This is a genomic window from Brevibacillus antibioticus (assembly GCF_005217615.1).
GTDB lineage: Bacteria > Bacillota > Bacilli > Brevibacillales > Brevibacillaceae > Brevibacillus > Brevibacillus antibioticus.
Window position 1 is genome coordinate 1,265,049 of sequence record NZ_SZNK01000001.1, and the last position, 57,671, is coordinate 1,322,719.

Sequence of the window (57,671 nt, forward strand, 5' to 3'; positions counted from 1 at the left end):
CACCGATATCCGTGAAAACGGTGTCTACGTGATCACGGGTGGTCTAGGGGGACTTGGTTTGGAGATAGGCAAATTTTTGGCGTCAAAGAAATCTGTCAAAGTCTGCCTGATTGCCCGAAGCCCGCTTGAAGACCACTCAGAATGGCCGGTCCTGTTGGCTCAAACTCAAGACGAAAAGCTCCAGCATCGCTACAAAACCCTAATGGAGATGAAGCGTCTAGGCAGTGAAGTGATCTATTACCAGGCCGATGTTTCGGAGGAAGATGCATTAGCACAGGCCCTTGACGACATCCGTTCCTGCTTTGGTCCAATCAACGGCGTGATTCATTGTGCTGGTGCGGTGGGAGAAGGCCTGATTATCGGGAAAGGGGAAGAGCTTTTCCGCAGCGCGATCCAGCCAAAAGTGGAGGGAACGTGGCTGCTCGACCGTCTGACAGAAGAAGACCAGCTTGACTTTTTCTTGTCTTTCTCCTCGATTACATCACTTCTAGGCGCTCCTGGTCACGGTGCATACAGTGCTGCCAACTCGTATCTCGATGCGTTCGAAGCGTACCGTAACAAGCTGGGGAAACGGACAGTCACAATTAACTGGGCTGCTTGGAGAGATACGGGGCTTGCCAAGGATTACGGTGTCAATGTGGATGGTCTGTTCAGAGTATTGCCAACCGAAGAAGCACTACAAGCCCTTGAGCACGTTTTGTCCAAGGATATTACACGGGTCGTGATCGGGAAGGTTAACTATGAGGATGAGGTAATTCTTTCAGAGTTTGATTCGCCGATGAAGCTGTCTGATGAAATCCTCGACATTATCGAATACAAGAAGCAAGCCTTTGCTCCCCAGAAAAATGCACTGCGTAGCATTGAGTTAAAGACAGTGACATTAATCGGGCGCGACAACCATACCTATACTGATTGGGAACAATTGGTCGCTGATATCTACGGCAGCGTCTTGGGATATGACGAACTTGATCTGAATGATAATTTCTACGAACTGGGTGGCGACTCCATTGTCGCTATCAAAATCGTCAACTGTCTCTATGACAAGCTCAAAGTCAAGATCGAGCTTACACAAGTACTGAGAAATTACCCGACGATCATCAGCCTGGCTGACTTTCTTGAAAGCTTCTACACTTCGGCCGAAGCGAAGCAGTATCCACCGATTGTGCCAGTGACGAAACACGATTTCTACCCAGTGTCAGCAGCGCAAAAACGTATTTTTACATTAGCTCAAATCGACAAGGAAAACCTGGGCTATAACATGCCGTCCGCATATCTGATCGAAGGCGACTTCGACATCCAGCGCTTTGAACGGGTGATTCATACGTTGATCGCAAGACACGAATCCTTCCGTACCTCCTTTGAAATGATCAATAATGATCCAGTGCAAATCGTACATGCGGATTGCGATTTCCAGATTCAGTACTTCACCACTTCTAACAAAGACATTGGCGAATTGTTGGCGCAATTCATCGCTCCATTTGATTTGTCCAAGCATCCGTTGATTCGTATTGGGTTAGTAAATAAAGCACAAGATCAACACGTATTGTTGATTGACATGCATCACATCATCTCTGACGGGACTTCAATCGGCACCTTGATTCAGGAGTTTGCCTCTCTCTACGAAGGTTTGAGCCTGCCAAAACCAATTGTACAGTACAAAGATTTCGCGGTTTGGCAAAATCGGTTGCTTGATTCTGACCTGATTTTGCAGCAGGAACAATTCTGGCTCGACACTTTCTCCGGGGAGCTGCCATTGCTTGAACTGCCAACGGATTACCCCCGTCCAGCGGTCATGAGCTACGATGGGGACAACTACGATCTCGAGATCAGTCCCGCCCTGACGTCTAAACTGCGAGAGACATGCAATAAAAACGATGTTACGCTGTTTGTGCTATTCCTTGCAACTTATAAGCTCTGGCTTGCGAAACTGACCAGACAGGAAGACGTTATTGTGGGTACCCCCGTTATCGGACGTAATGAACCGAGTGTGGAATTTGTGATCGGAATGTTCATCAATACCATTGCCCTTCGCACTTATCCACAGGGACAGAAGAGCTTTGCCCACTATCTCACCGAGGTGCGGGACAACATCCTGATGGCTTTTGACAATCAAGAATATCAGTTCGAAATGCTGCTAGAAAAATTAAAGCTGACTCGGGACTTGAGCCGGACTCCACTATTCGACACCCTTTTCAACATGCAAAACACTAGCTTCGATTACGGAGTCAAGGTAGGGGAGATGAAGTTCAGCCCGTATCTGTTTGAGAATAAAACGGCGAAATTTGATCTCACTATCCACTTGGAAGAGATGCCGGACAAGGTACTCCTCAACTGCAATTATCGCACCGCCCTGTTTAAACCAAGCACGATCCAATACTTGATGAATCAATATCTAAACTTACTCGAACAGGTGGTTGACAATCCTAACCGTCCTCTTGAGGAATACCGCCTGTTTGAGAAAAGTCAGCTGCAAACGAAAAACAGCGTACAAACTGAAGTGGTTTCTGAATCATTTGAAGCTGAGGTCTATTCGTCCATCGTCCAACGCTTCGAAGAGCAAGTCGACAAACACGCTGGAGCAATTGCGGTAAAAGATAAAGCCAAGACCTATTCGTACCTGGAACTCAACCAAACCGCCAACCGCATTGCCCACGCAATTTTGTCCTATTTACCGCTGACGAGGGAGCAACAGCCTGTCGCCATTCTGTTTGGACACGTGGCCGAGATGATTGTGGGAATGTTAGGTGTATTGAAAACGGGCAACTTCTATGTACCTCTGGATCCCACGTTCCCTGTGGATCGACTCAAGGACATGCTGGAACTCTCAGGAGCCCGTCTGATCGTGACCAATCACGAGTACGAAGACCTGGCTGCTCAACTGGCTGCGAGTGATCTTGAGATCCTAACAATTCAGGCGTTGGAGAAGAACCGTAACATTTCCAGCATGAATCCGAACTTGCCGATCACAGCAGGTCAACTTGCTTACATCATGTTTACTTCGGGATCAACGGGTAAGCCAAAAGCGGTGATGCAAACTCATCACAATGTCCTTCATTTCATTGCCTGCTTTGGCAATGATCTGCAGATCAGCGAAGATGACCGCATCGCACTGTTAACTTCCTACAGTCATGCTGTAGGCGTTCTGGACATTTTTGTGGCAATTCTGTTCGGGGCAGGCGTGTATCCGTACAATATCAAAACGGAAGGCAGTATGGATAAGCTTCCCGCATGGCTTTTAGATCAGCAGATCACGTTCTATCATTCCATTCCGACCGTGTTTCGCTATTGCATGATGGCGGGTGGGGAAGAGACGCGGTACGAACATATCCGCCATGTAATTTTAGGCGGCGAGCCGGTGTACCAAGGTGATCTTGCCTTGCACCAACGACATTTTGCTGATCACTCATTGTTGGTAAACCTGTACGGCGCCTCCGAGATTCTGATCGCCACTTCCTATGTGCTCAAGCACGGTTCCTCCATGACTGGCTACGCGCTGCCTGTTGGGTACCCTGTCGAGGGAGTCGAGATCGCGTTGTGCAATGAACAAGGTGGAGAGACTCGAGTTTTTGAAATCGGTGAAATCGTAGTCAAAAGTAAATACCTCACTTCTGGTTACTGGAAGCTCGAAAATAAGACACGAGAAGTCCTGTCTTTTGACAAGGATGACCCATCCGTGGCGGTCTATCGCACCAATGACCTTGGGCGCATGCTGCCGGACGGAAGCATCGAATATATTGGGCGAAGAGACTTCCAGGTCAAAATACGCGGTTACCGTGTAGAACTCGGCGAGATCGAAACCATTCTCAACCATATGGACAACATCGCCAAAAGCGCAGTGATCGTTACGCATAACCAGGACCACGAAGCCCAACTGGTCGCCTACTACGAAACCTACGATGGAAAATCACTCGAGACCGTAGATGTCAAAAACGAACTGACCAAGTACTTACCTGATTACATGGTGCCGACCTACTTGATCCATCTGGATAAAATTCCGCTAACTCCCAATTACAAGATCGATAAAAAATCTCTCCCGAACATACAGACTCTCCCATTCAGTACACAATTCGTGGACGCTGCTGATGAGACGGAGGAGGTGCTCATCCATATCTGGAAAGACATCCTAGGGATCGAGTCAATCGGGGTTAACGACAACTTTTTTCATCTTGGCGGGCATTCGTTGAAAGCCGCAGTGCTGATCTCTCACTTGCACAGAGCCTTTGACGTAGAAATTCCGCTGCGAGAGATTTTCTATCGTCAAACGGTAAGGGAATTGGCTTCCCACATCAGAGAGTGCAATCGAAGCCTGTACACGAAAATCCCGAAGGCTGAGGGCCGTCCGTACTATCCAGTGTCCTCCGCCCAGAAGCGCCAATACGTCCTCCACATGTTTGAAGGAGCGCAGACAAGCTACAACATCTCCCGAGCGCATGAAATCATCGGCGATGTCGATGTAGAGCGGTTGGAGAGCATCCTGCAACAATTGATCAACCATCACGAACCATTGCGCACTTCGTTTGCAATGATAGAGGGGGAACTTGTTCAGGTCATTCAGGAAGATGTGACATTTGCCATCGAGCAATTGGAAGCAGACGAAGACACCCTTGAATGGGTCGCCGCCAGCTTTATTCGCCCATTTAATCTGGGCCAAGCGCCGTTGCTCAGAGTCGGGATCATACGCCTGTCCGAACAACGGCATGTGCTCTTGTACGATTTGCACCACATTATCGCAGATGCTACTTCCGTGCAACTTTTGTTAAGAAACTTTTTTGATCTGTATAACGGACAAGAGATGCCACCCCAGCGCATCCAGTACAAAGAGTTCTCGCTCTGGCAAAAAGAACAGCTGCAAAGCGTACGCATGACCAAGCAAAAAGCGTACTGGATGGAAACCTTGTCTGGCGATTTGGCTGTCTTGGATCTGCCGACGGACTTTACCCGGCCCCTCTTCAGGAGCTATGAGGGCGACACCTTCTCATTCAAGATTGACGCTGAACTGACAGGGATGCTGCACCAACTGACGAGAGAGACGAACAGCACTTTGTTTATGGTGCTGATCGCAACCTATAATGTCCTGCTCGCAAAATACTCCGGACAAAACGAAATCATCGTCGGTACGCCGATTGCAGGCCGTAATCACGCAGACTTGGAGCAGATGATGGGGATGTTTGTCAACACCTTGGTTCTGCGGAACTTCCCTGACGAGAAGAAGACATTTGTAATCTTCCTAGATGAAGTGAAAGCGCATGCTCTGCAAGCGTTTGAAAACCAAGACTACCCGTTTGAAGAGCTGGTCAATGCACTCAATGTCAAGGTTGACCCAAGCCGCAATCCGCTGTTTGATACGATGTTTACATTGCAAAACATGGACATGTCGAACATGTCGAGTGACGAGATTGCATTTCGCCCCTATGAGTTCCATACGGAAAGTACACAATTTGATCTGCAGCTTGAGGCGATCGAATCGGAGGAAGGCATTCATTTCAATTGGTGCTACTGCACCAAATTGTTCCGACGGGAAACGATGGAACGGATGGCAACTCATTTTGTCAACTTGCTTCAGGAAATCACGAAAAACAAAGAACGCACGATTGCCAAGCTGAACCTGTTAAGCCAAGCAGAACAAGAGCAGCTACTCAACACCTTTAACCAAACCGTACTTGCGTATGAACAGGATCAAACCGTGGTACAGCTCATCGAAGTCCAAGCAGTCTGCACCCCTGATAAGACGGCTCTAGTCTGCGGGAACACCACACTTACCTACCGTGAGCTCAACGAACGGGCCAACCGAGTCGCCCGCACCTTGCAATCACAAGGCGTGCAGCCATCCGATATCGTTGGCCTGATCATGCAAAGATCTGTGGAGATGATCGTGGGACTGCTCGCTATTCTCAAAGCAGGTGCTGCATACGTGCCGATTGATCCAGATTATCCGCAAGACAGAATTGCGTACATGTTGGAAGACAGCCAAGCAAGAGCGCTTCTCACGCAACAAGCATGGAGAGAAAAGGGAACGTTTAACGGAACGGTCATCTGCATTGATGACGCCCTGCTTGATGATGCAAGCAATCTGGAGAAACTGGCTACACCAACCGACCCAGCGTATGTCATTTACACGTCAGGTTCAACAGGGCATCCAAAAGGAATCATGATCGAACACCGCTCTCTGGTCAATTTCATCGCGGGCATTCGAGACCGGATTGATTTTGCCGCAAATAAGCCAGTTCTTTGTGTTACTACGATCTCCTTCGATATATTTTTCCTGGAAGCTATCCTGCCATTGACGGTTGGCGCCAAGGTTGTAATTGCCACAGAACAGGAACAACAAGACATGCATCAACTGGCGCGATTGATTAAAGAGCAACATGTGAATATGCTCCAAATGACACCGACACGCATGCAGCTGTTGCATGCCGCAGATGACACATGGACAAAGCAGGTAACAGAGGTCATGATCGGCGGTGAAGGATTCCCGCTGTCACTGCTCACCAAGCTGCAACTAAACATGAATGCCCGAATCTTTAACATGTACGGCCCAACCGAAACCACAATCTGGTCCGTCGTTCACGAACTCACGCAAGAAACCGAAATCAAGGTGGGGACGCCTATCGCCAACACCCGATTGTATATTCTCGGTGAACAATTGCAACTGCTGCCAATTGGCGTTGTTGGGGAGCTGTATATCGCAGGAGACGGTTTAGCGCAGGGCTATTTCAACCGTGACGACCTGACCCGAGAGAGATTCGTTGTCAATCCTTATGAGGACGGCCGCCTGATGTATCAGACAGGAGACTTGGCTTGCTGGCAAGAAGACGGAACGGTTCAATGCCTCGGACGCCTCGATCACCAAGTCAAATTGCGGGGATACCGGATTGAGCTGGGTGAGATTGAAGAGGTGCTTTTGCAGCATCCAGACATTACCGAATCCGCTGTGGTTGACTATGAGGATGAATCACGGGAGAAATACCTCTGCGTCTACTACGTCACCACTGGTACAGCGACAGAACAGGATGTGAAAGAATACTTGGCCCAAAAACTTCCTGTCTATTTTGTACCTGCCTACGCCGTTCGATTAGATCAGCTTCCACTTACAGCCAATGGCAAGATCAACCGCAAAGCCTTGGTCAGACCAGACTACAAAGAGCAAGTAATGGTTGAATATGTAGCTCCTCGCAACGAACAGGAAGCGAATATTACCCGGATCTGGCAAGAGGTACTGGGAGTGGAACGAGTTGGGATTAAAGATGATTTTTTTCAACTCGGAGGCAACTCGATCAAGGCCATCCAAATTTCATCGGCCCTGTTCAAACAAAATTTGCAACTTGACATCAGAGACACGTTCCAATATCCGTGCATCAGTGAATTGGCGCCCCACATACATCAATTGGCAAGCGTTAACGATCCAATCGACTCAACCGGTTTCATTCTGTTGGCACCGATGCAGCGTGAATTAGCCAATGAGATCATCATGGAACCCAATAGCAAGGCTCACTCTGTCATGCTGTACAGCAGAGAAGGCTTTGATCCGAAGCTAGTCACCCATGCCTTCACTGCCGTGGTCAACCATCACGATGCGCTGCAAATGATCTTCCAGCTTGACGACAATGAACTGTTGCAAATTCACAAGCCAGTCGACCGCGCACACTTCATCTTCGAAAACCTGGACATAAAGGCAGACCAGGATGCCCGTGCGATCATCGCTGCAAAAGTCACTTACATGAAAAGTCATCTCGCAGGAGTAAAGCCTCCATTTATTCGTCTGGGTCTGTTCCAAACACAAGAAGGCGATTACTTGTGCATTCTCATCCATCAATTGCTCATGGATGAGTCATCGTGGCCGATTTTGCTGGAAGACTTCACACAAGCTTATGTCAGTCTCATGAACAAACAGCATCCAGTGATCGAGAAGAAAAGCGCTTCGTTCCGCGAGTTTGTGAACCATTTAAGCTCCCATGCTAACCAAATTGACCACGAGCAACCAACTGGTTACTGGGCGTCTCTTGATCGAACGCGAGTCCCTGCGTTGCCGACTGATTTCGACATCTCGACGGCGGATTCCCAAAACGATGCCCATATCCTGTCTGCAGAGCTGAGTGAAGAGGAGACCTACCAGTTACTCCATCACACGAGTCACGCTTATCAAACAGACATAAATCATCTTCTGTTGACAGGATTTGGCCTCGCGCTTGCTGATTGGTCGAATCAACAGCTCTTCTTGATAGACGTCGGAGAACGCGGGCGAATACTGAGCGAAGGAACGCTCGACCTGACACGGACTGTGGGATGGATTAACTCTACGTTGCCACTTCTGCTGGACATGGGGAATGAAAAAGATCTTTCGTATCAAATCAAGAATGTCAAAGAGACCCTGCATCGGGTCCAAAATGGTGGATCAGAGTGGTTATTGAATATTCAAAAGAAAAGCAAAACTGAAAAAACTAATAACAAATTAATTCCATCTAAAAATAAAATATGTTACAATTTTTCCTGTAGATGGAATCAAGAAGATTTAGACTTCTTCCAAATGGATCAACAATATGAAGCATTAAGCGGTCATACTCTGTCAAATGATGGCAATGTAATCTCCCTGACTTGCAAGATCGTTGAAAAACGGCTGATTATGTCTATCCGATACAGCCGCTCTCATTATCAAAAAGTTACGATTCGACGCTTGCTAGAAAAGTATCGACAACAGATGCATTTGATTATCGCTCATTGTAAGGCAAAGGAGGACACAGAGTTAACTCCGTCCGCCTATGGAAACAGTGAGCTGACGATTGAAGAAGTGGGAGAGATTCTCCAGATGTTTGAAAAATGATAGCACCTGGGAAAGAGGGTAGGCTTTTGGATTCTGGGTTGAAAGTACAAAAAATCTATAATCTAACCCCTATGCAGGAGGGGATGTTGTATCACTCCCTGTTGTCACAAGACTCTCATATGTATTTTGAGCAGGCCACTCTAACGATTACAGGCGAGTTGGATCTGGAGCTGCTGGAACAAAGTGTGAATCTCTTGATTTCACGTCACGAAGTACTCAGAACCAACTTTGTTCATGAAAAACTAAAAAAGCCCCAACAGGTCGTCTTTCAAGAACGTCCTATCAAGCTTCACGTCGAGGATATCTCGAGCTTGTCAAAAGTGGAGGAGATTGGATATCTAAAGCAGTTCATTCAACAGGACAAGCAGAAAGGATTTGATCTGTTACGCGATCCACTGCTCCGTTTTTCAGTGATCAAAGTAGCTCCGAAACAATATAAACTGATCCGTAGCTACCATCACATCATCATGGACGGCTGGAGCCAATCAGTGTTTACGCAGGAATTGTTTTCGATCTATTCTCAGATGAAGCGGAACACTCCGCTTCATCTCTCCCCTGTGCAACCGTTTCAAGTATATATCGACTGGATAAACAAGCAGAACAAAAAAGAAGCGTACAAACATTGGCAAAGATATCTGCAGTCTTATGAAGAAACTGTTACCTTGCCGATCTATGGCACACCACGTAAGGTTGACACCTATATACGCAGTGAAACCTGTTTTGACTTTAGTGAGGATATCCAGTACAAACTGTCGAATCTGGCAAAACAACACCGAACCACCCTGAGTACTGTGATGCATATGCTGTGGGGCTTGTTGCTTCAAAAGTACAACCATGTCAACGATGTCGTATTTGGTTCAGTAGTCTCAGCCCGACCGCCGCAGGTTGAGGGAATTGAGCGAATGGTGGGTCTCTTTATCAACACAGTTCCATTCCGGGTGAAATCAGAGCCAGATTTGACAGTGTCTGCATTACTCCGCCGCGTGTCAGCGGAGTCGCTCGCATCCCGAGCCTATGAGTATGTGTCCCTGGCTGAAATTCAGAGCCAATCCGTTTTGAAACAAGACCTGCTGAATCACATTGTTGTTTTTGAGAATTATCCACGTTCGAAGCCTGCCCAAGCTGACGTGGAAGCGGGACCTGGGATCGAGATCAGCGATGTAGAGATTTCTGAACAGACTAACTATGACTTGAATGTCATCATCGAATCAGAGCCGAAGCTGGCAGTCCAGTTCAACTACAACGCAAACGTTTTCGATGCCGCCATGATTCAAAAGGCGGGCGAACATCTTCAGGTTATTGCCAGTGCAATCACTGAGAACCCCGACATCCGCATCCAGGATCTTGAAATCCTGACTTTAGAAGAAAAACATATCATTCTACACGCATTTAATGATACAGCAGTACCATATGACTCTGACAAACCGGTCTATCGCTGGATAGAAGAGCAAGCAAAAAAAACGCCTGATCAAACGGCCATCGTCTTTGGAAATGAGTCGCTTACTTACCGACAAGTGAATGAAAAAGCGAATCAGTTGGCCCGGCTGTTACGCAGGCAAGATGTACAAGCTGACAGCATCGTTGTACAAATCTCCGACCGTTCGTTTGAAATGATCATTGGACTCCTGGCAATCTGGAAAGCTGGGGGAGCCTACCTGCCGATCGACCCGTTTTATCCAATGGACCGCATCCGCTATATGATGGAAGATAGCGGAGCTACGATCCTTTTGACAGCCGATCCCCAAGGACTCGGTACACATCATTTTCATGGAACGATCATCGACCTGCGTGATCCTGATCTTGCTTGTGAAGAGAGCACCGACCTAGAGCAGTGCGCGTCGACTGAAAACTTGGCCTATCTCCTTTACACATCAGGTTCGACGGGGAAGCCCAAAGGGGTCATGGTGAATCACCAATCGGTTAGCAACTTGTTGAGAGCACTTATCGACCATATCGATTTCCGTTCGGGAAAAAGGATTGTGTCCGTTACAACACCGGCCTTTGATATTTTTGTGGTCGAGACGTTCATTGCATTGGCATTGGGTTTGACCGTCGTGGTGGCAAGCGATGAAGAATTGCAAGACCCTGAGTTGCTCTGTGAGCGGTTGGTGCGCAGCCAAGTGCAGATGATTCAAACTACGCCATCGAGAATGCAGTTGTTGTTTAATCATTCGGACTTTTCTGACCGCTCCTTGCATGTAACAGATATCATGATAGCAGGGGAAGCCTTTCCAGAGACACTGCTCTCACAATTGGCTACCTATGTACCAAAGGCTTCCATTTACAACATATACGGCCCAACAGAGACAACTGTGTATGCCACTCTTCATCCTCTCACCATCGATCAACCGATCACGATTGGTAAACCGCTTGCCAATATGAAGGTTTATATTATGGATGCTGACAACAATCTGATGCCGATCGGGATTGCCGGAGAGCTATGTATAGCGGGAGACGGCCTGGCCCGAGGATACCTAAACCGCTCGGAGTTGACGGCGGAAAAATTTACGCAAAATCGCTTCGGAGAACTTATCTATCGGACTGGAGATTTGGCCAGATGGTTGCCCAATGGGGAAATAGACTATTTAGGCCGGATGGACAGCCAGGAAAAAATTAGAGGCTTCCGCGTCGAACTCAATGAGATCAAGCATTGCCTCAACCAGCATCCACTGATTCAAGATGCAGTCGTGACGATTCGCAACGATTCTCCATCGGAGAAGACGATCATAGGCTACTATATTGGGGAGCAAGACATCGATGTCTCTGAACTGATCGAGCACTTGCAAAAAACCTTGCCCTACTATATGATCCCGGCTTACTTCGTTCGCGTGGACGAGTGGCCATTGACCCCGAGCGGCAAAATCGACCGCAACCAACTGCCCGAAGTAGAGGGGAGCCGTTCGTTTTCCACAGGCGAATTCGTTGCCCCCACGACTCAACTGGAACTGGAACTGTCCGCCATTTGGAGGGGTGTTTTGGAATTGGAGACGATCAGTGTCCATGACAACTTTTTCCAAGTCGGAGGAAACTCGATCAAGGTGGTGTGGATGCATTCACAGATCAACACCAAATTCCCTGGTCGTGTCCGAATCACCGATCTGTTTGCCTATCCAACCATCGCCAAGCTATCTGCTTTTATCGAAGAAGGCATGAGTGATACGCTCGTCCTGCAACCACAGATGTTTCCGCAGAGACTGCTCATGCAGAATGGCGAAGCAAGCGAGGATATGGAGTTACACGTGATGTTGCCGCTAGAGGTTTCTGCCATCCTGCATGATACCGCAGAGCAGGCAAGTGTCAGCTTGGAGGACGTCTGTCTGGGGACATATGCTTATTTCCTATCTGAAATTACGGAATCCTTGCAGGTCTCGCTGTATACCACAGCTCTGCAAAGCAGTCAGATCATTCCGCTTCACATCGGAATGGACAGCATAGACGACTTGTCTACACTCTTTACCCAAATCAGCCATGGTCGGGCTGCACAGTCAGCGAGTGGACGAACGCAATCAATTGAGGCTCCACCGACTAAGGAGGGGTTGTACCTTCTGTTCTATTCGGATGCTTTCCCGCCAAGTGTTGGGGTTGACCCGTTCGACTTGCGCATGATCATCAAGCCGCAGACAGACCGCATGCAAATCGTATTTGAATACCGTTCTTCCAGAGTAGAAAGCAACACAGTGAAAGAAATGCTGCAAAGCTACGCACAGTTTCTTTCTAATCTGGCCTCCCATTCCGTTTCACAATAGAAAGGATGAGTCTTTTTATGACAAAAGTAGGAGTTGTTTTTCCAGGACAAGGCTCACAGGCAGTGGGCATGGGGAAAAAACTGTATGAGCAATTCGATCTCGCTCGTGAAGTGTTCGAAGAGGCAAACGAAGTACTTGGATTCGATCTGAAAAAAATTTGTTTTGAAGGCACCATGGAAGAGCTGACCAAAACCGATATCACTCAACCGGCCATCCTGACAGCGAGTGTTGCCGCTTACCGGGTAATGATGGAAGAAGCGGGAATTGTGCCAGCGTATCTCGCGGGTCATAGCTTGGGTGAGTATTCGGCATTGACTTGCACCAACGCTATTTCGTTTGCTGATGCTGTGCGACTCGTTCATCTACGTGGAAAATTCATGCAGGAAGCGGTGCCTGTCGGTTTCGGAGCCATGACAGCAGTTTACGGCGTTGAGGTTGAACTGATCGACCAAGTCTGCCGACAAGTTTCTACCGCTGAAAACCTAGTCGTCATCTCCAATGTGAACTCCACTGACCAGATCGTCATCTCGGGTCATGCGATTGCCGTCGAACAAGCAAGTGTGAAGCTAAAAGAGCAAAAAGCCAAACTAATACCACTCAAAGTAAGTGCGCCATTCCACAGCCCTCTGATGCAACCAGCCGCTGACTGCATGAGAGAAGAACTGGAAAAGGTTATATACAACGACTTGACCTATCCGGTGCTCTCCAATGTGACGGCATTGCCATATGTAAGCAAGGAAAGCATCATTGACAACCTGACCGAACAAATCGTACAACCGGTTCAATGGCTTGACTCGATGAAATACCTTGAACGGCACGGAGTAACAACCCTGATCGAGATGGGACCGCAAACTGTACTCCGCAACTTGATGAGAAAAATCGCTCCATCCGTAGAAGCATACACCTACACTGACGAAAAGGACGCAGCAATCATCCGTGAAAAACGAGTGGCTGCTGCACCAGCAGCAGAACCGGATAAACTCAAGTTCATGATTCGCTGTCTGGCGATTGCCGTCTGCACCAAAAACAACAACTGGGACAATGAAGCCTATAGTAATGGTGTAATCCAACCTTATCGCAATGTTCAGCGTATGGTCGAAGAATTGGAGCAGAATAACCAAGAGCCAACCTTTGACCAGTTCAAAGCAGCCTATGAAATGTTGCAATCTGTATTTGAAACCAAGCAAACCCCGCAAGAAGAGCGTGATGAGCGTTTTGAACAACTTTTTTCCGAAACAGGAACGAAAGAGTTAATCAAGTTGTTAGAAACACAACCTGCCTTGTAACTCCAACGGATTCCTTTTTGAAAAAGGGAGGGGCAGACATGCTGAACAAATTTTCTGATATAAAAGGAAAAAAAATGATTTCCTTTGGCCAAGCAGATCAGCCACAACGAATGGTAGACGAGGTCAACAAAAAAGACATAGCCATTATCGGGATGTCAGGAACGTTTGGACAAGCTAAAGATTTAGAAGAATTCTGGGAAATCTTGGAAGAGGGTAAAGACTGCATCCGCCCCATCCCTGAAGAGCGTAAAAAGGATGCGGACGCTTTCCTTCGCTTGCAGGGAATGAATGTCGATAAGTTGACCTATCATGAAGCTGGTTATATGGAATCGATTGATCAGTTTGATCCTCCTTTTTTCTCGATTTCTCCAAAAGAAGCCAGTTTTATGGACCCCAACCAACGAAAGATGCTCGAAAACGTCTGGGGGACGATTGAAGATGCGGGATACGGTGCACAAAAGATTCGCGGCACGAGAACCGGAGTATACATCGGCTACTCAAGCGACCCGCTGAATGATTATAAAATGATGATTTTTGCCGCGAACCCAGCCGAGATATCCACTTCTTTTGCGGGGAATCTAAAATCCGTTATTGCAAGCAGGATATCTTACTTGCTGGATTTGAAAGGTCCGGCACTTATAGTGGATACCTCCTGCTCCTCAGCGCTCGTCGCTGTGCACCTTGCTTGTCAGGCGATCAAAAACGGTGAATGCGAAATGGCCATTGCCGGTGGAGTCAAGATCAATTTGCTTACCGTAAAAGGAGACAGTATATCCAACGTTGGAATCGAATCATCAGATGGCAGAACACGCACATTTGATCATGCCTCGGATGGTACAGGTATGGGAGAAGGAGTAGCATCCATCTTGTTGAAGCCGCTCCACAAAGCTTTGCATGACAGGGACCATATCTATGCCGTGATCAAAGGAAGTGCCATTAACCAAGATGGAGCATCCATCGGGATTACGGCGCCCAATGTGTTGGCGCAAGAAGATGTGATGGTTAAAGCATGGAAGGCGGCAGCCGTCGAACCAGAGAGCATCTCCTATCTAGAAGCACACGGGACAGGCACGAAACTTGGTGATCCGATTGAAATTGACGGCATCACCCGGGCTTTTTCCAAGAATACTTCCAAAAAGCAATTCTGTGCGATCAGCTCAGTCAAGACCAATTTCGGCCATCTCGATCACTGTGCTGGGATGGCTGGTTTGGTCAAGATGGTCTTGGCGTTGCAACATAAACAAGTCCCTGCCAACGTTCATTTTCAACAGCCTAACCGTCAAATTCCTTTTGAAGATTCTCCTGTCTATGTAGTGGACCGGCTGACCGACTGGGAAGTAGAGGGTGTGCGTAAAGGCGGCGTAAGCTCATTTGGCATGAGCGGAACAAACAGTCATGTCGTACTTGAAGAAGCGCCGAAACAAACAATTGACACGCCTGCTGAATCAGTCGGTATTCGAGTGTTCACTTTTTCGGCGAAAAGCGAGATCGCTCTCAACAAGCTGATTCATTCCTATCAAAAAAGCTTGCTTTCTAAGCACTGTGCAACCCTTGACGATATCTGCTTTACTGTCAATACCGGACGAGGGCAATATAGCCACCGCATCGCCTTATTGGCAGAGAGCAAAAAGGAACTGACTGATCAACTCACTCGGCTTAGTGAGGTAGGCTTCAGTGAAGCCCAGAACGACCGCGTTTATGTCGGTACTCACACCATCGTGAGCGATCAAAAAATCAATAAACTTGTTACAGAAATATACGAAGGCGAGAAAAAATCCTTGGATTTGCAAGCCACAGAACTTATCCGTTGCATCAAAAGCGAAGCCAGGCAAGCCCACCATCCGTCACTGTCAAAGCTATGCGAGCTCTACGTCAAGGGCGCAAATGTTGACTGGGAGTCCTTTTATTACGGAAAAAAATATCAGCGTGTTAGTCTGCCAACCTATCCATTTGACAAGCAGCGTTGCTGGATTCCGTTGCCAAGTACAGAAACAGAAACTTTTGCAGAAACGCATACGGACGAGCAGTTCTACACACTTAACTGGAAACCAACAGACTTGTCAGTAAAAGCTAAGCGACCGACCAAACAGGGGACCATTCTGATCTTTGCAGATGAACGGGGAGTCTCTACGCGACTTGCAGAGCATTTTCGACAAATCGGACGAGATGTGATTCTCGTTGAGTTCGGGGCGCATTTTGCAGCCAGAAGCCAAAACACCTATCAAATCAGTGGTTCCGACGATGACTACGCCAGACTGTTTGCTGCGATACGATCGCTTCATGTAACGAAGCTGATCCACCTCTCCACTATGGCAAGGCAAAGTGCTTGCCTGAATATAGGCGATCTGCAGCAAAATCTTAAAAAGGGTATCTACAGCCTTTTTTCCATTCAGAAAGCTTACCGTCTTTTCGAAAATCAACACAAAATCGAGATTACACTCGTAGCTTCCCATGTCAATAGAGTAACTGGGAAGGAACCAAGCGTTTATCCCGAGCACCAATCGTATTTTGCACTAGGTAAAACCATACACTTAGAAAATACCAATCTGACATGCAGATGTATCGATATGGATGAGCACCAACCTTTCGAGACGATTCTAAATGAACTGGAGGGTGACCCAACAGGGGCTGTCGTTGCTTATCGCGAGGGTGTCCGCTACACACAAGAATTTGACCATTTTGACGCTCAAAGCGATCCTCAGCCAGCGCAACAGATCAAAGAGGGTGGTGTCTATGTCATCACAGGAGGCACAGGCCGCCTGGGTCTTGAGGTGATCAAGCATCTCACCGCCAAGCACCGCATCCACGTAGCCATATTCCATCGCTCGCCATTGCCGGAGCGGACCGAGTGGCGGACTCTATTTGCCCAAGGTACTGATCTTGTGTTGGGTCAAAAACTGCAAGCATTACTGGACTGCGAACAAAACGGTTCGAGTATTTCCTGCCACCAAATTGACGTCACTTGCGAAAATAGTCTTCGTGCGACGCTTCAGGAAATAAGAGAGCAGTACGGCAGTATCAACGGCATAATTCACTGTGCGGGAAAAGGCGTAGGCCGGGGTGCGGTTTCGCTTGCAGAGGAGCAGATGGAGAACTTGCAACGGACATTGGAGCCAAAGCTTATCGGGACCTGGCTGTTGCACAAATACACCCTCGACGAACCGCTTGATTTCTTCGTGCTTTTTTCTTCGTCCGCTACATTGACCGGAGGAATAGGAACAGGAGCGTATACCGCTGCAAATGCCTACCTAGATGCTTTTGCCGGCTACAGACAGCAGCAAGGCCAACCTGCACTTACGATCAATTGGCCTACATGGGCAGTAACTGCAGGTTCAGCTGGGATCAGCGAAGCGAATCAGTTATTTAGCTTTTTGCCAACGGATCGGGGACTCCGCGCCATGAGTCGTCTACTCGGCACCTCCCATCCGAGGATCATTGTCGGTAACATTCGGCCTAACATGCTGGACTTGTTGGAGATCACCGGCTTAGGTGTCTCTCAACGACTGAAAACATCCATCACTTTCGCAGAGATTCCACCCCAGCTTGCCGGAGTGGAGACGGATGGATACACCAACACCCAACAAACGTTGATAAAAATCTGGACTTACGTATTGGGTGTTCAAACGTTCAGCATTTTTGATAACTTTAACGCTTTGGGCGGCGACTCCATTCTAGCCTTGCGCCTGTTTAAAGAGATGGATAAGGAGTTTCCGGGGACGGTTGAACCATCCGATGTTTTCTCCTATCCGTCCATCGCTTTGATGAGTGACTATTTGGACCGACAAATGGAACCAGAGAATCGGAATGCTGGAAATGTAGATGACCTCTTAGGACGATTATCCAAAGGTGATCTATCGGTCGAAGAAGTGGCAAAACTGATGAAATCGGCGGGTGATCTCAATTGGAATTGATCACAAATTATCTATTTAAACAAGTGGCCGCTAAGCAGCTCACTCCAAACGAAGCCAAACAATTACTCAAAGAAATTCAAGTTCACTCGAGGGCCTCTGCTCCCAAGCGAGAGGACGTGGCAGTTGTCGGTTTGGCTTGCAAACTTCCAGGTGCGGAGAGTCCCGCACAATATTGGGAGAATCTTGTGCAAGGAATTTCTTCGATCGGAGATTTTCCCGAAGAGCGCAAGTGCGACCTCGTTCGTTATTTGCACGGTGAACGGTCTCGCTTCAAAAAGGGCGGCTATCTGAGAGAGATCGATAAGTTCGACGCGGCTTTTTTCCGCATTTCTCCCCGTGAGGCTGAACTTATGGACCCGATCCAGCGACTGTTTCTTGAAATAGCATGGGAAGCGTTGGAGGACGCAGGACTTGCAGGGAAAATGATTACGCAGAGCAAAACTGGCGTCTATGTTGGGTACGATACTACTCCGGCCCCTGACTACAGTGATCTTTTGGGTGACTTTCAGGACACCTTGGCATTGATAGGTTCCAATAGAGGAATTCTAGCAAGCCGACTCAGCTATATTTTGGATTTGAAAGGGCCAGCCGTGGTGTTTGACACGGCTTGCTCGTCCAGTCTGGTTGCGCTACATCACGCATCCCAAGCGATCAGAAACGGAGAGATTGATATGGCAGTGGTTGGGGGAGTGTCGCTAAATTTTCTCCCCATTGGCCAAGGAATGCTGGATGCTACTGACGGCAAGATCAAAACCTTTGACAAAAACGCTAATGGTACAGTATGGGGCGAGGGCATTTGTGCAATCATCCTCAAACGGCTGAATCGGGCGATAGAAGATAAAAATAGCGTATACGCTGTAATTAAAGGAAGTGCGATTAACAACGACGGTGCATCCAACGGGATTACCGCTCCAAGCGCAGAGGCTCAGGCAGAGCTCATCACGCAGGCATGGGAAATCGCAGACGTAAACCCCGAAACGATTTCTTACATCGAAGCACATGGGACCGGCACTAAATTGGGTGATCCAATCGAGATCCGCGGCATTCATAGTGCTTTTAGACAATACACAAAAAAAACGCAATTTTGCGGCATAGGTTCTGTCAAGTCTAACATTGGCCATACAGTCGGCACATCGGGCTTGGCCTCCGTAATCAAAATGTCGCTGGCGCTGACCCATAAGATTCTGCCGCCTACATTGAACTTTGAACAACCGAGTCCACTGATCAATTTTGTCGACTCTCCCATCTATATTAACGATCGCCTCCACCAGTGGGAGACGGAGGGTTATCCTAGACGTTGCGGAATTACCTCGTCTGGTTTTAGCGGAACGAACTGCCATCTGATAATGGAAGAGGCACCGACAACCGATCAGGTTTCTGAAAGGAGTAGCTATCATTATCAGATTTTTACCTTGTCGGCTAAGACGGAAGAAGCCTTGTGGCTATTGATTCTGCGTTACCGGAAATGTCTCTTCGCTCATCGCGAAATCCGCATCGAAGACGTCTGCGGCACCGCCAATACAGGTCGCGGTCATTACTCCCATCGCTTGGCGCTGATCGTGCAGGATACAGATCACCTGCTGCAGAAGCTGCATGCACTTGATCAATCCCATTTCCAATCAGACGGGGTTATTCTAGAAGGGTTTCATTATGGAAAACATGTAATCTCGACTGTGGAAAACCCGCATCTGGAAACGGATGTCCTGACAGAGAGTGAAAAATTGGTCCGTTCGCATGCGGTCAATCAAGTCCTCCACGCCAATGGACAGGCAGCCTTTGCTAATCCAGCCTTGTTGGAGACCTACAGCACTCAGTATGTACAAGGGGCAGACTGCGACTGGTCGATTTTGTACCCGCCAGGCAGCTTTACATATTTGCATCTACCTGTGTATCCTTTTGACCGCATGCGTCATTGGTTCCAACGTGAAATGCCTCTTGCGGTGAACGCGGAGGAAAAACAGAAGCTGCGGCCATTGATTGACCGCTTGGTTGTAGATACAGTCGGCCAATGTATTTTTGAGTCCATCTTGTCTCCAAAAAGTCACTGGGTCGTTGGTGAGCATCAGGTGGTAGGGCGCTATGTTCTGCCCGCTACGGCCTATCTGGAAATGGCAATTCAGGCGATACAAGAGTATCTGCAAACGAACGGAGTCATCCAGATCCATCAATTTCAAATTTATGTCCCTCTCACATTTGACCTCGATCAAGAGAAGACAGTGCAGATTGTCATTACAGAAAAAGCAGATGGTTTTGCCTTCCAATTCTTCAGCGAACAGGAGCGATCATCCGCCGGCAGACGCAAACAGTGGATCACCCACGCCGAGGGGGAGATTCACATAAAGGCTGGCAGTGAAGACGTAAAACCGGACCGACTTGACATCCAGATGCTTAGACATGTCTTCGGAGAGGAAACAGTTCTACCACAAAAACAATCAAGTGTGCTGACCTTTGGCTCCCGCTGGCACGGCAAGAAGTCTGTCCGAACCTTTAATCAGACGACATTGGCCTATGTGGATCTGCCCGCTACACTTCACGCTGAAGCAGCATCCTATACGTTGCATCCGGCTATCTTGGATATGGCTACATCACTCGGCATTTCTATGGCGCCGAAAGACGCATTGTACCTTCCATTCTCATACCGTAGCATCACCGTGTATCGACCATTGCCAGCCAAGTGCTACAGTCTGATTGTACCAAGCGAGGAGAGAGGGAACTCCGAAGAATTGATCAGATACCATCTCGAAATCATCACGGAGAGCGGTGAGATAGCCGTCTCCATCAATGACTTTACACTGAAACGTGTGCACGACAGAAAGGAACTGGTCGGTTCATCCAATGGCAACTGGGCCCCATTCTTCCAATTGTGCTGGGTCGAGGAAGAACTGTCTAAGCAAATGCCGTTTTCCCCCAACGGCTCCACCCTGGTTTTCTTGGATGAGTACGGGTGGGGCGAGCAGTTAGCTCAGCGACTTGTTCAAGAGAAACACAGCGTCATAACAGTCTCTTACAGTCACAGCTTTCGGGAACTCGCACCAGATGCGTATGAAATTGGCGGCAGCGAACAGGATTATGTGCGTTTGCTTGCCGCCATCAAAGAGCAAGAACTGCCGATTTCCCACATTATGCACATGCAAAGCATCATCATTACGAGCGATGCTCCTGCGACCGTTGAACAGTTGAAGGAACGGCAAAGCAGAGGAGTCGACAGTCTCTTTTTCCTCACCAAAGCCCTGTTCGCGAATAAGTACCGTGATGATATCCAGCTGTTGCTATTTGCCAAAACCGTCAATGAGATCAACAAGGAGGAGGAAGCCCTCCATCCTGAGCAAGCTGCCTTGTTCGGTTTGGGAAAAGTCGTAACGCATGAGTACGACAATCTAAACTGCCGTTGCATCGATATCGATTCATCCACCACCATCGAGCATCTATTTCACGAACTAGTGGCGAAGGAGACTTCCTATCTCACTGCATATCGTCGAGGTGTTCGATACATTGAGGTTCTGGAAGAACTGAACATGGACGAAGACGACAAAACTTCACCGATCGAACTGAAAAGTGAAGGGGTTTACATCATCACGGGTGGCCTTGGCGGGATTGGATATACTATCAGTTTGGCTATCGCCCAAAAACAACAGGTGAACTTTGCCTTTATCCAACGTTCAGCTTTGCCAAATAGGGAAGAGTGGGCCACGATACTAGCGGAAGGTACGGATGCAAAACTGTGCCGCATGATTTACCGCATACAAGAGATCGAACGAATCGGTTCCCAGGTTGTGTGCTGTCAGGCCGATGTGGCAGATCAGTCAACAATGCAGCGTGTTATCTCTCAGCTTCGCGAAAGATTCGGACAGATCAACGGGGTCATACACAGCGCGGGCGTCCCAGGCGATGGATTCCTCATTCGAAAAAACTACGATACCTTCACTCAGGTGCTTTCGCCGAAAGTGCAGGGAACATGGGTTCTGGATCACATAACCCAAAACGACAATCTCGACTTTTTCGTGATGTTCTCGTCCATCACTTCGCTGCTCGGCGGACGAGGTCAGGGCGATTATACGGCGGCTAATAGTTATCTGGACAGCTTTGCCGCCTATCGGAAGAAGCTGGGCAAGCGCACGCTCACGATCAACTGGCCCGCCTGGAAAGAAATCGGGATGGCAGTTGACTATGGTGCGGTCCAAGACACCCCGTTGCAAGCGTTGGAAACCATTGAAGCTGTCCATCTGTTTGAAAAAGCATGGCACAGCAAGGAAAATCGTGTGTTAATCGGTGTGATGCCCTTTGATCAGGCTACGACTTCGAAGGAAGAGTTGCCATTTGTCCGTCTGGTGGAACAAAAGAAACAGCAAGTGCTTCAAGCCAAACTATTGTTACATCCTGGACAGGGGAGGAACCTAGATATCTCGCCCCAGCACCCACAGCCACCTTCGGAAGCAAAGACGCTTGTTCTAAAAGGAAAACCAGAAGATGACTACAGCGATACAGAGCTTAAGGTGGCTGAGATATGGGCCAAAAATCTAGGCTTGTCTGAAATTCATGTTTACAGTGACTTGTACAGTCTGGGCGGAGATTCGATCATAGCCATAAAGATCGTCAACGACTTGAAAGCGTCTATTCAGCAGAAAATCGACATCAGCGATTTGTTTGAACACCAATCTGTAATTCAACTGGCCGCATTCCTTGACAGTCTCTTGTCATCCGAACGGAAAGTCGAAGAAGCGACCGTCAACAAGAGCACATTGATAGAAGGCCAGCATTATGCGCTGTCGAGTACCCAAAAACGGATGTGGTTCATGCAACAATTCGAGCCGAACCTCGTAATCTACAACCTTATGGCCCAACTTCAGGTACCATTTGAGATCCATTTGAATTTGTTGCGTGAATCCTTCCGTATCTTGATAGCTCGCCATGAATCACTGCGCACCGTTTTTACAATAGAAAACGGAGATCCGCGACAAATCATCTTGGCACCTTTTGAGCTTGATATCCCGTTTGTCAATCTATCGATGGAAGCAGACAAAGAGCGTGTATTGACTGACCTGTTGCTGCGTGAAAATCATACCGTTTTTGACCTGTCCAAGCCATTGGTGCGGGCAACGCTCTACAAATTGGGCGATTCAGAATACTGTGTCGGCGTCTTTTTTCACCACATTATCACGGATGGATGGGGCGCCAACATCTTTGTCAATGAACTTAGCGAAGTCTACCGCGCGCTTCAAAGCAAAGAGGAACCGAATCTCCCATCGAAACAGATGAGCTACATCAACTGGGTGCAACAGCACATCCAATGGCAGGAAAGTCAAGAAGCCCAAGAAATGGAAGCTTACTGGCTGCAAGAATTGGTAAAACCACTGCCGCTATTGGAAATGCCGTTTACCTACAAACGGCCGATGAAGCAGACGTTTAACGGGAAGCATCTGACGTTTCGCCTACTGCATGAACAGTCGCTAGCGATCAAAGAACTGGCTCGCAGCCATAAGGTGACGATCCATATGTTCCTGTTATCCATTTATGCGTTATGGTTGAACAAACTCTCTGGTGACGATGATATCATAATTGGTTTGCCAATCGCCGGCCGTGACGATAAGAAGCTCGAAACCATCGTCGGACTGTTCATGAACACGGTTTGCATTCGAGTACGTTTTGACGGACTCAGCCAATTCAACGAGCTCCTCCAACTGGTCAAAGAGAAGAGTCAAAAAGCTTATGCCAATGGAAAATATCCTTTCGACACACTGGTGAACAAGGTAAACCCACCTCGTGATCTCAGTCGCAGCCCGATCTTTTCTACGATGTTTACGTTCTTTGAATATGCACAAGAGAGTCAGGAACTCAGCCAATTCGACTTATCGATGATCTGTAAAGAAGCGGATGACGAGATTGAGGTGCGTATTGAATACAACACAGATTTGTTCTCTCCAGAAACAATGCAACGGATGGCCGGTTACTACCATAACCTTTTGTTATCCCTTCAGGCAAACCCGGCACGACGCTTCGATGAGATGGTCATGCTTTCGGAAGAGGAACAACAACAAATCCTCTACGACTTTAACGATACAGCCACACCGTATCCAGATGAGCTGACTGTTGTGCAATGGTTCGAAGCCCAAGTGGCCAAAACACCGCACCAACCGGCCCTTGTATGCAACAATAGTCAGTTGACCTACATCGAACTGAACGAAAAAGCCAACAAGCTGGCACGTCAACTTCGTGCGGCTGGTGTGGTGGGGAAAGACAATTTCATTGGAATCATGGCCGATCGTTCCCAAGAGATGATCGTGGCGATGTTGGCCGCCTGGAAATCAGGAGGGGCTTTTGTACCAATTGATCCGGCTTATCCAGCAGAGCGGATAGCCTATATGCTCACAAACAGCAACGCTGTTGTATTACTGTCACAGCAACATTTACGCGACAAGGTGGAATACAACGGCATCTGGATCTGTTTAGATGATCTCGAAGGAGATGCAACAAACCTTGACCCTATTGCTTCACCTTCTGACCTCGCGTATGCCATCTATACATCCGGTTCAACTGGAAAGCCAAAAGGGGTTATGATCGAGCATCGTTCTTTGGTCAACTTCATCAACGGCATGAAAGAGCGGATAGGGTTCGCTGCTGATAAACCGGTTCTATCCATCACCACGATGTCATTTGATATTTTTGCCTTGGAAACGATTCTGCCGCTCACTCTAGGGGCTCAGATCGTTATCGCGACAGAATCAGAGCAGATGGATGTCAACAGACTCGCCTCTCTGATCACCCGCCACAATGTAAAGATGTTACAAATGACCCCGTCACGAATGCAGCTTTTATTGGCTTCCAATGACAAGTTATGGCTTGAGCAGGTCACGGATATCATGATCGGTGGTGAGAATTTCCCGCTAGCTCTATTATCTACCTTGCAAGAAAGAACCCGAGCACGTATCTACAACATGTATGGTCCAACAGAAACCACCATCTGGTCTGCGGTAAAAGAGCTGACCAATGAAACGGCCATCACCATCGGCACTCCAATCGCCAACACTCAATGCTATGTCCTTGGCCCAGACAAGCAAATTCAGCCGATCGGTGTGGCAGGTGAGCTATATATCGCTGGTGATGGTGTGGCGAGAGGATATCACAGTTTGCCTGCCGTAACCTCAGAAAAATTCGGGGCCAACCCATTCACGGGAAAAGGAAGGATGTATCGTACCGGCGACATAGCCAAATGGTTGCCAAACGGTGAACTGGAATTGCTCGGAAGGATCGATCATCAAGTGAAGGTCAGAGGCTATCGCGTTGAGCTGGGAGAGATCGAAGCGCATTTGGCTCAACATGAAGCGATTGAGGATGTCGTAGTGACAGCACGGAAAGATTCAAATGGACGGACCTACGTGTGCGCTTACTACGTCCGAACCCGTGTTGTTGAAACATCTGAGCTCCGCGAATTCCTCCTGCAACTGGTCCCAGAATATATGGTGCCTGCTTACTTCGTTGCATTGGAACAGATTCCGCTGACGCCTAACCAAAAGATCGATCGAGAAGCATTGCCTGCCCCTGATGTAAACCAGCAACTAAATGACAGCTTTGTCGCTCCCCAAAATGAGATTGAACGGATTTTGACCGAGGAGTGGAAAGAAGTGTTGGGGCTGTCCCAGATCGGGGTGAGAGACAACTTCTTTGATCTGGGTGGCGACTCACTGTTAGCGGTTCAGGTATTTACCAAAATTCAACAACATTACACAGAGATCGAACTGTTCGACCTCTTTAAATATCCAAGTATTGAAAAAATGGCCGACTACATCGGAAAAGAGATACAGCCACTTGAAGGGGAAGAGAGAACAGAAAAGGAAAAGGAGAATGGCTTGGACGACATCTTCTATTTGTTTGACGAATTGAAAGAAGGCAAAGTAAGCATGGAACGAGCGATTGAAAGCTTAAAAAAATAGGAGAGCGTTAGCATATGAACCACATTTATCAGTTTGTGTTTGAAAAGGTCCTGCAAGAGAAGCTGGATAAGCAGATCGGTGCTCAATTGATCAAGATGCTCAACGACGAGAGCGAAAACACCAAACAAGAAAAAGACATCGCCATCATTGGCATGTCCGTGCATATGTCGATGGCTGCGAATGTGGACGAGTTTTGGCATAACGTGAAAACGGGGACGGATTGCATCACGTCCGTCCCGACTTCAAGACTGGAGGAAATCCGTCAATTTTTCCCCTATTTCGGCGATCACGAACAGTTAGAATACGGGATTGGCTCTTATCTCGATAGAATCGGGTGTTTTGATCATAGCTTCTTTCGGATTTCTCCAGCGGAAGCAAACATGATGGACCCGAATCAACGCTTGTTTCTCCAGGCAGCTTGGAATGCCCTCGAAGACGCTGGCTATACAAGGAAAACAGTAGTAGGCAATAAAATAGGTGTCTACGTCGGTCACAGTAGCGATTTTGGCATCGAGTACAAGAGAATCGTCAGTCAAGCCAATGATTCCGGCGTGGATCTGTCTGTAGCCGGTAATCTAAAGGCGATCATTGCGAGTCGGATTTCGTATCTGCTGGATTTGAAAGGTCCAAGCATGTTAATAGATACGGCTTGTTCCTCTTCGCTTGTAGCCGTCCACGTCGCATCCAAATCGTTGAGAAGCGGAGAGTGCGAGATGGCGCTTGTCGGCGGGATCAAAGTGAATTTGTTGCCGCTGACAAGTAGAAGCGGGATTGGGATCGACTCCCAAGATGGCAGAGCACGGGCCTTTGACGACAGTTCAGACGGCACCGGCTTTGGTGAAGGAATTGTCGCTTTACTTTTAAAACCGCTCGATAAAGCAAAAGCAGACAAAGACCAGATCCACGCGGTAATCAAAGGGTCGGCGATCAATCAAGACGGAACTTCGGTCGGGATTACCGCTCCCAACCTGCTTGCGCAAGAAGAAGTAATTGTGAATGCATGGAAAGACGCTGGCATCGATGATCCCGATACAATTACATATATCGAAGCGCATGGCACAGGTACACCGCTTGGTGACCCGATTGAATTAAACGGAATCGAAGGCGCTTTCCGCCGATTTTCCAACAAAAAGCAATTTTGTGCGATTGGTTCTGTGAAATCAAATGTGGGTCACTTGGATCATAATGCGGGTTTGGCCGGATTGGTGAAGGCTGTATTGGCGCTAAAAAACAAACAGCTTCCTCCGAGCTTGCACATTCGACGTCCCAATCGCAAATTTCGCTTTGAAGATGCAGCTGTCTATCTAAACGATAAGCTGACCGACTGGGTGAGCCCAGATTCTCCTCGCCGCTGTGGGGTAAGTTCTTTCGGACTAAGCGGAACGAACTGTCACGTTGTCTTGGAGGAATCACCAGACACGGCTGTACGCACAACTGATGTAAATGTTTCCAAGCCGATGGTGTTTACACTTTCTGCCAAAAATCACGACTCGCTACTGGCCTATGTCCAGTCTTATAAAGAAACACTCGAGGGAAAACCGGAGCTGCGTATAGATGACATCTGTTACACCGCTGCCGTGATGCGGGACCATTACAACTGCCGAGTGGCTCTGGTGTTGACAGACCGTCAAGACTTTATTCGAAAAATCGATTGGCTGATCCAATTTGGGATGAAGACCGATCAAGACAGAGGAATTTATGTCAGCGAAGGTACGACAAGCGATATCAAAAACCAGTGGAACCTAGAGGCTCAATCACTCATTAGAAAAGCGACGACAACGGATCCAGACTACTTCAGCACGCTGCACGAACTTTGCAAAATGTACATACGCAACGTTGATATCGACTGGGAACCGTTGTACCAAAACGTCCAGCCTAGCAAAGTCAGCTTGCCTACATACCCGTTCCAGAAAAAGACGTGCTGGGTAGATGCCCGCGTGCCTGAAGTCAACTCAGCAGAAGTCACCAATCTGATTCATCCGCTTCTACATCAACGGTTGGCAGATTCACTTAACATGGTGATCTACTCCACACACATGAACGTGGGTGATCACGCGGCATTTCATGATTTTTCCATAGAAGGCCAATCGTTCTTTACTGTAACCGCCTTGCTAGAGATGGCACGTCATGCTGTCTGCCATCATCTGTCCGTTTCAACCCCTGAATTGCGCGCCGTGACCATTCATCAACCGCTGATTCTTCAATGGGGATTTGAACAGGAGGTGCAGACGCTACTCAAGCAAACGAGCGATTCACTGGAGTTTACCATAATCAGTCGTAATGACAAAGCGGAGGAATGGACGGTTCACGCCGACGGGAAGGCATATCGCTCTAAAAAACAGAGTGCCAAGCACGTCAGAACTTTTCAAGGTGAACAAACAAGGGTTATGAGTCTGCAACTGCCCCACCCGTACGCAGAGAACTGTTTGCAATCAAGCATGATGCAGACTACGGTCATGACTGACGAGACAGAAGCCTACTCAGTGGCGATTCCCGTGACGATTCAACGTGTAAGCTTTTATGAACCAATGCCGCTGCGCCTAACCCGTTTCGCGCACTTCACGAATCAGGAAAACAGTCTGGTTACTGGCGATCTGGTATTTCTGAATGATCAGGAACGCATCGTTGCAGAAGTGGAAGGCTACACTTTCCAGCGGATGAACAAATCAGCCATCCTGCAAGTGGCCATGTCCCAGCATCAGACAGCCTTTCACGAGATCTGTTGGAAACCAGAACCACTGGCTGGCACAACAGGGGTAACTCCCTGCACCATCCTTTTCCTGCATGGAGAAGGCGAGCGCAGCGCACACCTGTTGGCAGATCTGAAGAAAAACGGGCATGAGATCATCGAGGTCCAGCCTGGCAAAGGCTTTTACCTGACGCCTGACGGGACCTACTTCATTGGTGACAAAGAAGAAGACTATCTGGCCCTATTCGATGCTGTTCGTGAGCAAGGGTTTACCCGAATTGTCCACGCCCTAACAGTAGAGATAGAGGCACGTGAAGAGCAAGGCTTCTTCAGTATGTTTCATCTGATCCGTGCCTTAAGCCAGTCGAAAATAAGAGGGAAAATGCACATCGATATCATCTCGACTTGCGCTAACGAGGTAGATGGCGAAGAAGCTGCGATACATCCTGAGCATGCTGCTTTGTTTGGACTCGCCAAAGTGATCCCTCAAGAACATTCGAACATCACTTGCAGATGTGTAGATATCGATACAGAGACCCCAAGCGACATGCTGATACATGAGTTACATCATCATTCCTCTGACTTAGTGGTAGGGTTTCGAAACGGTACCCGCTACGTGCAAGAATGCCGCACCTTAGATATGAATGCACAACCGTCCCACGATATGAAGCTGAGATCGCAAGGCGTCTATCTAATCACCGGGGGTCTGGGTGGGGTCAGCTTGGAGATTGCCAAATATATGGCTACCCGAGAGAGTGTGAACCTTTGTCTGCTAGGACGTTCGTCACTGCCACCACAAACTGAATGGAACAACATCTTGCAAACCTGCAGTGATCAGAATCAAAAAACGGTCAAGCGCATCAAGGCCCTGCAAGCGATTCAGGAGCTTGGCAGCAAAGTCGAGTATTTCCAAGCGGACGTATCCAAAGAGGAAGACCTGCAAGTAGTCTTGAAGGACATCCGTTCTAAGTATGGACGTATCGATGGAGTCATTCATGCTGCAGGGATAGCTGGAGACGGTATGATGCAGAGAAAAGACCGTGAGACGTTTGAGCGCGTCTTGGCCCCTAAAATCCGCGGCACACGTCTGTTAGACCATTTAACACAAGCGGATCAGCCCGACTTTTTCATTCTGTTCTCATCGGTTACTTCCTTGCTTGGCGGATTCGGGCAAAGTGACTATACTACGGCAAACGCCTATCTGGATGCATATGCAGCGCACCGAACCAAACGCGGACATTTCACTACCACGATCAACTGGGCAACATGGAAAGAGACGGGAATGGCTGTGGATTACGGTGTCCATGAACTCAAGTCAGCATTCAGACCGCTTTCCACCGCCAAAGCAATTCAAGCTTTTGACCAGATCTTCGCACGTAAGGTAATGCGCATTATTGTAGGAGATCTAGATGAGGAAGTATTGGCACAGGTAGATTCTGTTCCATTTGCTCTCTCTGACTCTTTGCATCAACGGCTTGAGCGGCGCAAGATCCCAAGTTCGGAAACAACGCATGGACAAACACCACTGCGGATTGTTCGTCTGCTGGGCAAGGCAGACGATACTTACACGTTGTATGAAAAACAGTTCGGGGAAATCTGGGGAAACGTGCTCGGAATGGATGAGATCAGTATTTATGACGATTTCTATGAGTTGGGCGGCGATTCAATCATCGCGATGAAGATTGTTAACACTATCAACGATTCGCTTTCCTTGGATGTAAGCATTCCCGATCTTTTCGAACATTTGACTGTAGCTGCTCTGGCCGAACATGTTTCTCAAAAAGCAGTACCACAAGTAGCAGATACGGAACTGGCGCCAATCGCCGCCGCAGACATATCTGACAATGAAGAGGAAGAGTTCACCAGCGCACTATCGAGGGGACAAGAGCGGATCTGGTTCCTGCAACAACTAGAACCAGCCATGACTGCCTACAATCTGCCCATAACAGCAGACTTGCAGATGCAGGTGGAGTTGCCGATGCTACAAAAGGCTCTGAATGCACTAATCAAATGCCACAGAAGCCTTCGCACCATCTTCGTAACGGAAAACGGGGTTCCCCGCCAAAAGGTATTACACCATATATCCGTTCCAATCGAGCTGGTGGACCTTCGAGATCTCCTCAATCAAGGGGAATTACTTGATCAGATGGTCCGCACCCAAAAACAAAGATCGTTTGATCTGTCCCAACCGATGATTAGAGTCGCCCTTTATCAATTGGGCGAAACGCACTATCATTTCTTCTGCAATGTGCACCATATCATCGTGGACGGCTGGAGCATGGACTTGTTTTATCAAGAGCTGATGCGACTCTACAACTCTTATGTGAGGGGAGACAACCAACAACCAGCTCAGCCAAAACGCAGCTATGCCGAGTGGGTCGAACAGCAGAGAGAATGGGAACAAACAAATGAGTATAAACAGATGGAAGAATATTTCCTTAACGAGTTTTCGGGAATCCTGCCAGTGCTGCAACTGCCAACAGATTTTCAACGGCCACCGCTTCAAACGTACAACGGAAGCTATGTAAAATTCAACATCAACCGCGAACAAACCATGCTTCTTAAAGAGGTGGCGAAGTCGTTGCACGCGACCACCCATATGACACTACTGGCCTCATACTTCCTGTTCTTGCACAAGCTGACCCGTGACAATGATCTGATCATTGGCTTCCCAATTAGCGGACGCGAGAAAAAAGAGTGGGAGGACGTCATCGGGCTCTTTATTAATATGCTTTGCATCCGTGTCAATATGGAAGGCATCGAAACCTTTGCGGATCTGGTTAAATACGTCCGCGAGAAAAGCTTGCAATCATACAAAAACGGACGATATCCGTTTGACTCCTTGGTCGCGGCGCTCCACCCAGAGCGGGATTTAAGCCGCAGTCCGATTTTCTCGACGATGTTCCAGTTCTACGAAGTCGTTACACCTGATAACGACGGAGCTACCCAATATGAGCTGAGTCTGCTCGTCACTGAACAGCAAGGCGAAATGGCAGTTAAGCTGGAGTACAATACAGACTTGTTCCGACCAGACACGATCCAGCGTTTTGCTCTACAGTTCCTGAATCTGATCGGGCAAATCACTGAGAACCATCGACAGAGCTTGTCTGACCTTACACTCTTGTCAACAGAGGAAAAAGATTTCCTGCTCACAGCTAACAGCCAAACGGACGCAAATTGCCTGGGCAGCGAAACTATTCATGAGCTGTTTATTCGTCAGGCCAAGCAGACACCGGATGCCATCGCAGTGCAAGGCAATAACGTCACATGGACCTACCGTGAGCTTGATCGGGCGTCCAATCAACTAGCCCGTCTGCTGCAAAAAGAGGGAGTGCAAGCTAATACACCGGTTGGCATCATGATAGGACGCCACCCGCATATGCTGATAGCGATTCTGGGGGCATTAAAAGCAGGAGGATGTTATGTGCCGCTGGACCCGGAATATCCGACAGAACGGCTCGTCTACATTCTCGAACACAGTGGTGCTCGTGTCCTGATCACTGAAGGCCAACTGGCAACGAAAGTACAGGCTATCCTGCTTCATCGCCCAACCGTGGAGACCGTCATTGATCTTAACCCAGTGGCGACACTGCCGCACGATTGGGAAGGTATCCAACGCAGCTACGAACTGTCTGACATACTACAAGAACAAAGCGATGAGCTTCCTGCCCGCTCAGGAAAATACGATCTTTCTTATATTATGTATACATCTGGTTCAACCGGACTGCCAAAAGGGGTCATGGTTACCCACAACAACGTTAGTAACTTTATCAAATGGAGCATCAAGGAACATGGCTTGACTCCAGCGGACAACATGATACTGGTGACTTCCTACAGCTTCGACATCTCCGTCTTTGAGATGATGGGCGCTCTCTGCAGCGGAGCACGGCTTCACATCGCTACCATGGATGCATTGAAGGATACCAATCTGCTGCTTGAGTGGATCGAGCAGAAGGGCATTACTGTATGGCATTCGGTTCCGACTATGATGGCACAGCTTTTGATTTCATTGAAAAATAAAACAGAAAAAGCGACGCTGCGAAGCTTGCGCACCATCATGCTTGGCGGCGAAGCGTGGAGTGTCGAGCTTGCAAAAGGGATTCGCGCTGCATGTCCGAACGCTTCGATCAAGAATATGTACGGGCCTACCGAAGCAACCATCTGGGCCACCTGCTACACAATTAATGAAGAGTTGGATCAACTCACCTCCTTGCCAATCGGAAAGCCGGTTGCCAATAATCGTCTTTTATTGCTCGACTCGGAGATGAACCTCTGCGCAGTTGGCATGATTGGCGAAATCTGTATCACTGGCTGCAGTATCACTAAAGGATACTATCGCGACGAGGACAAAACAAAGCTAGCCTTCCTCGCTGGTAAAGACGGGGAGATCATCTATCGCACGGGGGATAAAGGCAGATATCTGCCTAGCGGCGAGATTCAATTCCTGGGTCGAGAAGACCATCTGATCAAAGTCAGAGGTTACCGCATTGAGGCTGGAGAAATCGAAAGCATTGTTCTGACTGACGAGCGCATCCAACAAGTTGCCGTCGTGGCACAGTCTTGGCAGGAAGCGCAGCGACTTATCTGTTTCTACACCTCCCAAGAAGAGTTGGATGGCGATGACCTGCGTGTCTTGCTGGAAGTGAAAGTACCAGAGTACATGATCCCTTCGCTGTGGATTCGCTTGGAGAAGATGCCGCTCACGCCAAACGGTAAAATTTACCGACAAGCTTTGGAGCGAATGGACACGAGCGTCCATCTAAAACAGACGACAATCTCCCAAGAGCCGATCTCCGAGACCGAAGAATTCCTCGCCGACATCTGGAATAAGCTGCTTGGTATCCAACAATACGGTAGACATGACAGCTTTTTCAATCTTGGTGGTACCTCGTTCATGGTAACGCAGATGCATGCACAAATCGATCATGTCTATCCCGATAAGATCAGCATTTTAGACATCTTTAAAAATCCGACTATTGCCAAACTGTCTCAACTGCTCTTGGAAAGCGATGATCAGCCTTCTCAAGCTCGAGTCAATGTACCAATAGAAAATACGGAAGACGTCATCATGAACTTGATCGATAGAGCAGGCAATGGAGAACTTTCATTGGATGATCTCATGAACCAGTTAGACAAATTGGAGGTTGAATAGGGAGATTATGAAGAAACTCTACCAGTATGTTGTCGAGCAAACCAATTCCGGACAAATCGAGAAAACGACAGCCGTAAACCTAGTGAAGCTACTCAAACAAGAAGAAGGGAAGCAGCCGGAGCAAGAAATCGCGATCATAGGAATGGCAACGCGTATGCCGATGGCAAAAGACATCCATGCGTTTTGGGAAAATTTACGAGATGGCATAGATTGCGTAACGGAATTTCCGCTCACTCGACGAAAAAACACTGACCCGATTGTATACAGTATGGGGATTTCGAATCCAGAATACAGTGTTGGCAGTTTCCTAGAGGAAGTGGATTTGTTCGACTATCGTTTCTTCGGCATTTCTCCCCGTGAGGCAAGCCTGATGGACCCTCACCAACGCCTATTTCTCCAAACGGCCTGGCATGCCATCGAAGACAGCGGATATGGAGAAAAGCTGCGTGGCACAAAAACAGGAGTGTATCTGGGGATTAGCACGGATTTTGGTGAAAACTACAAATCGTTTATTCAGGCGAGTGACCCTTCCGCTTTGGGGGTAGCACTCCCTGGTAACATCAAGTCGATCATTGCCAGCCGGATTGCTTATCTGCTTGATTTAAAAGGACCAAGCATGATGGTGGACACGGCCTGTTCCTCAGTCGCAGTCTCAGTTCATCTGGCTTGTCAGGCGATTCGTCTTGGAGAGTGCGAGATGGCGCTTGCCGGCGGGGTCAAGCTCAATCTGTTCCCTTATAAATTTGAAGACGAATTTCATATTGGCATCGAATCCTCCGACGGAAAAACCAAAACGTTTGACGACCGCTCAGACGGGACAGGTCTTGGTGAAGGGGTGGCGGCCATCCTGCTGAAGCCACTCAGCAAAGCGTTGAAGGACAATGACCCAATCCACGCCATCATCAAAGGCAGTGCAATCAATCAAGACGGACACTCGATTGGGATTACCGCCCCCAATGCCAATGCGCAGCGGGATGTCATTGTACAAGCGTGGAAGCACGCCAAGATTGATCCCGAGACCATTACCTATATTGAAGCACATGGCACCGGCACCAAGCTGGGAGACCCGATTGAAATTAACGGGATCGAGATGGCCTTCCGCCAAATTACGGACAAAAAGCAATTTTGCGCCATCTCATCTGTCAAGACGAACCTTGGACATCTGGACTTTGCTGCGGGAATCGCCGGATTGGTAAAAGCAGTTCTGGCACTCAAACATAAGCAGTTGCCGCCAAATATTCATTTTGAACGGCCCAACCGGCAAATCCCGTTTGTTTCATCACCACTCTATGTCAATGACCGCTTGATAAAGTGGGAATCATCAGGCTCACCGGCTCGCTGTGGCGTCAGTTCATTTGGATTGAGCGGTACCAACTGTCACATTGTCTTGGAAGAAGCACCACAGCCCGCAATCGATCCCACATCGACAGTTACGCAAACGGCATCCACACCTGAGGATATCTTACAAGTGCTGGCATTGTCAGCTAAGAGCAAGAGCGCGCTACTATCCCTTATCCGCGCCTATCACAACCTTTTGCTAAAAGAAGCCATGATTGATCTCACAGACGTATGCTACACTGCCAACACCGGACGCGGGCATTACACTCACCGCATTGCTGTGATGTTCCGCACCCGTGACGAGCTATTGAGATCGCTTTCTTCCGCAACTGACAGCAATCTGGAAGCGACTGACTCTCAGGACTTTTTTTACGGCAAACATACTGTGGTCATTCAGCATTCAAACCGTGAAATGCTCCCGGGCGACATAACGGAAGTTGAAAAGAGACGACTCTCCGAAGCAGCCCATTCCACACTGACGAAAGAAAAGGGAGAGACGCTACTGGCTGACTTGTGCAGACTCTATGTACACGGTGCCGATATTACGTGGGAAGCGATGCATCAGCAGGGAAACAGAAGACGACTTCATCTCCCTGTGTACCCGTTTGAAGAAAAGCACGCCTGGGTACCGATTTTACCCGTGTCCGCCATGCAGCGTCCATCGCGGCAAGGAGAAAAAGATCTCAAGCATCCCCTGTTAGACCGCGTGATCGAAATGCCTGAACAAATTGTCTCCTCGACAACGTTTAGCGTGGACACCCATTGGCTGCTGAGTGAGCATATTGTGGGTGAATCGTATGTGGCACCAGGAACAACCTACTTGGAAATGGTCAGGGCAGTGTACGCCATTCACGCTCCAGGCCAGCCTGTTGCCCTTCAAGATATCACCTTTTTGTCGCCGTTAGCGATAAAGGCTGACGAACCGAAAGAAGTACAGTTGATTGTAAATAAGACAGGGGATTCACACACTTTTACCGTCACAAGCCGTAGCCACTCAGATAGCGGATGGATCAAACATGTGGAAGGACGCATTCGCCTTTGGACAGCTGCATCCAGCACATACGCCACCAAGCAGGATATATCCGCGATCAAACAGCGTTGCGGGCATGAGACTGTCATTTTGCCACAAACTTCCACCAGCACCGGGTTTATCAAAACAGGACGACACTGGGATACACTTCGAAAAGTCTACCGAGGCAACACCGAGCTACTTGCCTATTTGGAATTGCCTCAAGAATTAAAGAATGAGGCACACCAGTACGGGCTTCATCCGTCCCTGTTGGATTGCGCTGTCAATGTCGCCATTCAGCATCTTGGGGCTGGGCCTTACCTGCCGTTTTTTTATAAAAGCTTCCATATGTTTCATCCACTGCCGAATCACGTGTACAGCCATCTCCGCTGGAAAGAAAGTTTCCGACGCGATCAGGAGACTGCCACGTTTGACATCTCGTTGCTGGATGAGCGCGGTGAGCTTCTCGTATGGATTGAGGGCTACACGATCAAAAAAGTCCATCAGTTTGATCAGCGTTTCTCGCAGTCTTCCGATTCAGAGCACATGTATCACGAGATTGCATGGGAGCCCGTACCTCTCGAGAAAAAACAACAACAGAACGTCGAGGAAAGCGTAGTTATCTTCAAAGGAGGCTGTTCCCAAGACGAAATCGTCATCGGATTATTACGCCAAGCAGGACGAACAGTGATTGAAGTGGAACATGGTGAGGAGTTTGGACATACGGAAGAGGAGTATGTAGACTTCTTGCGCACTGTCAAAGAAAGTCACCCCACGCAAATCATCCTGCTTTCGCCGTCTGCGGATACCAAGCCAGCTGACAGCTTTTCCAAATTGCAAGAAAAGCAAAATGCAGGCGTGATCAGCTTGTTCCATTTGAGTAAAGCCTTGTTCCGCAGCCGATTCAGGGAACACATCGAGTTGGTGGTCGTAGCTCATGCTGCCAACGAGATTACTAGGACGGAATCAGTCATTCTGCCGGAGCATGCGGCATTGTTCGGACTTGCGAAGGTCATTGATAATGAATTTGATAAACTAACCGTTCGTTGCATTGATGTAGACGGGGCCACCCCTGCATCCGATATTTTTGATGAGATCACAGGCTCGTCCATTGATCGAATGGTTGGCTACCGGGAAGGAATTCGTTACTTGCAAACCTTCCGACCACTCCCCCTCACCAGACTTCCGGATAAACCGTTCTTCGTGAGAGATAACGGTGTCTATCTGATCACAGGCGGAACAGGTGGAATCGGCCTCGTAATTGCCAAACATCTAGCAGCACAGAACAAAGTCACGCTCTGCCTGTCCAATCGCTCAGCCATGCCGCCTCGTGAACAGTGGGATGTGTTGGCAGCATCCTCGGAAGACCCGAAAATGAGAGCAAAGCTGAACGCATTACTGGAGATTGAAGAAATGGGCAGCCGTGTTGTCTGCTTCTCCGCTGATGTCTCTAAGGAAACGGATGTTTTGCAGCTGCTGGCAAAGATTCGCGAAACTTGTGGACCCCTTAACGGGATTATTCATAGTGCCGGAATCGCAGGAAACGGAATTCTTCTATTAAAAGATAAGAGCTCGTTCGAAAGAGTCCTGGCCACCAAAATCCAGGGAACCTGGTTGCTTGACCATCTAACAGAAGAGGACAACCTTGATTTTCTCATCTTGTTCTCATCCATGACCGCCTTCACAGGGGGACTGGGTCAGTCGGATTATACAGCAGCGAATGCCTACCTTGACAGCTATGCCGCTTTTCGCAGCAAGCAGGGAAGACGGACAGTCACGATCAACTGGCCGGCTTGGAGGGAGACAGGGATGGCCGTCGATTTCGGAGTCAACGAGATGAGAAGCATTTTCTACCCGATCACCAACAGCAAATCGCTTCAGGCATTTGATCAGATCGTAAGACGGGATGTATCACGCGTTATTGTGGGAGAAGTCGACACGGAGACACTTGACAAGTTCTTACCGTACCTGTATATGCGAGTGGATGCACCAGTGGCTATACCGCCGATCCACAAACCAGTCAAATCCTCCACACCTTCGTCATCAGCAAACACAGTGATTACCGGCCGAAAAGACGGAGCTTTTAACGTTACGGAAGTAAGGATGGCACGTATTTGGTCGAGGGTTTTAGGCCTAGAAGAGATCAACATTTACGACAACTTCACACAGCTTGGCGGCGACTCGATTATGGCGACGCATCTGCTCAAAGAGCTCGACATAGAGTTCCCCGACATGTTTGACATCTCTGATATTTTTACGTATCCAAGCGTCCAGCAGATGGTAGAGTATTTGACAAATTTGACAGGACCGCAAAGTGATGGGCCATCCGCACCCGAGTCTGAACCAGCCTCAATGGGAATGAATCGTGTCGAGGAAATACTTGAAAAACTGGCGTTGGGTGAGATTTCGGTTAGCGATGCCGACAACCTTTTGATCATGATTAATGACAAGCATTGGACGTGAGAACAATGGATCCAAGAGCAAGGGAAGTCATTTTAAAACTAGTGGCGGAACAAAAACTTTCTCCAAAAAATGGAGCCTTCTTGCTGGGTGAATTGACGGCGAACGGTGACTCCAAAGCCACGGACAACGAGATAGCCATAATCGGGATTGCCGGAAAATTCCCGCAATCAAACCATCTGGATAAACTCTGGCACAACTTATCACACAGCGTTAATCTTGTTAGCACCTTTCCATCTAAGCGGCGGAAAGACATTGATCCATATTTGTATGAAGTTTCCAATCTTGATGAATTTTATGGCTATGGCGGTTATCTTGATGAAATTGATAAGTTTGATGCTGATTTCTTCCGTATTACGCCTAAAGAAGCAAGAGCAATGGACCCGATTCAACGCCTTTTTCTGGAAACCTCGTGGGAGTGCATTGAAAATGCAGGGTACGGCGGGACGATTTACGGGACCAAAACAGGCGTTTTTGTCGGAAATGACCATACGTTTGGCCAGACCTACAAACATCTGATGGGTGAGGATGACCCTCTTACGCTCGTCGGCTCCTATGCAGGTATCCTCTCCAGCCGCGTTTCTTATGTCCTTAATCTACGCGGACCGAGCCTAGTTATCGACACCGCCTGTTCATCAGGCCTGGTAGCAGTACATACGGCCTGCCAGTCTTTGGTCAACAATGAGTGTGATATGGCCATTGCAGGAGGCATCTATCTCCGCGTGTTTCCTGTAAACGTCAGCTCGATGCAATCAATCGAATCGTCCACTCGGATCGTCCGTTCTTTTGACAACAACGCAGATGGAACCGTTTGGGGAGAGGGTGTAGGTGCGATCCTGCTCAAGCCGCTGAAAAAAGCCCTTCAAGACGGAGATTATATACACGCCACCATCAAAGGCAGTGCGGTCAACAACGACGGCGCAAGTAACGGCATCACTGCCCCCAATGCCAGTTCTCAACAAGAACTGCTGCTCAACGCATGGAAAAGCGCCAAGATCCATCCCGAAACCTTGTCCTACGTAGAAGCCCATGGTACAGGCACGGTACTGGGAGACCCAGTGGAATTGAGAGGCTTGAGCAGTGCGTTTCGCAAGTTTACACAGAGACGTCAGTTCTGTGGGATTGGCTCTATTAAAACAAACATGGGCCATCTGGTTTCCGCATCCGGGATCGCTTCTTTACTTAAGGTCGTTATGGCACTCAAGCATAAGCAAATACCGGCTACTCTGCATTTTACTAGACCAAATCAGTACATCTCGTTTGAGGAGTCACCTGTCTACATCACAGACCAGCACCAGGACTGGAAAAGGGGCGACACTCCACGGCGCGCCGGAATCAGTTCCTTTGGCTTTAGCGGAACAAACTGTCATCTCGTCCTAGAGGAAGCTCCGCATCGGGCAGTGGCAGAACAAGCTGATTATCATGGTCCGTGGATTTTTACCGTTTCTGCAAAGACAAAGCAAGCATTTGATGCTTTACTTCAGCAGTACTGTGACTTTTTCGAGAAGAATCAATCTCTGAGGCTTGCCGACGTTTGCTACACCACTGCGGTGGGGCGGAGTCATTACAACTATCGTCTGAGCTGCATTGTCAACCGCCTTGAAGATTTGCACAACAAACTATGCCAAGCCATGGAAAAAGATCCGACCACCCTAACTTCGTTCGGTATTTATTATGGTCATCACAGTGACCGTGTTAAAGGAGAAAAACACGCCATTCTCCAAACAAAAGCCAACTCGATTACCCAAACGTTTAAAACCTTACCGACTGAAATGCTGCAAGAAATCTGTCAGCTCTACGTGGAAGGTGCAGATATCGACTGGGCACTACTGTATTGCGATCAATCCGCATCACGTCTGCCATTGCCGGTCTATCCACTCGAGCGCACCCGCTACTGGTTTGATCGGCACTCCAAGGCTAACGCCTTCTCTGAAATGAGCCTAAAACATAAGGAAATGGATAGGCAAGAGCCACAGGAACAATCAACTTGGCCAGAAGTCGTACTTACAGGTAGAGTTGAAGGAGAGAGCTATACAAAGATCGAGCGCATCCTCGGTCAAGTGTGGGGTGAACTGCTGGAGCTTGAGGAAATCCAGATTGATGGGCATTTCTTGGAGGTGGGCGGAAACTCGCTCCTGGCTATCAAGATGGAAGTGGAGTTAGAAAAGCACAATATCGAGTTGAGTCACATACTGATCGCCGAATATCCGACCATTCGAGAGCTCGCTGACTATTTATCACAAGAAGGGATGGTGGAGATATGACAAGCTCTAAGAAACTAGGATCTATCGTTCCTTTCAATGAATTGTTTTACAAAAATTGTTTTTACAACTCCCTTTTTCCTATTATTAATTCTTTTGGGAAAATTGTGGATTATTTCATGATTAATGATATATTTATTTATAAGAGCGACGACGCTAACTCAATCTTACTTAACTGTGAAATTAAAGAATGCAAGCAGATAGACCAAATCCTTATGGACATTGGCGTCGGCTGGGAAAAGACCTTTCGATGTGAAAATCTTGCAGGCAACATTGAGCGAGCCATTTCCAACGACAGACCTGTAATCGTCTGGATTGACCCTTACTACCTGTCCATTCGTAAAGATACGTACGAAAAAACTCATATGGCCCATACCATACTAGTTTATGGCTACGATCACGACAAACAGATTTATACAATCATCGAACACCGAAATCGTGAGAATCTCTATTATCAGGAGTATGAAATTTCTTATCAGGAACTCGAAGATGCTTACTTAGGCTATCTCGAACGTTTTGCCAGTGAAGCATACGACACCTACTACGAGTTTTTTGGGCATACAGAACGCCAAGTACAGATGATACAAGACAAGACAGCAAACACTCAAACCATGGTTCGTAATTTGCTGATCCAGCAAGAGAATGTAAAAAAAGGTCTCGAAGACCTTGTTTCATTTGTCGAAACATTCGAAATTGCGATTGCGGATGAATGGTTCTTACAGTCGTATGTCAATGAATTATTAGCAGGGATCAACCAGATTATCACTGCAAAACAGGTAGAGAAGTATCGGTTGGACAAGCTTCTCGTCACAGATGAGCAAAGCAAGCAATCTCTCGACGATATCCTCGCTTGCTGGCTCTACGTTCGATCCGTCGTGGCAAAGTATCTTTTTTCTTCAAGTTTTAAGCCGGAGGCATTTGAGACCGCTTTAGAAAAACTGCTTCAGCTTCCTGAACTGGAACAAAACTATTTTCAGTCCCTAACTTCTTTTAAAGTGGTGAATCTCATGCGATCAGCAACCATTGAAGCAAAGATCATTGAATTGATCCAGACATACTGCGGATTGGACTTGCCTGTTGAAGAAGTCTCCTTGCAATGCGATCTCGGCTTGTACGGGTTTAACTCGCTCCAAGCTATCAAAGTGATTGTGGCCATTGAGGAAGAATACAACATCGAAATCAATCCCGAAGAGTTGGCGGTCGCAAGCCTGAATACACTCGAAGAGATTATCCAATTCATTGAACAAAAAATAGCTACTGCATAACTTACTGAAAAAAGGAGAAGTACAATGTCGAAAAAAACGGTTTGGTTTGACGCAAGACATGTGAAGGATAAAGATAAAATTCTTCCCCTCATCTATCACAGCCATTTGGAATACATGGTAATTACAAGAGAGATGCTTAATGAAATAAATCCTCCCCAAAAAATGACATTAATTGTCCAAGTAAACCAGCCATCAGACTTGGAAGAGATTCCTACTGACACGATTATTCTTTCCGCCTCGGAAACGGTCTTGCAAGATGCGATGCGGAGCGGTCACAAAACCGCTTACTTCCATTTAATCCAACCAAACAGCGATTTGGAGATTGTCTGGAAGGTAAGCAGTAAGTACTCCTACCTAGTAGTTGAATTGGTTGATGAAACCAACATCCCGCTCGAACTCTTGATTGCCCGTCTGCAAAGCAGAGAGACCAGCCTGATCAAGCTCGTCAGAAACTTGCAGGATATGAAAATCTCCCTCGGAGTTATGGAGGTCGGCAGCGACGGCGTCATGTTTTCCAATGAATCTGTGCACGAAATTATAAATGTCAACGAGTTCATGTCCACTTCACAAGGTGGTCAATTAACATTAACAACAGGAAAGGTCGTTGAAGTAGAACATTGCGGCATGGGCTACCGAGCTTGTATTGACTCGACTAGCATGCTGACCGAAAACGAAGGGATGATCATCGGTTCTACTTCCAGCGGCGGTCTCTTGGTCAGTTCAGAGACACACTTCCTCCCATACATGGAGCTTCGTCCATTCCGCGTCAACGCAGGTGCCGTTCATTCCTATGTGTGGACGCCTGATGACATGACGGCTTATCTGACCGAACTAAAAGGCGGAAGCAGAGTGTTGTGTGTAGATACCAATGGTCGAACACGTGAAATAAGTGTCGGAAGAGTCAAAATCGAGGTGAGACCACTGTTGCGCATTGTGGTTGAAACCGACAACGGCACGCAGGTCAACGCAATCGTGCAAGATGACTGGCATATCCGTATCTTCGGTGTCAATGGCGAGCCACGCAATGCATCAACCATCAAAGAGGGAGACGAGTTGCTTGCTTATGTATGCGAGAGTGGACGGCATGTCGGCATCAAAATCGATGAATGTATCATTGAAAAATGAAAGCCAGAGCACACACTTGCGAAAGAGGTGGCACCGCCAATGTATGGTAAAGAATTGAGACTCTCTCGTCTGATCAATCAAGAGACGAAGCGCTTATGCATTGTTCCTATCGATCACGGAACTACGTTAGGACCGATTCAAGGATTGGTCAATTCAGTTGATACGATCAGCCACTTGGTGAACGGTGGCGCAGAAGCGGTTGTGTTACATAAAGGACTCTTGGCAAAAGTAGCCAAAAATCCACACTTGGCAAATGGCCGTTATTTGATGCACCTGTCTGTTTCCACCAACCTTAGCAACTTTACCGGTTACAAGGTACTGGTTGGGACCGTTGAAGAAGCTGTGAAACTGGGAGCGGATGGCATTTCCGTACATATTAATCTGGGCAATGAATATGAGAACGAAATGATCACCCAATTGGGACTGGTCTCTCAAGCATGCAACGAGTGGGGTATGCCGCTTTTAGCCATGATGTATTCCCACAAAAACCCAAAGGAACCTTATCACATCCAACACGTGGCTCGACTCGGTGAAGAGCTGGGTGCTGATATCCTCAAAGTTGACTATCCTGGATCCTATGAAGCAATGGTAGATGTCGTGAACAGCGTACAGATCCCGGTTCTGATTTCTGGTGGGGCACATACGGATGACACAGAACAACTGCTGTATATGATTAGCGAGTCACTACGAGCGGGAGCTGCAGGTGTATCGATAGGTCGAAATGTTTTCCAGGGGGCAAACCCGCAAGAAATGACAGCATTAATCTCCAAATTGGTCCACGGCAAACTTACTTACAGTGAATGCTGTAAATTAATGAAAGCAAAAAAAGAAGGCGTGCTTATCTAATTATTTGGAATTTTTGTGGAGGTGGCCTCTTTGACTGTTTGTAAAATTGGAGCGATTCCGCTGCACACTGACACCATCTATGGACAAAAAGCGTATTCGTTGTCACAGCTGAACGTACAAGGATTGAACGTACCTGAAGGTTTTGCTCTGTCCACTAACTTTTACACGGAATTTCTGAACTATAATCGTTTCCCATTTCAACCGAATCAGTATTTGTCACACAACAACGAAATTATGGACTTCTTGATTTGTGCACAATTTTCTGAGGAACAAAAGAAACAGATCGCTGTCATTCATCAAATGCTGGTACAGCATTCAGGCGACAGTCTAGCAGTCAGATCTTCTGCTGTGTTTGAAGACCTCGTTGGTGACAGCATGGCCGGTCTGTACGATTCCATTGTACAAGTATGCACTTACGAAGAACTGGAGCAAGCAGTCAAAAAATGCTATGCTTCCTTGTTCTCTGATAGAGCACTCTCAGTCCTGTCACGCAAAGGAATGGACTTCACCCACCATCGGATGGGGGTGATTATCCAAAAGTTTGTGGCCGGCACTCCATCTGGGGTCATGTTTACAGCGGACACGATTGAAATGGACTCTGACGTTATTCACGTCAATTCAGTAGACGGCTATTGCAGCCAGTTTGTAGACGGTGCATTGCCTTCTTCATTTTACAAAGTTGCCAAGCAGACAGGGGAGGTTATCGAGAGCCATCTTGCGCAAGGCTCCAAATCACTGTCACCTGAGCATATGGAAAGCTTGGTGCAAACCGCACAGACGATCGAAGCACTGTTTGAAGATTGTCAAGATATTGAATGGACTTTTCAGGGCGATACGCTGTATATCCTACAGGCACGAACGATTACCACAATGAGAAACCGCCCGTTCCACATCCAATGGGATGAACCAGGAGAATCTGATTTTACCTGGTTTAGAATCACGGAACAGCCTTATCCTCCGCTGGTCCAAGAGATTTTCGAAATGGAGGCCGTCGGCTATCACGACGGGGCCTATGCGACAGCGGGACGAATGGAGTATTACGCAGATATCCGCAACCATAACGGCTACTTTTTCGCCCGCTTAAAAGACATGCCAAACAGGGATGAAAAGCGACAAGCCTTTATCGAGTACGTCGATCGGTTGTTTGCTGAAGGCAAACACATCTTTTTCGATGTGGTCTTGCCACAGCTCCAAACCTATACAAACCAGTTGAATCACTATATCGGAAAAGACTTGCAGCACGCGGAAGCCGTAACTTTCTTGGAAGTCGCCTATGATTTCTTGCGTAAGGCGACCGAATTGCACGATTACGCGGTGTACGGCGGTCGATACATTCATGAGTTTGAGACGTATTGCAAAGAAATACTGGAGGACATGAGATTAGAGCAGACCTTCGACCTGGTGTATGTCCCTTCCCAGTTGACCAAAGAGCGCCAACAACTGGCCCATATGGCCGAGATCGTGAACCAGAATGATGACTTGCAACATCTGTTTGAAACGTGCCACTACGATGAAATTTTATATGCACGTCTGAGCAAGCTGTCGACAGCCGAAGTGTTGCTAGGCGAAATGGAAGCGTATCTTAAAGAGTTCGGCTTACTAAGCAAAGGCTTTGACAATGAGCTACATCCGGTTTTAATAGAACAGCCATCTTTGGTTATGGCCAAAATTAGAACGTTCTTAACCTTAGATACCAAAGAATTCCTCCACAACATGGAAACCACCAAAGCGAACAAACAGAATTTGGTGGATGCAATCACAGAAAGGCTGGATGAAGAGTCGCGTGGGGAGTTCTTAAACAAGCTCCAATTGGCAGAAAAGGCATTCCTTACAGGTGACAACCACAATTTCTATATGGACAGCATGTTCCGATCTTACATCAGATTGGCAGTCATGCAGGCAGGCAATATCCTGACACGAGAAGGACTGATCGAACGCCCCGACGATGTCCATTTCTTACGATTTGACCAGCTGATGGACGGCTTGCGTAATCATACCTCATACATCACGCACATCGAAGCAGGCAAAAAATTAATTGCCGAGCAAAAACGAATGCTGACACCTACTTTTATCGGACGAGCAGCGAGCGGACCGCCGCCACATCCGAACCAACAGGCAACGGCAAACCCAGAAGAAGATCCACATCTCCTCACAGGCGTATCGGGATTGAGGAAAAATGTGACCGGAATCGTTGTGTATGGTATTCCGCGTGTGCTTAAGGAAGATCGGATTCTCGTTTTGCCGCATGGCCATGCCGGGGATATCATGCACATAGTTGATAAAGTAAAAGGTCTGATTTTTGCAGGCGGAGCGCCATTTGATCACCTGGGCATTTTGTCCCGGGAACTAGGTATCCCTTCCATGTACTATGTGTCAAACGTATTCGAACGCTTAAAAGTGGGCGATATGGTCGAAATCGATGGCGTTCAATCACAGATCAGACGCTTGATCAAGGAGTAAGTACGTAAAGAGGTGATCTACATTGAAGATAGATTTTAGCCTGTTCTTCTTCGGCAGCTATAATCAGATGGGTTCAGACACGTACCAGCTGTTGTTAGACACGGTAAAAATTGCCGATGAGAACGGCTTCAAAGCAGTCTGGACACCAGAGCGTCATTTTCACGATTTTGGTGGTGTATTCCCAAATCCATCAGTGATCTCTGCCGCATTGGCGATGATTACACAAAACCTGCAGCTCCGTGCAGGAAGTATCGTGTCGCCATTACACCATCCTGTTCGGATTGTGGAAGAGTGGTCGGTTGTAGATAATCTGTCTAATGGCAGAGTGGGGGTTTCCTTTACGGCTGGTTGGCATCCTGATGACTTCATTCTCAATCCTTCTACATTTGGTAATCGTTCAGAGTATATGTACGAGCAGATCAAAATAATCAGACAGCTGTGGCGGGGGGAGACGAGCGAATTTCCAAACGGGGTCGGTAATTTGGCTAAAGCTAAAACCTATCCGAAACCAAAAGCAAAAGAGCTGCCGATCTGGATCACCACAACTGGCAAAGAAGAATCATTCATACGCGCGGGACGAATCGGTGCCAATGTCTTAACCCACTTACTGTACCAAGACATTTCCAGTTTGCACGGAAAGATCAAGCTGTATCGTCAAACATTGCAAGAAAATGGATACAACCCCGAACAAGGTGTGGTCACGGTGATGATCCATACCTTTATTGGTGACGATCTAGATCACGTGAAGCAGACTATCCGCCAACCTTTTACCGATTATCTAGCGTCCAGCATCAATCTGGGTGACGCCTTGCGCAAAAATATGAACCAAAGCGGAACAAAAGGAAATGACCCGGCATTGATGAAAACGATGTTGCAGATCATTTTCGAACGGTATTGGAAATCAGCTGCGTTGTTCGGTACGCCAGACAGCTGCATTCAGACCGTTAGACTGATGCATGAAGCCGGTGTCAACGAGATTGCCTGCCTAGTAGACTTCGGGATCGAGGCGTCCGCAGTGATGCAAGGGTTGGATAAGCTGATTGAGCTAAAACAATTGATCGCACAGATGAACCAAACAGGGGGAAACTCTCCCCTTGTCCACGGTTGAGTCGCTCAGGTGAATCCCATGACAGAAAAAGTGATGCTTTCAAACATCGAACCGTTTAACGAACTTTTCTACAAAAGTTGTTTCTACAATTCCTTATTTCCGATTCTACAGTACTTTGATACCAGAAAAACTCCGGTGCTGGCCAATGATGTGCTTCTGTACACGTGGGACGAGCCTAACCTGAAAGTTCCGTTTACCATTGACTATGAAGTAAATCTGTCGGAGTCGGAATTGCTGCAACAGCTTGGAATCACGAGCAAGGAGCTTCATTATCAAGCAGAATTCATGGACGATATTAAAGCCGCTCTTATGCAGAGTCATCCTGTGATTGTGTGGATTGACAGCTTCTATTCGTCCATTCGTCAAGACACCTACCACAAGATTCATAAAGCTCATAGTCTGCTCGTTTATGGCTTCGATGACACTCAAGAAGTGTTTCACATTATGGAGCACAAGCATGCCGACACGTTGTCATACGAACCGCGGAGAATCAGTTATGAAGATATGAAAAAAGCCTATTCAGGCTACCACGAATACCTCAACAGCGCGAACCGGGAGGCCTATTTTGAATTTTACAAATGTGGCACCAACTATCCAAATGAGATGGTTTACGATGATTCCTCGTATGATCTGACAGTTTTTCAAGCGAATCACGTTCGGTTTAAGAACTTGATCTTAGAACGACTAGAACTGATACATATATTTGCTGATCATTTTGCGTACATAACATCCACGAGTAATAATTTGCAAGAATTCGGTGAAGAATTGCTCAGCAGAATCAACGAAATAATCAACGCGAAACTGGCGGAAAAGTATAAATTGAAGGTGGTAGGCTATCCCAACCCCGCTGCAGTTCAGCTTTTGGATCAAGTAATGGCCAACTGGCGGATGATCCGAGTCATCATTGGTAAGTTTTTGTTTTCGGGTATATACAAAACTGCCGATCTTCAGCTTTGTCTCAACAAGTTGCAGCACATATATGAAACAGAACAGCGATATTATCAACTCCTCTTCCATTAGCAAAGGAGTGAAAGGAAATACGTACACAACTCGTAAAGCTAAGTGGCCGTGAAAATGGGAATTACAGTGAGTTGGAGAAAGGATTAGCCCATATCTGGTGTGAAGCATTGCAGCTCACGGAGCTTGACATTGAAGCTAATTTTTTTGAACTGGGAGGCAACTCCTTTATAGCTACCCAGATCTCTTACCGTACCAACGACATTTATGACAGCTATGTCGACATGGCTGACCTTTTTGAATACTCGTCCATTGCTTCGTTGGCTTCCTATATGGAAATGATGGGTTTTACCGCACTGACTCATAAGGAAATCACCAACAGAATGAATCTGCAACCTAACAAGACCTATGATCTGTCTAGTTCGCAGAAGCGAATCTGGTTCTTACAAAAGATGAACCCGAATCTTCGCATGTACAATATCCTTACTGTTCTTGAAGTAAAGACAGCATTAGATTTGACCGTATTGAAGCATACCTTGAACACCTTGTTGCAGCGCCACAGCTCCTTACGCACTGTTTTTCAAGAGGCAGAAGGGGAACCGAAGCAAATCATTTTGGATTCACTGGAATTTGAATTGAATGTGGTCGACCTGTGCCAAGAGCCAGAGCAAGAAACCATTTTGAAGCAATTGATTCAGAAACAGAATGAGACGGTGTTTGATATGTCCAAGCCCCTGATCAACTTTACCGTTTTCAAGCTGGGGGAAGCCGAATATTCGATCTGCTTCCATATACACCACCTGATCACGGATGGAACCAGCAATCAATTGCTATTGCAGGAACTGGTTGAAATCTATGAGGCGAAATTTGAAGGCCGTCCCGCTAACTTGAAGCTACTTGCCAAGAACTACGTGGACTGGGTTTACGAAAAAGAAGAGTGGATGAAAACTGAAGAATTTGCTCAGATGGAAAGTTACTGGCTGGACAAGCTGGCGAAGCCATTGCCAGCGCTTCAGTTGCCGACGAATTTCACTCGGCCACTCTTGCAGACGTATAACGGCAGTTTTTATTCCCTGAAGCTGTCTTCTGGGTTGACTAGCCGATTAAAGCCTCTGGCTCAGGAATATAACTCGACCATGCATATATTCATGCTGTCCGTCTACTTTTTACTTTTGCACAAGGTAACACAGGAAGATGACCTGATCGTGGGTTACCCCGTATCGGGACGCGACTCACGGGAATATGAAAACGTCTTGGGTTTGTTTATCAATATGATTCCAATCCGCGTTCAAATCAGTCAACTGAAAGATTTTCAGGCGCTGTTCGAGGTAGTTAAGACACAGTCGGTCCAAGGCTACAAGAACAGTAAATACCCATTTGACCTGCTGGTAAGCAAAATTAACCCAGAAAGGGACTTGAGTCGCAGTCCGATTTTTCAAGCTGCCTTCCAATACTTCGAAACCTATACGGCAAACGATGAAATAAGTCTGTATGAATTTTATTTGATATGTAAAGAACAGGGAGACCATCTGGAACTTCGTTTTGAATATAATACAGACCTGTTCAAACGAGAGACAATAGAGCGCCTGGCTGATGCCTTCGAGTATCTGTTGGAACAAATCACTGACGAGCCGAACCGCACTCTGAATCAGTTTGTCTTGATGCGCGAAAAGGAACAGCAAGAATTGCTCGCACTATATGCAGATGAGACGTGGGCCAATCAGATCGAACAAGTGCCGTTGACGACCTTGGTTGAACAATCTGCCATGAAGTACGCCGATAAGACAGCCCTTGTGTTTGGTGGAGAACGGATGAGCTTCCGTGAGTTGAACGAAAAAGCCAATCAGATCGCCCATGCATTGAGGCAAGCTGGCATCAGGGCTAATCAGCCTGTCGGCATTTTGCTGGAACGCAGCCTTGAAATGATTGTCGGAATTCTTGGAATAGTAAAAGCAGGTGGAATCTATGTCCCGCTTGATACGACTTATCCGCTTGAACGACTTCGCATGATCATAGAGCATAGCGATATGAAAGTGCTGTTCACGGATCCGTCCGTATTGATGAAACGAAGCGACGTTCAGCTACTCGCACGTAAATGTGTTGCTACAATGGTTACTCCAGCTGACTGCCTCGAAATGCCGACAACATGGACTGAGGCTCCATCAATGGATCACCTGATGTATCTGATGTATACCTCAGGTTCAACTGGTGTCCCCAAAGGCGTCATGGTTTCCCATGCCAACGCCAGCCATTTTATACAATGGAGTATTCTCAACGGGAATTTGAAACCAGATGACCAGATGATGCTCGTCACTTCGATCAGCTTTGATATATCTGTGTTCGAGATGTTTGCGTCGCTTGCCAGCGGGGCCACAATGCACATCATTCCATTAGAGATGCTGGTTCGTTCCGATGCCTTGGCTGCGTATATCCAGGCCAATCTGATCACGGTCTGGCATTCCGTACCAACGTTGATGAGCCAGCTTTTGCCTGCGATGCGAAGCTGCAAAACTTCTGAGTCATCCACTATGCTACGGCTGATTATGATCGGAGGAGAAGCTTGGGGAACGAACCTGGCAAAGGAAATCAGCGAAGTTTTCCCGCAAGCGGAGCTTCTAAACATGTATGGTCCTACGGAAACGACCATATGGGTATCTTTTCAAAGAGTGACACCCGCGATGCTGAATGGGCAGAAAACAATCCCGATCGGCAAACCCATTACTGGCAACCGCATCTTGATACTCGACCATTTCGGCCAGCTTTGTCTGCCAGGTATGCCAGGTGAGCTTCATGTCTGCGGACGCAATGTTGCCCAAGGCTATTACAAGAATGAGGAGAAAACCAGTGAAGTGTTTCTAACTGATCCGGTTACAAATAACCTTCTATACAAAACAGGCGATATCGGTTTTTACAATTCACAGGGTTACATTGAATATCTGAGCCGCAATGATGGTATGGTAAAAGTCCGCGGCTATCGGATCGATTCAGGAGAGATCGAACACCATCTAATCGAAAGCGGCCTAGTCAGTGAAGTCGCTGTTATCCCGCAAAAGCAAGGGGAGAGCAACAAGCTGGTCTGCTTTTATACTGCAAAAGGTACGCTAACCGACCAACATCTTATTGAGATGCTAAAGCAAAAAGTGCCAAACTACATGATTCCTGCCCGGTTTGTCCCACTGCCAGACCTGCCGAAAACATTAAACGGTAAAATAGACCGGAAAACCCTTAGTCAGCATTCCGTTACAATAGTCACTTCTTCTACGGATACGTTTGTGGAAGCTTCTACGGAGATGGAGAAATTCTTGGCGAACCTGTGGTGTCAATTGCTGGAATTGTCACAGATAGGCATTGAGGATAATTTTTTCGCCTTAGGCGGCAACTCTTTCTTGGTGAATCAAATGCATTACCATATCGAGAAGAGATTTCCGGGTCAAGTCAACATCGTGGATCTCTTCTCCTATCCAACCATTTTTAGTCTATCTGCTTACCTGACCGAAGAAAATGAAGCGTACGCCAAAAGTCCTCAAGAGGAGGACACACTTGAAGCTGATTTGGAAGAGATGTTCAACAATATCAAAAAGGGCACTCTCAGCATCCAAGAAGCTGTAAACCACTTAAAGTGACAGGGAGGCACAATGGATAATTTATATCAATATATCATTGAACGCACGAGCAGTGGACGTATTGATAGACAAACAGGGATTCAACTAATTAAACTGCTCAAAGAGTCAACCACCAACCAGGAAGATATCGCGATTATCAGTGTCGCCGCGGAACTTCCAAAAGCCAAGGATGTGGAACAGTTTTGGCAAAATCTGCATGACGGCGTTGATTGTGTAAGCCCGTTCCCTGCCTCCCGACGTTCTGACACAGATGAGTACCTGGGGTATATGGTACCGGGTAACAAGATTCCAGAGTACATGGAAGGTGGTTACTTGGAAGAAATCGATAAATTTGATTATCGTTTCTTCAATCTTTCGTATACGGAAGCCAGCTTGATGGACCCGTACCAACGTCTGTTCTTACAAACCGCTTTTCAATCCCTCGAAGCAGCAGGTTACGGGGGAGCCCGCATTCAAAAGACGAGAACCGGTGTCTTCGTGGGTTACAGCAATGACGGCAATCCAGAATACCGTCAACTAATTCAAGCGATTCAACCATCCTATCTGTCAATGGCAACAGCAGGGAACCTTCGATCTATCATTGCCAGTCGTATTGCTTATCTGCTTGATTTGAAAGGACCAAGCATGTTGGTGGATACGGCATGTTCCTCCTCTCTGGTATCCGTCCACCTCGCATGTAAAGCCATCCACAATGGCGATTGCGACATGGCGCTGGCCGGCAGCATCAAGGTAAGCATGCTCCCGGTGATAGATGAAAACCGGGAATTCGGTATCCTTTCTTCAATCTACCGCGCCCGAACCTTCGATGAGAGTTCAGATGGCACAGGCTTTAGTGAAGGGGTAATCTCTATTTTACTCAAACCACTGAAGCAAGCGATCAAGGATAAAGACATCATTTACGCCGTCATCAAAGGCAGCGCCGTCAACCAAGACGGTAACTCCAATGGGATTACAGCACCTAATGCTCGAGCACAAACGGATGTCATCGTCAATGCCTGGAAAAACGCCAAAGTAAATCCTGAATCGATCTCCTATCTAGAAGCTCACGGTACTGGTACCCGCTTGGGCGATCCGATTGAGATTGAGGGTATGAGCAAAGCATTTAAACAGTATACGGACCGAAATCAGTTCTGTGGAGTCGGTTCAGTCAAAAGCAACATGGGTCATCTCGACAACGCCGCAGGCTTGGCTGGCCTGCTTAAGATGGTCATGGCCTTAAAAAATAAACAATTACCACCAACCCTTCATTTTAAACGCTCGAACACAAAAATTGACTTCCTGGATTCTCCGATCTATGTGAGCGATACGCTACGTCAATGGGAGAGGGGCGACACACCTCGCCGATGTGGAGTAAGTTCCTTTGGCTTGAGCGGGACCAACTGTCACGTCGTCCTAGAGGAAGCGCCTGAAATTGAAAACATTGCGGAAAACACCGCCAAACCGCATCCTCAGTTGTTCATGCTGTCAGCTCGAAGAGAAGAGTCTTTGCGTGCACTTATACAAACCTATGTCTACTTTTTGGAAGAGAAGGGGGATTCAATCACTCTAGAAGACATCTGTTATACCGCCAACACTGGCCGCGGTCATTATGAGTACCGTTTGGCATGTACCGTGTCTTCTCTTGCCGAGCTTCGGGAAAAAATGACAGCTTTGGCCGAGTGCCAAGATTTTGCCAATATGACGGATCCCTATGTGTCATTTGGTTATCACAGGGTTATCGTAGGTGACCGCAAATTGAAAAAATTGGGTGATTTGTATCTAGATGAACGAAAGGAATTTACACTGCAAGTAAAAGCTCTCTTAGATACGATGCCCAAAGATCCAACTGAACGAAATGCGGAGACGCTTGCAAGGATCAGCCGTTTGTACGTTCAAGGTGCCGAGATAGATTTCATTAGCTTTTATCTAGAAAAACGGCAAAAAATCGCGTTGCCGACCTATCCGTTCTTGCGTGATCGTTGCTGGATAGAAGTCAAATCGGCTCCATACCCGCAGTCAGTGGTTACCGTTAAAAATTACAATCATCCGTTGGTCAGTCGTTGCGTACTGGAAACGATGAATTTGCGGGTATATTCCACTATGTTCTCAATTGCGAGTCATTGGATGCTAGAAGAACATAAAGTCCTAGACAGCTATGTCGTGCCAGGAACCACCTATTTGGAAATGGTGCGATTTATCGGACATACCCTCTACCCAGATCAACACCTCACGATAAAGAACCTGATTTTCTTTACACCGTTTTCTGTCCATGATAGTAAGGAGAAAGAAATGCATGTAATCCTCACTATCGAAGCAAAAGGGGAGAAATTTACTATTGTCTCCCAAGGCGAAGAGGAAGATCAATGGATCACTCATGCAGAAGGCTGGATACAAGCAGAAGAGCCAGCCCCTCTGGAACATGCCAACATCAGTCTACTCCAGAAGAGATTCCCAGAGAAAATCGACTTCCGTATTGACAACCATCATACCAGAGGTGTTCATCTTGGGCCGCGCTGGTATAACTTCGCTGACGTACGGTTGGGCTCCCAAGAGCTTCTCGCTCGCCTGAAGTTACCCGATGAATTTCGTTCCGATCTGGAACAGTTTCATCTGCATCCATCGATGATGGACAATGCAGTCAATGTTGCGATTAGCCACGTTGGTGAAGGACTCTATTTGCCATTCTCTTATAAGAGTTTGCGCATTTACGGTTCGATGACTGAGACTGTTTACAGCCATATTAGCTGGAATAACTCGCTTAAAGAAAATGCGGAAACGGCCACCTTTGACATTCGTTTGATGAAAGAAGACGGCACCGTGATCGCAGAGGCGACCGATTACACCATCAAAAAAGTGCCGAAAACCGGTTTTACTTACCAGGAACTCAGCAACCAAGAGCATATGTACTATCAACTTAACTGGGTGGAAAAGCCAACCCTCGACCAAGGAGAAAACACTCATTCGAACATCCTGGTGTTCAAAGGGGAAACAGAACAAGCTGAGAAGGTACTGACTTGCCTGCACCAAGAAAACCGCATGATAATCGAGGTGGGATTTGGCAATACATACCGAAAAATAGACGAGCGCAACTACGAGATCACCGATACGCTTGACGACTATAACCGCCTTGTCGATGAGATCAAAGACCAGGACTTTACCCAAATCGTCCACATGGCTTCCCTTGTTCTTCGCGATGATTCGTCCGCTGCAGATCATTCGAAGCAATTGGAGCGCAGTGTTATGAGTTTATTTTACCTGACAAAAGCACTGAACAAAAACCGAATAAAACAAGAAATAGACATTGTGCTAATTGGAACTAACACAATGGAAGTCAGCGGAGAGGAACACGTGATCCATCCATATTCCTATGCAATGTTCGGCTTAGGAAAAGTGGTGGAACAAGAGTGCCCTCGTTATGTCTGCAGATGTCTCGATTTAGACGGAGAGACACCGCTTGATCTCAATCTTGCCGAGCTCACTCACCAATCAAGCGATTTTCATACTGCTATTCGGGCAGGAAAGCGATACGTCCCACAACTGCAACCGATTAAACTTGATTCTGCAGATCAGGACAACAAGCATGAACAAATGCTTGGCATGGAAATAAAGGCTGGTGGTACGTACATAATCTCCGGTGGTGCAGGTGGTCTTGGTCTTGAAGTGAGCAGCTACCTTAGCGCAAACCAAAAGGTCAATCTGGCACTCATCGGCCGCCGACCGTTACCTGAACGAGATCAGTGGGATGCACTGCTCAGCGAGGGTCACGATCAAAAATTACGTTCGATCATCATGCAAATCCGCCGTATGGAGGAAAATGGTACTCAAGTCACTTATTTCTCCGCCGATATAACGAACCGCTCACGGATGGAACAAGTACTGAAGCAGGTGCGAGCTCGCTTTGGTCCTATCCGTGGTGTCATTCACGCAGCCGGTAATGCTGGAGACGGTTTCCTGCTACGCAAAGAAGAGGCCGTTTTCCGCTCAGTTTTAGATCCAAAAATGCGGGGGACACAGTTGTTGGACGAGCTGACTGAAGACGATCCACTGGATTTCTTCGTCTTGTTCTCCTCCGTCACTGCTCTGACAGGCGGCGTAGGCCAAGGTGATTATACAGCTGCAAACAACTACCTGGATGCTTTCGCTTATGCACGCAATAAGCGAGGCAAGCGTACCCTTGCGATTAACTGGCCAGCGTGGAAAGAAACTGGAATGGCTGTTGATTACGGGTTGGAAGACAACGGTATCTTCAAAGCCATACGCACACGGACAGCACTCGAATCTTTCGAAAGAATGATGGAGCAAGAACGCCCACGGGTCATTACTGGGTTCCTAAACGGGGCCTTCTCAAAATCATTGCTCGAAACCCATTTCTTCCAACTCTCTACTGACTTACAGGCGCTCCTCAAACAAGCCGAAAAACCAAGAGCAGCTCGCAAGAACATGACTGCGAATTTCAATCGCCCACTGAAAATCGTGGCAAGCAGCCGCGAAAGCCAATTCGTGACAAAAATGGAGGCGCGAATCGCAAGAATCTGGGCAGAGGTACTTTCTCTCGAAGAAATTGACATTTTCGACGACTTGTTCAGTCTAGGTGGAGATTCCATTATCGCGGTCAAAATCTCTGCCATGGTGAGCCAAGACGTCGGAAAAGAGATTGAGGTAGCGGACCTGTTTGAATATCAAACGGTGGCAGAACTGGTTACATTCATCCTGGCCGGTGAAAAAGAGGCGGAAGAGGACACAGTTGAAGAAATTATAGAGGCAGTGGAAACAGCGAGGGTACCGCAGGCAACTATCATGCAAGAAGTAGCAGCCACCCTCATTCCGCCAATGCCTGAACAGAACGAAAAGTCAGCGTCGCAACCTGTTCCAACTATTCCATTCGTTCGAAATGACTCATCTAAATCCATCGCAAACAACTTACTGATCAAAACAGATGCCTATGAATTGAACAATCATCTTTCATGGCGACAATTCAATTGCTATGACCGTGGTCTTGCCAACCTGTTCGGGGACGAAAATCGCGGACTCATCAACTACTTCAAGTTGTTCCTTGGACTGAAGCGCGGTTATCATCTGTCGGAGCATGGACTTGCTTACTCATTTGTCGATGAGCAAAGAATTTTCGGTTATCCTCATGATCAAGATACCTTGGGAAAGTTCGGCTTCTCCGTTGAACTGACAAATGTGACTGACACCAAATGGCTGCCAGAGGCGATCATAGATTTGATTAACCAACGCAAATTGGTCATGGTATCATTCAATGAATATTTCACTTACTACACACCTTTCTATCTAAGAGAGCACACGGACCATACAACCATTATTAATGGCTATGACAAGGAAAAGGGACTCTACTACATTATTGATCACAATCATGTTCACCGCGGTGCCTCACAACGGATCGTATACGAATCGTTCATGACCACATTTTCGGTCTTGGAGGAGGTTTATAACTTTCTGATCCCTAAAATGAGATGTCTTGTCACTCTGAACCGCTTTGCCGACTGCAATCCGATGATTCCCGCGTTTGATCAAGAATACAAACAACTGTTGCTTACACTCCTCGCAGAGAAACAAGCTGGCAGTGACATCGATATGATCGTACGCTTGCGAGCGGAAGAAACCGACTATTTCAACGATCAAAACTTAAATGAACTCTATGTCAAGCTTGGAGCGAAGGAGCTTTTTCTTGAAACGTTAACTCACT

Annotated in this window: 16 protein-coding genes (2 of these 16 cut by a window edge); all 16 read left to right on the plus strand. The window is 47.5% G+C overall.

The window, feature by feature from the left end; all coding sequences use genetic code 11:
• Nucleotides 1–8,818, plus strand: the 3' portion of a protein-coding gene (locus tag E8L90_RS06195; protein WP_162309046.1) for a non-ribosomal peptide synthetase. Its footprint begins 2,636 nt before the window's first position; 8,818 of the gene's 11,454 nt are visible here — the last part of the coding sequence; its start codon lies off the left edge, out of view; the stop codon is at nt 8,816–8,818.
• Nucleotides 8,819–8,844: 26 nt separating this feature from the next.
• On the plus strand, nt 8,845–12,564 hold the full coding sequence (locus E8L90_RS06200) for a non-ribosomal peptide synthetase (RefSeq protein WP_162309047.1): 3,720 nt from the start codon (nt 8,845–8,847) through the stop codon (nt 12,562–12,564).
• 17 nt (nt 12,565–12,581) lie between these two features.
• Nucleotides 12,582–13,850 carry an ACP S-malonyltransferase gene (gene fabD, locus E8L90_RS06205; RefSeq protein ID WP_137028454.1) on the plus strand — a complete coding sequence of 423 codons (1,269 nt, stop codon included), beginning with the start codon at nt 12,582–12,584 and terminating at the stop codon, nt 13,848–13,850.
• Between the two features lie 38 nt (nt 13,851–13,888).
• Nucleotides 13,889–17,761 carry a type I polyketide synthase gene (locus E8L90_RS06210; RefSeq protein ID WP_137028455.1) on the plus strand — a complete coding sequence of 1,291 codons (3,873 nt, stop codon included), beginning with the start codon at nt 13,889–13,891 and terminating at the stop codon, nt 17,759–17,761.
• Nucleotides 17,752–25,689: a non-ribosomal peptide synthetase gene (locus tag E8L90_RS06215; RefSeq protein ID WP_137028456.1), complete on the plus strand. Its 7,938-nt coding sequence runs from the start codon at nt 17,752–17,754 to the stop codon at nt 25,687–25,689. Before E8L90_RS06210 ends, E8L90_RS06215 begins: the two co-directional genes overlap by 10 nt.
• Before the next feature lie 14 nt (nt 25,690–25,703).
• Nucleotides 25,704–33,530 (plus strand): non-ribosomal peptide synthetase, encoded by a 7,827-nt coding sequence (locus E8L90_RS06220; RefSeq protein WP_137028457.1) that lies wholly within the window; start codon nt 25,704–25,706, stop codon nt 33,528–33,530.
• A 7-nt stretch (nt 33,531–33,537) separates the two neighbouring features.
• Nucleotides 33,538–38,340, plus strand: coding sequence for a type I polyketide synthase (locus E8L90_RS06225; protein WP_137028458.1), 4,803 nt, complete (start codon nt 33,538–33,540; stop codon nt 38,338–38,340).
• Nucleotides 38,341–38,345: 5 nt separating this feature from the next.
• Nucleotides 38,346–40,601 carry a type I polyketide synthase gene (locus E8L90_RS06230; RefSeq protein WP_137028459.1) on the plus strand — a complete coding sequence of 752 codons (2,256 nt, stop codon included), beginning with the start codon at nt 38,346–38,348 and terminating at the stop codon, nt 40,599–40,601.
• Between the two features lie 212 nt (nt 40,602–40,813).
• Nucleotides 40,814–41,863, plus strand: a complete 1,050-nt coding sequence (locus E8L90_RS06235) for a phosphopantetheine-binding protein (protein ID WP_162309048.1) — start codon at nt 40,814–40,816, stop codon at nt 41,861–41,863.
• A gap of 24 nt (nt 41,864–41,887) precedes the next feature.
• The gene (locus tag E8L90_RS06240; RefSeq protein ID WP_137028461.1) at nt 41,888–42,988 is read left to right on the plus strand and encodes a 3-dehydroquinate synthase II domain-containing protein; all 1,101 of its coding nucleotides are present in this window, start codon (nt 41,888–41,890) and stop codon (nt 42,986–42,988) included.
• Nucleotides 42,989–43,027: 39 nt separating this feature from the next.
• Nucleotides 43,028–43,834, plus strand: a complete 807-nt coding sequence (locus E8L90_RS06245; RefSeq protein ID WP_137028462.1) for a 2-amino-3,7-dideoxy-D-threo-hept-6-ulosonate synthase — start codon at nt 43,028–43,030, stop codon at nt 43,832–43,834.
• Between the two features lie 30 nt (nt 43,835–43,864).
• Nucleotides 43,865–46,294, plus strand: a complete 2,430-nt coding sequence (locus E8L90_RS06250; protein ID WP_137028463.1) for a PEP/pyruvate-binding domain-containing protein — start codon at nt 43,865–43,867, stop codon at nt 46,292–46,294.
• Between the two features lie 22 nt (nt 46,295–46,316).
• Nucleotides 46,317–47,402: a MupA/Atu3671 family FMN-dependent luciferase-like monooxygenase gene (locus E8L90_RS06255; protein ID WP_208759415.1), complete on the plus strand. Its 1,086-nt coding sequence runs from the start codon at nt 46,317–46,319 to the stop codon at nt 47,400–47,402.
• 18 nt (nt 47,403–47,420) lie between these two features.
• Nucleotides 47,421–48,422 (plus strand): BtrH N-terminal domain-containing protein, encoded by a 1,002-nt coding sequence (locus tag E8L90_RS06260; RefSeq protein ID WP_162309049.1) that lies wholly within the window; start codon nt 47,421–47,423, stop codon nt 48,420–48,422.
• Between the two features lie 71 nt (nt 48,423–48,493).
• On the plus strand, nt 48,494–51,982 hold the full coding sequence (locus E8L90_RS06265) for a non-ribosomal peptide synthetase (protein WP_137028465.1): 3,489 nt from the start codon (nt 48,494–48,496) through the stop codon (nt 51,980–51,982).
• 12 nt (nt 51,983–51,994) lie between these two features.
• Nucleotides 51,995–57,671, plus strand: partial view of an SDR family NAD(P)-dependent oxidoreductase gene (locus E8L90_RS06270; protein WP_137028466.1) — the 5' portion only. It continues 209 nt past the right edge of the window; only the first 5,677 of its 5,886 coding nucleotides appear in the window; it begins with the start codon at nt 51,995–51,997; its stop codon lies off the right edge, out of view.

What these genes read in the sequence shown, in the direction of transcription:
- fabD (WP_137028454.1), top strand. Translation starts at nt 12,582, where the DNA reads ATGACAAAAGTAGGAGTTGTTTTTCCAGGACAAGGCTCACAGGCAGTG.
- E8L90_RS06210 (WP_137028455.1), top strand. Translation starts at nt 13,889, where the DNA reads ATGCTGAACAAATTTTCTGATATAAAAGGAAAAAAAATGATTTCCTTT.
- E8L90_RS06220 (WP_137028457.1), top strand. Translation starts at nt 25,704, where the DNA reads ATGAACCACATTTATCAGTTTGTGTTTGAAAAGGTCCTGCAAGAGAAG.
- E8L90_RS06225 (WP_137028458.1), top strand. Translation starts at nt 33,538, where the DNA reads ATGAAGAAACTCTACCAGTATGTTGTCGAGCAAACCAATTCCGGACAA.
- E8L90_RS06230 (WP_137028459.1), top strand. Translation starts at nt 38,346, where the DNA reads ATGGATCCAAGAGCAAGGGAAGTCATTTTAAAACTAGTGGCGGAACAA.
- E8L90_RS06235 (WP_162309048.1), top strand. Translation starts at nt 40,814, where the DNA reads ATGGACATTGGCGTCGGCTGGGAAAAGACCTTTCGATGTGAAAATCTT.
- E8L90_RS06240 (WP_137028461.1), top strand. Translation starts at nt 41,888, where the DNA reads ATGTCGAAAAAAACGGTTTGGTTTGACGCAAGACATGTGAAGGATAAA.
- E8L90_RS06245 (WP_137028462.1), top strand. Translation starts at nt 43,028, where the DNA reads ATGTATGGTAAAGAATTGAGACTCTCTCGTCTGATCAATCAAGAGACG.
- E8L90_RS06260 (WP_162309049.1), top strand. Translation starts at nt 47,421, where the DNA reads ATGACAGAAAAAGTGATGCTTTCAAACATCGAACCGTTTAACGAACTT.